The sequence below is a fragment of the Sanguibacter inulinus genome, from assembly GCF_013415325.1.
Classification (GTDB): domain Bacteria; phylum Actinomycetota; class Actinomycetes; order Actinomycetales; family Cellulomonadaceae; genus Sanguibacter; species Sanguibacter inulinus.
Genome location: NZ_JACBYE010000039.1, coordinates 1 through 41,847 on the forward strand (window position 1 = coordinate 1; position 41,847 = coordinate 41,847).

Sequence of the window (41,847 nt, forward strand, 5' to 3'; positions counted from 1 at the left end):
GCGGGGGCGGGGGCCGGGGCCGCCGGTGCGGGTGCGGCGACCTGTGCGGGTGCCGAAGCGGGTGCAGGTGCCTGCGCGGGCGGTGCAGACGGAGACGCGGCGACGACAGCGGCGGTGACGGCAGCAGCCGACATCGCGGCGGCGACGGCGCGGTCGCCCTGGTCTGCGTCGGTCGCGGCGCGCACGGCGTCGGTCGCGTCCTGAGCGGCGGCGGCTGCAGCGGCTGCGGCGAGAGGTGCAGCCTCAGCAGCGGCTGCTGCGGCGAGGTCCTCTGCGGTCGGCTGACCGATCTGCGCGAGCGTGGGCTCGGCCGGGGTGGGCTCGGCGGCGGGCTCCGGTGCTGCCTCTGCGGCGGGCTCGGGTGCGACCTCGGCCGCTGCCTCGTCCTCGCCGTCGAGGGCGCGCTGGATCACGGCGATCACGCCGTCGACCTCGATGCCGGCCTCGCCACCCGTCGACTCGATCCGACCGAGCAGGTCGCGGATGGTGTCGACCATGCGCAGCAGCACGTCTGTCGTGTGCTGGTCCATGAGGCGGCGTCCGTCACGCAGCTCGACGAGGAGGCTCTCCCCGACGTGCGCGACCCTCTCGAGGTCGCCGAAGGCGAGGAACCCGCTGGTGCCCTTGATGGTGTGGATCGTGCGGAAGACGCTCGAGAGCAGCTCACGCGACCCCGGGGCGCTCTCCAGCGCGACCAGGTCCTGGTCCAGCTGGTCCAGGTTCTCGTAGCTCTCGATCAGGAACTCCCGAACGATGTCGTCAATGTCGTCCACTGATCGCACTCCCTCCGACTCACGGACGGGTAGACCTACCCGTCACTCCCTGCAGATCGGTCGCAGCCCACCGGGTATGAGGTTTTGTCACATGAGGCACCGGGTGACTCCGTGCTCGTGCGTCGCTGGCGTGTCCCGCAGGACCGTCGCGCCGCGCCGAAGACGCTGGGGTAGGGTCGTCGCATGCTGGTGCTGAGTCGACGAGTCGGAGAGAAGCTCCTCATCGGCGACGACATCGTCATCACGATCATCGACACCCGCGGAGACGGTGTGCGGATCGGGATCGACGCCCCCCGCTCGATGCGCGTCAACCGCGCCGAGGTCGTCGAGGCCGTCCAGGCCAGCAACCTCGCCGCCGTCTCAGCCGACGACGACGCCCAGGCCGCGCTCATCGCCCTGGTCACCCAGGCCACACAGTCGGGGCAGTCGGCGCAGGCACCCGACGCCAGCACCCCCGAGACGACCCCGGACGAGGGCCCCTCCCCCGCCTGACCGGCGCGCCACCCTCCTCGCTGCACAGCCTCGCGCCAGGAAGAACCGTCCCCCGGCGGACCTTCGCTAGGCTGGACTGACAGCCAGGAGAAGAGGTCTCATGATCGCCGACGACAAGGGCGCGGTGCCCCGCGGGTACAGGTTCGCCGACCACGTCCCCTATGACACCCCGGACGATCTCTCCGAGCTGCAAGGACCGACGTCCGGCATCGTCCGCGTGGGGCCGCACATCGACACCAGCCAGGACCCCACCTATCACCTCGCGGACGCCAGCGACCTGATCGCGTTGTACTCAGCGGTCGTCCGCGCCGGTTCGGCCGACGACCACCGACGCCTCCTGGACCGAGCCACGCTCGAAAGGCTGTGGCCAGACCTCGTGCTGCCACACAGGTGCCGCGAGACCTGGACCGCGCACTTCCCGCGCCTGCGCACCCTGGGCCTGCGGGCCCTGAGCATCTAGCCCGGTGCGTCCCTTCCACGAGCGTCTGGCGCGTATCGGCCTAGCGGCGACCACCTGAGCGACGTCAGGTAGTCCCGTCGCTCAGTCCCAGGCGGGGTCGTCGAGGTGCTCGTCGAGCAGGGCCGCCCAGACGAGGGCCGAGGCCGCGAAGCCGTCGAGCAGACCGACAGGCACACCGAGCTCGAGGATCGCCGCGGGCTGCGAGGTCGACGAGACGTTGCGGGCCGCGAGCGCGTCGAAGGGCCGGTGCTGGCCGACGGCCGTCATCCAGCGGCGGGCGTCGGCGAGGCTGCGGTCGGCCTCGACGACGGCCCACACCTGGTCCGGGTCGAAGGACGCGACGAGCGACGACGCGATGGTCCAGTCGGAGGCGTCGGCCCCGACGCCGAGGGCGACCACGAGCGGCGCCTCGGACTCGACGGTCGCCGCGCGGAGCCTGCGCGCGGACATGCCGGTGATGACCCACGGCCCGTAGCCGGTCTGCGGGTCGAGCCTCCCGGCGAGGGCGATGCCGGAGTCGGGCACGCCGATGCGTCGGGCGATGAGCCGCGCGGCCTCGACCACCTGCTCACCCTGCCCGGCGACCACGACGACCGAGGCGGGCTCGCGGACGACGGCGGGTGCGCGCGGGACCTTCGAGAGGACCTGCGACAGGGGGTACGTCCCCTGCCCTGCCGGCAGCTCGGAGAGCAGCCGGCGCGGGACGCCGACCTGGAGCAGCTCGGGGATGCTCGCACCCGTGGTGCGCACGACGACGAACTCGGCGGGTCGCACCTCTTTGTCGAGCACGACCGGGGTCGGGCCTGACGGGGTGGTCTTGCGGGCCCAGGGGTTGCTGCGCCGGGCCGAGGTCTGGCCGAGCGGTGGGGCGACCGGGGGCGTCGGCGCTGCCGAGACCGGACCGCCCGTCGCTGCAGCCCCGAAGGCAGCAGCCCCGGCAGCTGCGGTGCCACCCGAGGCTGCCGCGGCAGCGCCGAGCCCCGTGGCAGGTCCGGCGGTGGCGGAGGCCGCCGCGGCGGCCGCGGCCTCGTCGGCCTGGCGGGTCTCGGAGGCGAGCTGGCGCACCGAGTCGAGGATCGAGGCGAAGGTGTCCTGCTCGGTCGAGACGGGGGCGATCTCGTCGTCCGCGCTCTCCCCGCGCGGGGCGCCGTGCCTGTCGGCGGCGTCGGCGGCGGCGAGGAGCGCGTCGATCCCCACGGGCTGCACCTCGGCGGTGCCCGCGTCGACCTCCGCGCGGCGGGCCGCGTCGTCACCGCCGCTCCACCGGGCGGCAGACCCGGGCACAGTGCCCACAGACCCGCCACCCGCAGACCCGCCGCCTGCGGAGCCGACAGGCCCGCGGCTGCCCGGCGTGACGAGCGGCCCCGGGACGTAGGCGACCTCGTCGGGGACCTCGACGGTCAGCTCGAAGCGTTCTTTGGCGAAGAACCCGGCGACGCCGCCGGTCCGCACGCGCTCGGCCTTGACCACCTTGGCGGTCGGGCCGATCTCGCCGTGGACCCGGACGATGAGCGCCTCGAGGTCGGTGCCCTCAAGCAGCAATCGCTTCGACATCGCGGACAACCCCCACAGCCTCGATCTTCACACCGGATCCGGTGACCTCGGAGTATGACATCACGGGGGCCTCGCCGTGGTGCGTGGCCACGAGCGAGCGCAGCGCGGGCCGCAGGGCCGGTGCGCAGACGAGCACGACGTCGACGCCCTGGCTCTCGGCTGCGGCGCGACCGGCCGCGAAGGACCGCAGCATGGCCTCGAGCCGGTTCGGGTCGAGCAGGATCTGCGTGCCCTGCTCCCCCGGGCGCAGACCCTCGAGGAGCGCCTGCTCGAGCACGGGCTCGAGGGTCATGACGCGCAGCACGCCCTCGTGGGTGTGCGCGGCGGTGAGGGCGGGGGCGAGCTGGAGGCGGGCGGCCTCGACGAGCCCCTCGGCGTCGGTCGAGATCTTGGCGCGCAGGGTGAGCGCCTCGTAGATGCGCCCGAGGTCGCGGATCGGCACCTGCTCGGAGAGCAGGCGCTGCAGCACGCGCTGCACCTCGCCGAGGGACAGCAGCCCGGGCACGAGCTCTTCGACGACGGCGGGGTTGACCTGCTTGACGCCCTCGGTGAGCACGCGGACGTCCTCGCGGCTGAGCAGCCTGTCGGCGTTGCTCGCGATGACGTTGGACAGGTGCGTGATGAGCACCGACACCCGGTCGACGACGGTTGCTCCCGTCATCTCCGCGGCGAAGCGCATCTCGGCGGGCACCCACTTGCCGGCGAGACCGAAGACGGGCTCGTGCACCTCGCTGCCGGGCAGCGAGCCGAGGTCGTCGCCGAGGGCCAGCACACGGCCGGGCGGCACCTCGCCGCGCGCGGCCTCGACACCCGAGATGCGCAGCACGTAGGTGGACGGTGGCAGCTCGACGGAGTCGCGGGTGCGGACCGGCGGGACGACGATCCCGAGGTCGAGGGCGACCTTGCGGCGCAGTCCGCGGATGCGGGCGAGCAGGTCGTCGTCGGAGCCCGAGCTCACGAGGTCGACGAGGTTCGGGGCGAGCAAGATCTCGAGGGCGGAGACGCGCATCTCCTCGATGAGCTTCTCGGGGGTGTCGGCCACAGGCGCGACGGTCTCCCGGATCGCGGCGTCGAGCTTGGCGTCCTGCTCGGCCTTGGCGTCGCGCGCCTTGATGCGCTGCGCGCCCAGGAGCAGCGCGGCGCCGACGAGGATGAAGGGCAGCTTGGGCATGCCGGGCAGCAGGGCGAGGGCGATCGCGGCGCTCCCCGCGATGAGCAGCGAGTTGCGCGACTGCGACAGCTGCTTGGACGCCGAGCTGCCGAGGTCGGAGTCGGCGGTGGCCCGGGTGACGATGAGGCCGGTCGACACGGAGAGCAGCAGGGCCGGGATCTGGGTGACGAGGCCGTCGCCGATGGTCAGCAGCGAGTACGTCTCGACGGCCTCGCCGATCTCCATGCCGCGCTGCATGAGGCCGATCGCGATGCCACCGACCAGGTTGATGATCGTGATGATGATGCCGGCGATCGCGTCGCCCTTGACGAACTTCGAGCCACCGTCCATCGCACCGTAGAAGTCGGCCTCGGCGGCGACGTCGGCGCGGCGCTGGCGTGCCTGGTCTTCGGTGATGAGCCCGGAGTTGAGGTCGGCGTCGATGGCCATCTGCTTGCCGGGCATCGCGTCGAGGGTGAAGCGGGCGCCGACCTCGGCCACACGGCCGGCACCGTTGGTGATGACCACGAACTGGATGACCACGAGGATGAGGAAGATGACGAGGCCGATGATGAGCGAGCCGCCGACGACGAAGTGGCCGAAGGCACCGATGACCTCGCCCGCGTAGCCGTCGCGGAGCACGAGGCGGGTCGAGGCCACGTTGAGCCCGAGCCTGAACAGCGTCGCGATGAGGATGAGCGAGGGGAACACCGAGAAGTCGAGCGGCCGCTGCACGTACATCGTGGTGAGCAGGATGACCAGCGACATGACGATGTTGACGACGATGAGCACGTCGAGCAGCATCGCGGGCAGCGGGATGACCAGCAGCATGACGATGCCGACGACACCGACAGGGACCGCCAGCTTGGCGAGGTCACGGTTCTTCATGCTCGGGCCTCCGAGAGGGTGGACGTCCCCGGTGCGGGGTCGGTGTCGGGCTGCGGGTCAGGACTGTCTGCGGGGCGCGCTGTGCGCGACGCCCGGGTGCGGCGGGCCGGTGGTGGGCTGCCGGGAGGTGGTGCAGGGATCGTGGGGCCGGGCATGGTGCGGACCCCGTCGGTGCTGCCGCCGCGGCGCTTGAGCGCCATGACGAAGGCGAGCACCTGGGCGACGGCCGCGTAGAGGTCGGCCGGGATCTCCTCGCCGATCTCGCACGCGCCGTGCAGCGCACGGGCGAGCGGGACGTCGGAGATCATCGGGACCTTCTTCTCGGCGGCGACCTCGCGGATGCGGGCCGCGACGTGCCCGGCCCCCTTGGCGACGACCCGCGGTGCGCCGGTCCCCGCCTCGTACTTGAGGGCGACGGCCACGTGGGTCGGGTTGACGAGCACCACGTCGGCGTCGCCGACCGAGGCGATCATGCGGTTGCGGCTCATCGCGATCTGCTTGGAGCGGATGGCGCCCTTGAGCTGCGGGTCACCCTCGGACTGCTTGTTCTCCTGCTTGACCTCGTAGAGGGACATGCGGGTCTTCTTGCGGTTCCGCTTCATCACCACGACGAGGTCGAGCACCGCGAGCCCGAGACCGGCGGCGACGGCGCTCCACAGGAGCGAGGTGATGCCGCCCCCGGCTGCCGAGAGCAGCGCACCGACCGACAGACCGCCTGCGGTGAGCAGGACGGGCATGAGGTTCTGGACCGCGATGTACAGCACGGCGCCGACCACGACGGTCTTGGTGAGCGCCTTGACCCCCTGCCAGAGCGCCTGACCGCCGAAGGTGTTCTTGACACCCTTGAGCAGGTTGAACTGGTCGACCCTCGGCTTGAGCTTCTTGGTCGCGATGTGCAGCCCGCCCTGGGCGACGTTCGCGACGATCGCGGCGATCACCACGACGATGAGCATCGGCGTGACGCTGTCGAGGATCGAGTCGAGCCCGCGTCCGAGCAGGTCGACCACGACGAGGGGGTCAGGGTTCGCGACGACGTCACGGACCGCGCTCAGCTGGTCGACCGCTGCGGAGGCGCCGCGGCCGAGGACGACCGGGAGCATCACGGCGGCGGCACCGATCCCCAGCCACGAGCTGAGGTCCTGGGACTTCTGGAGCGAACCGTCCTTGCGGTTCTGCTTCATCCGTTTTGGTGTCGCCTGCTCGGTCTTCTCCCCCGAGTCCCCACCCCCGCTCACGAGGTCACCCCGAGGACGGCGTCGAGCGACCGTCCGGTGAGGTTCTCGATGATGCGCGGCAGCGCGAGGTACGTGAGCGAGGCGAGGCTGAGCGTGAGCAAGATCTTCAGCGGGAAGCCGAGCGCGAAGGCGTTGAGCGCCGGGGCCACCCGGGTCAGCAGACCGAGCCCGACGTCGGCGAGGAACAGCACGACCACGAGCGGACCGGCGATCTGCAGGGTCGCGAGGAACATCCCGGTGACGCTCGCCGTGAGGGCGTCACCGAGCTTCGACAGGTCGAGGCTCGCACCGAGCGGGAGCGCGTCGAAGGTGCGCACCAGTCCGGAGATGACCATCTGGTAGCCGTCCGAGACGAAGAGGATCACGACGGCCGTGAGCTGGTACAGCCTGGCGAACTGCGCGCCGTTGACCTGGGTCATCGGGTCGAAGCCCTGCGCGAGCGAGAAGCCGCCCATGAGGTCGATGAGCGACCCTGCCGACTGCACGGCCGCGAAGACGACAGCGACGAGGAAGCCGAGTCCGACCCCGATCACGGCCTCGCCCACGAGGAGCACGACGTACTCACCCGTGCTCGCGGGCGCTGTGGTCACGACCCGGGGTGCGATGGCGAGCGCGAGACCCGTCGCGAGCATGACCTTCACGGTCGCGGGGATGCCGCGGTGCGAGAAGGGCGGTGCGACGACGAGGAAGGCGACCATGCGCACACCGACGAGCATGAGCGACTCGAGCGCGCCGAGGGAGAGGCTGAGGGTCACCGGTCAGCCCCCGAGCAGACCGGGGATGCGGGCGAAGAGCTCGTGGGTGAACGACACCATCTCGGAAATCATCCAGTGGCCGCTGATGAGCAGCGCGAGCGAGACCGCGATGGCCTTGGGCACGAAGCTGAGCGTGACCTCCTGGATCTGGGTGATCGACTGCAGGAGGGAGACCGCAAAACCGACGACGAGGGCGGTGATGAGGATCGGTGCGCACAGCTTGGCCGCGATGATGAGGCCCTGCACGCCGATGTCGAGGACTGCTGAGGTGTCCATGGCCGCTACCCGTAGCTTCCGACGAGGGCCGTGATGATCATGCCCCAGCCGTCGATGAGGACGAAGAGCAGGATCTTGAACGGCAGCGAGATCATCACCGGCGGCAGCATCATCATGCCCATGGACATCAGGGCGGACGAGACCACGAGGTCGATGACCAGGAACGGGATGAAGATGACGAAGCCGATGATGAAGGCGGCCCGGAGCTCGGAGAGCATGAAGGACGGGATGAGCGTGAGCATGGGGACCGACGCCGCGTCGGTCGGGTTCGGCTGGTCGGCCGCCCGGGTCATCAGCGCGATGTCCTCCTCACGGGTCTGACCGAGCATGAACTCGCGCAGCGGGGCGGATCCGGCCTCGACGGCGGCGCTGAAGTCGAGCCCGCCGTTGACGTAGGGCTGCACGCCGAGCTCGTTCACCTGGCTGATGATCGGCGCCATGATGAACAGCGAGAGGAAGAGCGCGAGGCCTGCGAGCACCTGGTTCGGCGGGACGCCGGTGAGCCCGAGGGCGTTGCGGGTCAGCGCGAGCACCACGAAGATCTTGGTGAAGCTGGTCATCATGAGCAGCAGCGACGGGGCGACCGACAGCAGGGTGATGCCCAGGAGCACGACGATCGAGCTGCTCGGGGTCGTCGAGGTGCCGTCGAGGTCGACTGTCACGACACCGGGCGCCGGGGCGACGGGGTCGACCGGGGCGATCGGGTCGCCGGGAGCCGCAGGGTCACCGGGGGCCAGCGGGTCGCCCGGCTGGGCGGGGAGCACCGTGGCGACGGCGGAGCGGACGGCGGTGCTCTGCGCACCCTGCACGGGCGTCGCGGCCGAGGCTGAGCCTGCGGTGAGCGTCGCACCGGCGACGGTGAGCACCGTGAGCACGAGGGCGAGGAGCGCGAGGACCAGCAGCCGCAGCGAGCGACGGCCTGCGGCGGCGGTCACCGCCGGGTCCGCGACTGCACGGCGCTGACGGCCTGCCGCCACGTCGCAGGAGACAGGACAGAACCGGCGACGAGGCTGGTCGAGACCGACGCGGCTGTGCCCGTGGGCTGTGCGGCGACGGGCTGAGTCGCGATGAGCTGTGCGGCGACGGGCTCGGTCGCTGTCGCGTCCGAGGCGACAGGTGCGAGACGCGCTGTGGTGCCCTGCGCGCCCTCGGGCTGCTGGGCGACGATCCCGGCGAAGACCTCGTCGAAGGCGACAGGGGCCGCAGGCCCGTCGGACGTGGGCGCGGGCGTGCCGGCCGCGACGACAGGCGTGGTCTCAGACGTGGCGACAGGTGCCGTGCCGGGCGTGGCGCCGCCCTTCACGAGGGACGTCGCGGCGGACGGGACAGCCTCGACGACCTCGACAGGCTCGGCCTCGACGGCCGGGGCCTGCATCGACGTGAGGAGCGTGACGCCGGCCTCGCTCACGCCGAGGACCAGACGCTGGTCGCCGACGTCGACGACAGCGACGCTCGCCTTGGGCCCCAGGCCCTGGCGGCCGACGACAGTGAGCACGGCCGCGGGCCGGCGGCGCTGCTTCGGCGCGGCGGTCCGGCCGGGCAGCAGCGCCCTGAAGGGCGAGAGGAGACGGGACACGATGCCGTCCTGCGTGCGCCCGGCGGCGCGGTCGTCGAGCACCCGGCCCAGGACCACGACGAGGCCGACGACCACGACGAGGGCGAGCACGGTGCGCAGCGCGAGGACGGCGGTGTCCATCAGGCGGAGGCCTCGGCGAGGTCGACGATCTCGGTGATGCGCAGACCGTAGTCCTCGTCGATGACGACGACCTCGCCGCGGGCGATGAGGCGCCCGTTGACCATGAGGTCGGCCGGGCTGCCGGCGACGCGGTCGAGCTCGATGACAGCACCCGGGACGAGCTCGAGGACCTGGCGGACGGGCAGCTTGGCGCGGCCGATCTCGGCGGAGAGCGTCATCTCGACGTCGTAGAGCAGGCGCAGGTTGTCGCCGACCGAGGCACCCTTGCCCGCACCGGCTGCGCCGGCGGGGGCTGCCGGGACCACGTCCTGGTCGGCGCGCAGGCGCAGGCCGAACCAGCCGCGGACCACACCTGCGGCCTCGAGGGCGAAGACGTGCACGTCCTCGGCGCCGAAGGCGGTCCCGGCGTCGCGGATCTGCGCCTCGCCGAGGACTCCCTCGCCGAGGGTCGAGGCCGCGGCCTCGAGGGCGGGGCGCAGCGCGTCGGCGACCGACACGAGCGCACCCGCGCCGGCGCCCGAGAGCGCCTCTTCGATCGCGGTCTTGGCGATCACGGCGAGGTCGGCGCTGCGGGTGCCCACGAGCGACGCCGTCACGGCGACCTCGTCGGCCCCGGGGCCTGTGCCGGGCTCGCAGGGGCTCACGACGAGAGGCACGTCGGAGGGGACGAGGCGCGCGAGCGCCTCGGCGGCGGCCCGGACCAGCTCTGCGGCCTCGGCAGCCTGTGCGTCTGCGGTGTTCATCGGTCTTCTCCTTCAGCGTCCACGATCTTGCAGGCGAGTTGTCGTCCGTTGTTCCCTGCGACCCCTCGGGCGAGGACGATGCCGTCCACCACCACGTCGAGGGGGCGGGACACGGGGTGGTTCAGGTGGATGACCTCGCCGACCGTGAGGTTGACGACGTCGCGCGGGTGGACCGTCACCGGGCGCATCCGCACGGACACGTCGACGGGGACGGTGCTCATGGTGCGGTGCAGGCGGTCGCTCGCGTCAGCGGCCTCGGCGATCTCGTCCTTGCTGCGCTGGACCAGGCCCTCTCCCGCACGCAGCGGGGCGAGCAGCACGTCGGCGGGGATCATGAGCGTCGCGGTCGTGGGGCGCTCCGCGATGGTCAGCGTGAAGGTCGCGACGATCACGGCCTCCGACGCCGGGGCTGCCTGCACGAACTGGGGGTTGTACTGGATCCCCTTGACGCGGACGTCGAGCGGGACGACAGCCACGAAGGCGTAGCGCAGGTCGGCCAGCGCCCCGGACAGCATGTCCGTGATGAGCGTCGTCTCGATCTCGGTGAGCTCGCGCGGGAGCTCTTCACGGATCAGGCCGGGGCCGCCGAGCACGTAGTCGACCCAGAGCATCGAGGTCTCCGAGGTCACCTGGAGCACGGCTGTCGAGCGCGTGGTCTCGATGCTGCAGAGCACCATCGTGGTGTGGGTGGGGAGCCTGCGGACGTACTCGTCGTAGGAGACCATCTCGACACCGTCGAGCCCCACGCCGACCATCACGCGCAGGCGCGAGGTGAGCTGGGTGCCCCACTGGCGGGCGAAGGTCTCGAAGGCCATCTCGAAGGCTCGGCCGTGCTCGCGGGCGAGCGTCATCGGGCGTCTGAAGTCGTACGCCTCGGGCTGGGCTGGGCGCTGTCGGCGCACAGCGGGGCGCGTCTTGTCCTGGACCGTCACGAAGAGCACCATCGGCTCGTCCAGCGCGGGTATGAGGAAAAGCAGGCACCGGGTGAAAAGAACTTCTCAGGTTGCGGCCCGGGGCCCCTCGTGGGCGTCCGTACCGCAGGTGCTGCGTCCCTCCCCTCGTCGTGCACGCGATGCGTCCACGAGAAGCACGAGGGTCGTGTGGCGCCCTCCATGGCGCCCCGACTCACCGGCATCCGTGCCGGTCACTGGTCACCTCACTGGGTGACGTAGTCCGTCAGGTAGACGCCCATCACCTCGCCCTCGTACAGGTGCTCGAGCGACTCGGCGAGCTCGGTCTTGAGCGTGTCGCGGGTCGCGGGGTCGGTGACCTCTGCCACGGACTTGCCGGAGTAGAGGGCGATCGCGGCGTCTCGAGCCTTCGCGGCGTCGAGCTCGTGGGCCTCGAGGGTCAGCTGGAGGCCGAAGCCGAGACGCAGGTAGTGGCCGTCGGCGAGGTTGATGCTCATCGCCTCGACGGTGAAGACCTCGCCAGGCTCGGGGGCGGGCTCTGCGGCCTCGCCGCCCTTCGACATGACGAGGAAGTAGTAGGCAGCCGCAGCGAGGACCACGACGGCGATGCCGACGATGACGAAGAGCTTCTTCTTGCTCTTCTTCGGGGTCTCCTCGGGGGCAGCAGCCTCGGCCTTCGGCTTGATGCCGCCGCCGGACGCGGCGGCGCCTGGACGCTGGGGCGCGTTCATCACGCGCTGTTCGATGGGCATGGCGGGCTCAGCCTTCGGGGAGGGTCGGGACGATGGGGAGGAGCGCACGGATGCGCTCGGGCTCGTCGCTGAGGACGACGAGGTCGACACGACGGTTGGCCGTCAGGCCCTCCGCGGTCTCGTTGGGCTGGAGCGGGCGCGAGTCGCCGTAGCCGACGGCGGAGATCCGGGGGGCCGGCATCCCGTCAGACTCGACCATGCGGCGCAGCACCTGGGTGGCGCGGTCCGAGGACAGCTCCCAGTTCGACGCGTAGCGGGCTGTGGGCACCGAGTCCGCGTGGCCCTCGATCGAGATCTCGTTGGGCAGCGGCACCAGGAACGGCGTCATGGTGTCCACGACAGCCTGCGAGGTCGGTGTGAGGACCGCACTCTCGGAGGCGAAGAACACCTCGTCGGTGATCATGCCGATGACCAGGCCGCGCTCGTCGATCCGGAACTGCACCACGCCTTCCATGCCACCGGCGGCGAGGGCCGTGTCGATGGACTTCGCGAGCTCTTCGAAGCTCTGGTACTCCACGCGCGCCGCGGCGATGTCGGCGTCCGAGGCTGCGTCACCGGCCCCCGTGGACTCTCCGCCGTCGCCCGAGGTCGACTCGTCCACGGTCGACGGGACGATCTTCTCGATGGCCGGCAGGACCGCCTCGGTCGGGTTGTCGGCGAGGACACCGGCACCGTCGGACAGGATCGACACCTGCGGGGCGTTGAAGCCTGCGGCGAGCGACTGGCGCAGCTGGTCGTACTTGACCTCGTCGACCTGGCTGATCGCGTACAGCACGATGAACAGCGCCACGAGGACGGTCATCATGTCGGCGTAGCTCACGAGCCACCGCTCGGCGTCCTCGTGCTCCTCCTCGAGCTCTTTCTTCCCGCGCTTCTTGCCGCCGCCGCTGCTCACGCCGCTTCCTTCTCGACCTGCTGCTGCTCGCTCAGCGGCAGCAGGCTCCGCAGGCGCTCACCCACCAGACGCGGGTTGGCACCGGCCTGGACGGAGAGGAGTCCTTCGAGGACGATCTCCATCTGGCTGCACTCGAGCTCGGAGAGGCGCTTCAGGCGGTTGCCGATCGGCAGCCACAGGACGTTGGCCGAGAGGATGCCCCACAGCGTGGCGACGAAGGCCGCGGCGATCATGTGGCCGAGCTCGTCAGGGTTCGAGAGGTTCTCGAGCACGTGCACGAGCGAGATGACAGTGCCGACGATGCCGATGGTCGGCGCGTAGCCGCCCATGTCGTGGAAGAACTTGTACGACGTCTTGTCCGAGACCCGCTTGGAGTGGATCCGGTCTTCGAGGAGGGCCCGGAGGTCTTCGGGGTCGGTGCCGTCGATCGCGGAGCGCAGACCGCTCTTGAGGAACTCGTCGTCGATGTCGCGGGCCGCCTCCTCGAGGGACAGCAGACCCTCGCGGCGAGCCTTCTCGGCCAGCGTGACGATCGTGTCGATCGAGTCGGCCGAGGTCTTCGCCTTGCCGAGGAAGGCCTTGGGCAGCGACTTGAGGCCACCGATCGTGTCCTTCAGGGTCCCGCCGGCGAGGGCCACCGCGAAGGACCCGCCGAAGACGAGGATCATCGGGGCCGGGAGGAGCACGGCCATCGGGCTCGCGCCCTCGAGGATGATCATCGCGAGGATCGAGCCGAGCGCGATACCGATGCCGAGCATGGTTGCCGGATCCATCAGGAGTCCTCCTCTGAGATCTTCTTCACCAGCGCCAGGTCCGGGCGGGTCGTCGGCGGCTCTGAGAGCTCTGCCTGCTGGATCTGCTGGGCGCGGGCGATCATGTGGGAGCGGTGGTCGTTGACCAGCTCGATGACCTCGGCCATGGACTCCTGGACGATGAACTTGGTGCCGTCGACGAGGGTGAGGATCGTGTCGGGGGCGCTGTCGATGCGCTGCACGAGGTCAGGGTTGACCGCGAAGGGAGGCCCGTTGAGGCGCGTCACGACTATCACTTGTTCATCCGTCCGTGGGGTGCTGCTAGAGGTCCGTCCATGAACCCGTCAGAGATCTCTTCGGCGGGTGACCACGGGGTATGAGGCTTTGCGGGGGGTGCTGCTGCGACCGCAGGCCGCGGTCCGTGCGGGCCCGGAGCAGCGCCCGCCCGTCCGCGTAGGCGGTCGGACGGGCGTGCGTGCGTGCGGGCCGGTCAGGGCAGGGCGCGGACGCCTGCGCCGGTGTCAGCGCTTGAGGTTGACGAGCTCCTGGAGCAGCTCGTCCGAGGTGGTGATGACGCGCGAGTTCGCCTGGAAACCACGCTGGGCGATGATGAGGTTGGTGAACTCCTGCGAGAGGTCGACGTTCGACATCTCGAGCGCACCACCGACGAGGGAACCGCGGCCACCCGCTCCGGCGGTGCCGATCGCGGCCTCGCCCGAGTTGACCGTGGTCGTGTAGAGCGAGCCACCGGCCTTCTCGAGACCGACAGGGTTGGCGAAGGTGCCCAGGGCGATGCGGCCGACGGGCGACTTCAGACCGTTGGAGAACGCACCGATGATCGTGCCGTCGGCGTTGATCGTGAAGGACTGCAGGCTGCCGGCACGCTGGCCGTCCTTGGAGGCCGTCTCGATGCTCGTGAGCTTGGCGAAGCCCGTGACGTCGGCGAGGGAGACCGCGACGCCGTCGACGGTCACGGTGCCGGGCGAGGCGAGCGTGCCGTCGGCGTTGAAGGCGACGGGCTGGGCTGCGCCGCCGTCGGAGGTGGTGAGCATCCAGCGGTTGGGGTCCGCCGGGGCGGCGCCGGCCGACTGCGTGAAGGACAGCGTGATGGTGCGGGCGTTGCCGAGGGCGTCGTAGACCTCGACATCACGGTTGAGCACCGTGCCCAGCGCGGCGTCGGAGGGCAGGTTGCCGTCGAAGCCGACCTGCGTGGTCGCGCTCGCCGGGTTGAGGACTGAGGTGGGCAGGCGCAGCGGCGCGAGCGGCCCGTTCGGGTCGACGGCCCCGTCGACAGCCGCCCAGCCCTGGACGAGCGCACCCTCGGCGGTGACGAGGTTGCCGTTGGCGTCGAAGTCGAAGGCACCAGAACGGGTGTAGAAGTTCTCACCGTTCTTGGACACCACGAAGAACCCGTCACCCGAGATCATCATGTCGGTCGAGCGGTTGGTGACCTGGGCGGCGCCCTGCTGGAAGTTCGTCGTGACACCGGCGAGCTGCACACCGAGACCGACCTGCGCCGGGTTGGTGCCACCGACGCCGCCCTGGGCGCCACCGGCGTTGGTGAGCACCTGGGACAGGGTGTCCTTGAACTGCGTCTGCGAGGCCTTGAAGCCCGTGGTGTTGACGTTGGCGATGTTGTTGCCGGTGACGTCGAGCATGGTCTGGTGGGTGCGGAGCCCGGAGATGCCGGAGAAGAGCGAGCGGAGCATGAGAAGTTCCCTTCGGGATGTACGGACTAGGCGGAGGCTGTGGCGGGGGCGGTCGGCGTCCCCGGTGCGGTGGTGTCGTCGTCGGGGTCGGCCGGCGTCGTGGGTGCGGGCGGCACGACAGGTGCGCCGGCGGCTGTGACCGTCTGCACGGCGTCGAGGGTGACCTCGACCCCGCCGACGACGACCATCGGGACCGAGTACTTGTAGGAGACAGACTCGGCGACGCCCGTCTTCACGGTCCCGTCGGCCTGCGTGTAGCTCACCTGCTTGCCGAGCAGGTTCGCGGCGTTGTCACGCATCTGGAGGGCAAAGCTCTCCGCGATGGTGTCCGTCATGGTGGTGAGCTTCTCCATGCTGGCCAGCTGGGTGGTCTGCGCCATCATCTCGGTGGTGTCCATGGGCGAGCTCGGGTCCTGGTACTTCAGCTGGGCGACGAGCAGCGTCATGAAGGTCTCGTTGTCGAGGGACTTCTTCGACGTGCTCGCGCCGTTGGCCCCGGCGTGCAGACCCTGCGCGTTCTTGACGGACGTGGTGTCGACCGGGGTGGTCATGGTGGTGTCGATGGGCATCGGCGTTCTCCTCAGGTCAGGACGTCGACGCCGAGGGCGCCAGTGGTCGGGGTCGTGGGTCGGGTGGTCTCGGGGAGCGTGGCCGCCGCGAGGGTGGCTGTGCGCTCGGCGCGGCTGCCGGCGCTGCCGTTCCCGCCGCGGGTGCCCTGCTGGCCTGCGCCCCAGTCGCCGGCGAGGCCGCCCTGCGACCTGTCGGAGTCACCGGCGAGGGTGAGCGAGGCGTTCATGCCTGTGCCCGCGAGGTCGCGGCGCAGGTCGGTGAGCAGCGCGCGCAGGCCCTCACGGCCCGCGTCGGTCGCACCGAGGAGCTCGATGCGCACGCCCGCCGCGCCGATGTGCGCCTTCACCTGGACGGGCCCGAGGCTGTCGGGCGTCACCTGCAGGGTGAGGGTGTGCTCGCCGGGGGCCGCGTGGCGCAGCGCGACGAGAGGTCCGCGGACCTGTTCGGCGAGGGACGGTGCCTGGGCGGCCACCGGGACCTGGGGTGCTGCGGCGACCCGCTCCCCCGGAGCGGTCGGCGTGAGCCCGGCGAGAGTCTGGGAGAACGTGCTCGTCGAGGAGGTCGTGCTCGCGGGCGCCGGGGCCGCGGCGGCGGCGCCACCGGCTGCGGTCTCGGCCGAGGCCGAGCCGGAGCCGCCCTGCGACAAGTCAGCGCCCTGGGCGGACGACGCGTCGGTCGCGGGCACCGGCACAGCACCGCGTGCTGCGGCCGTGTCTGCCCCAGCGGCAGCCGGAGTCCCGGGACGAGCCGTCGTCGTGGTGTCTGCGGCGACCCCTCCCGCCGCGGCTCCAGCCTGGGCCGCGACCGGGGCGGACGACGCGACCTGCTGGTCGGCGGCCGGCGCGGTGGGCGCCTGCTGATCGGTGGCGGTGGCGGAGGCAGCGGCAGCAGCAGCCGCACCGGGTGCCGGTGCAGCCTGGACAGCCGGTGCCGGGACCTGGGCCGTCGCGTCGGTCTCGGCCCCGGTCGTCGCCGCCGGCGCAGCGGCCGACGCCTGCGGGTCGGCGACCACGACAGCCCCGGCCGCGGCGATCTGCTGGGCGAGGAGCGTGGCGGCGTCGACGGGCACGGCCGGGACCGTCACCGGGGCGACGGTCTCGCCCGTGGCACCGGTCGTCGGCGCAGCGTCGGTCGGGGCCGTCGCTCCGGTCGAGGTCGCGCCGTCGGTCGGCGCCGTGGTGCCGGTCGTGCCGGCGGACGCGGACGTCCCCTCGGACGGCTCGGTCGACCGGGTCGTCCCAGCCCCAGGCGTCCGGGGCTTCGGCATGCCGAGGTCGTGCCCCGGGCGCTCGCGCTGGAGCGTCGAGGGTCCACGGTCCGTCGAGAGCTCGCTGCGGCGCGGCTGCACGGCCTCGAGCCTGCGGGGCTGCACGGGCTCGGGGCGCTCGACGGCGCGCTGGGCCGGGCGCCGCTGGTCGGCGGCCCTGTCGGTCTGCGAGCGGCTGAGCGCAGCCGCGAAGGCGTCGCCGCTGGACGACGACGCGCCACGCGGCGCTGAGGCCGGCTGGGCTCCGCGGACGCCGAGCGTCGAGAGGGTGGTCGGGGTGGTCATGCGGCATCTCCCAGGAGTGCGGTCATGGACGAGCGGTCGGCGGCGCTGCTGGCGAGCAGCTGCTCGACCTGGGCCGCGGTCGAGAGGGCGGGCGCTGCGGCCGCTGCGGTGGCGGCGGCCTCGGAGGCTGTCGGCAGGACGCGGCGGATGGCCGTCGGCGTCTCGTAGACGTCGCGCTCGCGCACCCTGTCTCCGGGCTTGGGTGCGTCGATCATGCGACCCTCACCGAGGTAGATGCCGATGTGCGAGCCGCCGTCGAAGACGAGCAGGTCGCCCGGCTCCGCCTGGTCGAGGGAGGCCACGGGGGTCCCCTGCGTCATCTGCTCGCGGGCGACGCGCGGCATGTCGACGCCGAGGGCCGAGAGCGAGAGCTTGACGAGGCCTGAGCAGTCGAGCCCCTGCGGGGTCGCGCCGCCCCACACGTAGGGGACGCCCACGTACTTGCGGGCCTCGGCGACGAGGTCGGCGCCCGTCGGTCCGGTCGCCGACGCGGGTGCCGGGGCGACCGCGGCCGCACCCGAGAGCGCGGCGAGCTGGGTCGCGAAGTCCTGCGAGGTCCCGGTCGACGCCGAGGCACCGGTGAGGGCCTGGACGGCGGACGTCGTGCTCGTCGTCGCGAGGGAGGCACCGGCCGCAGACGTCGCGGTCGAGGCCGACCCCGAGCCGAGCACCGCGACGCCCATCGCCTGCTGGGCGGTCGGCTGGGTCAGGCTGCGGATGCTCGACTGGATCTGGCTGATCCGGCCCATCGCCTCGACGGCGCTCATGACTCTCCTCGAGTTCCGTCGGTCGTGGGGGCTGCGGGGGCTGCGGGTGAGGCCGGGCCGGTCGAGCGGGACCCGATCTCGTCGAGCACGATCTGCTCCTGGCGGAGGTCTTCGACAGCCTCGCGCTCGGCGTGCTTCTCGGAGAGCTTCTCGAGCGGCACGAGCTGGCGGCGAGTCTGGGTCCAGGCGTCCTCGCGGCGGGTCACCTCGATGCCGGCGAGCTCGGTCGCGGCACCGGCCTCGGAGGCGAGGCTGCGCAGCGCGGCGCGGGTGGCGACCGAGGACAACCAGGCACCGGCCTCTTCGACGGGGTCGAAGCCGTGGTCGGCGAGGGCCCCGTCGGCCCGGCTCTGACGCTGCGCGGCGGCGCGGCGCGCGGCGTGCGCGACGGCGAGGTCCGCGGCGGCCTGGTCTTCCTGCAGCTTGCGGAAGCGCAGCAGACCGGCGAGGCGGAAGGCGCGGCTCATGCGGCCACCCCCATGCCCTGCACGAGGCCGCGGAGCGCAGCCCAGGACTGCTCGGACGGCGCGGGCTCGTCCACGCCCTGCTGCAGGAATGCGTCGATCTGGCCCTGGTGGGCGAGGGCGGCGTCGACGAGAGGGTTGCTGCCCTGCACGTAGGCGCCGACGTCGACGAGGTCCTGGACCGCACGCCGGGCCGACATCACCTTGCGCAGGGCCGTCGCGTCGGCGCGCTGCTGCGGGCTGGTGACACGGGTCGCCACGCGCGAGATCGAGCCGAGGGCGTCGATGCTCGGGAAGTGCCCGGCGACGGCGAGGCGCCTGTCGAGCACGACGTGGCCGTCGAGGATCGAGCGGGCCGCGTCGGCGATCGGCTCGTTGTGGTCGTCGCCGTCGACCAGGACCGTGTAGATGCCCGTGACAGAGCCGCGCGCGGAGGTGCCGGCACGCTCGAGGAGCTCGGCGAGGACCGAGAATGTGGAGGGCGGGTAGCCGCGGGTCGCGGGGGGCTCGCCGACCGACAGACCGATCTCGCGCTGGGCCATCGCCACACGGGTGAGCGAGTCCATCATGAGCACGACGTCCTGGCCGGCCTCGCGGAAGGACTCGGCGATCCGGGTCGCGACGAAGGCTGCACGCAGGCGGACGAGCGCGGGCTCGTCGGAGGTGGCGACCACGACGACAGACCGGGCCAGGCCCTCGGGCCCGAGGTCGTCCTCGAGGAACTCGCGGACCTCACGGCCACGCTCGCCGACGAGGGCGATCACGCTGATCGCCGCGTCGGTGCCGCGGGCCACCATCGAGAGGAGCGTCGACTTGCCGACACCCGAGCCTGCGAACAGGCCCATGCGCTGGCCGCGGCCCACGGTGGTGAGGGTGTCCAGGGTGCGCACGCCGAGGGTGAGCGGCTGCGCGACGCGCTGACGCTCGAGGGGGTGCGGCGCCTTGCCGTCGAGCGGCACGGAGGACGTCCCGACGAGCGGGCCCTTGCCGTCGAGCGGACGACCGAGACCGTCCACGACGCGGCCCAGCAGACCGGCGCCGACGGGGACCTGGAGCGCGCCGCCTGTCGTGCGGGCCTGGAGCCCGGGGCGGATGCCGCGCATCGCGCCGAGGGGCATGCAGCGGGCCGTGGACCCGGTGACGGCCACGACCTCGGCGAGCATCGACGCAGACTCGGGCGAGGAGCCGCGGCCCTTCTCGCCGAGGGTGAGGACGTCACCGAGGGCGCAGTCGAGACCGACCACGTCCAGGGACAGACCGACGGCCGCGCTGACCTGGCCGACCCGCTCGGGCCGCGCCGCGCCCAGCACGCCGGACCAGGCGGCCGCGGCCGACGGGGTCGGGTGCGGGGCCGTCGTCGCGGACCGCTCGGCGGTCGCCAGGTCGGCGGTCATCGGGGCTCGTCCGAGGGGACGAGCTCGACGCTCGTGCGCAGCGCCTCGACGGCGCGGGTGAAGGCCACCTCGATGCGGGCGTCGAAGAACCCGCCCTCGAAGGTGCTCACGGCGTCGCCGCGGGACAGCGAGGGGTCGGCCACGAGGACCACACCGTCGAGGGACGGCAGGTCCTGCGTGCCGCGGGCGCTCTCGGCGGCGCGGACCGCAGCGAGGTCGGCGGGGTGCAGACGGACCGTCTGCACCTGGACGTCGTGCGGGACGTCGAGGGCGCGGGCGAGCGCCGCACGGGCCGACCGCTCGGTGTCGGCGAGCTCGGTCGCCAGGACAGCGCGGGCCAGCTCGACGGCACCCGTGTAGAGGAGACCGCGGGCGTCGTCGAGGACCGGGATCACCCGCGCCGCAGCACCGTGCGCGGCACGGTTGAGCACGGCGACGGCTGCGGCGTGCTCGGCGGTGCGGGCGGCCTCGGCCGCGCGCGCCTCGGCGACCAGGCGCTGGTGCAGCGTCTCGGTCGCCGCGGCTGCGGCCCGGCTGCCGGCCGCGAAGCCGGCAGCGTAGCCGGCCACGCGGGCCCGCTCCTGGGTGTCGCGGACACGGTGGTCCTCGACGACTGTGAGCCTGGCGGAGCCGAAGGTGGGGGCGTCAGGACACATACTCGTCCTCGCCCTCGCGGCGGATGACGATCTGGCCGCTCTCCTCGAGGCGTCGGATGACCTGGACGATCTCCGCCCGTGCCTCCTCGACCTGCGACATGCGGACGGCACCGAGCAGCTCGATCTCCTCGAGCAGGTTCTCGCTCGCACGCTCGGACAGGTTGCGGAGCACGGCGTCGCGCTCCCCCGGGCCAGCACCCTTGAGGGCGAGGGCCAGGTTCGCAGACTCCACGCCGCGCAGCACGAGCTGGAGCGCGCGGTCTTCGAGCAGCACGATGTCGGCGAAGACGAACATGCGCGAGCGCACCTCTTCGGCGAGCTCGACGTCGCGGGTCTCGAGTCCTTCGAGGATGAGCTTCTCGGTGCCCGGGTCGGCGCGGTTGATGATCTCCACGAGAGGACCGACACCACCCACGGCCGAGGTCTCCCGCGGGGTGAGGACGGCCGAGGCCTTCTTGTGCAGGGAGTCGGCGACGACCATGACGACGTCGGGCGCGGCACGCTCCATGAGCGCGATGCGGTGCGCGACCTCGCCCTGGGTCTCGTTGGGCAGCCCGGCGAGGATCGCCGATGCGTGCTCGGGACGCAGGTGCGCGAGCACGAGGGCCATCGTCTGCGGGTGCTCGCCGTTGAGGAGCGCGAGGACCTGGCGGGCGTCGGCCTGCTGGAGGAACTCGAAGGGCTGGCCGGCCATGCTCGTGGCGAGACGGTCGAGGAGCTCTTGCGCCTTGACGCCGCCCATCGAGGCCTCGAGGAGCTGCTGGGCGAATCCGAGGCCGCCGTTGCTGATGCTCGAGCCGCCACCGAGGGTCACCGCGTGGAACTCGGCGATGACCTCGTCGGCCATGTCGCGGTCGACCCGCTCCATGCGCAGGATCTCGGCGGTGAGCTCTTCGATCGACTGCTCGTCGAGCTGGGCCATCACCTTGGCCGCACGGTCGCGGCCGATCTGCATGAGGACGAGGGCGGCCTTCTGGGTCCCGGTCAGGGTCGCGGTGCTCATACGGAGGACCTCTGGTCCATCCAGCCGCGGAGCAGCTCGGCAACCTGCTCAGGCTGCTCGTCGACGAGGAGGGCCACGTCGTTGCGCTTGCGCTCGATGCTGATCTGCTCGGCCGAGGGGAGCTCGGGGACCTCGGGCAGCTCGAGGAGCTGGGTGTCGAGGTCGGCGGGCTCGAGCGCCAGCGGCTCGTCCATGATCGGCAGGTCACCGAGGTCGAGGGACTCGCGCGGGTCGGCACGGTTGCGGTTGCGGCGGGCCAGGAAGATCGCGAGCAGGATCACCGCGAGCAGCGCGGCGCCGGCGATGATGAGGGTGCGCATCATCTGGCTTCGTGCGGCGGCCTCGTCGGCGGCCGCGGCGGCGTCGAGGGCGGCCTGGGCCGACTCGGCGCTCGAGGTGTCGAAGGGCATCTGCGAGACGGTCACGACGTCGCCGCGTGCCTCGTCGAAGCCGGAGGCGGAAGAGACCATCGCCTGCAGCTGGGCCATGTCGACCGCAGCGGCAGCGGCCGCGTCGACGGCCACGGAGACCGACTGACGACGGACCGTGCCGGGCGCCGTGACGGTGTGCTCGGTGAGCTTGTCGACGGCGTTGTTGGCCTCGTTGGTCTCGTTGGTGTAGCTGCCGTCACCGGCGCCCTCGCCGACGGGGACCTGGATGTTGTCAGGTCCGAGCACGCCCGTCGCGGGGTTGCCGGTGCCTGTGTAGTTCTCCGTCGTGCTGCGCTCGGTGAGCGGGAGGACGCCCTCGGCGCTCGAGAAGGACTCCTGGGTCCGCTCGGTCGCGTCGTAGTCGAGGTCGGCCGTGACGGTGACGACGGCCTTGCCCTGCCCGACGATCGGCTCGAGCATCGACTGGATCGAGTCAGCGACCCGCTGCTCGTACTCGACGGTCTGCTTGTTGGCGCCGCCGGCGGCGAGGCCGGTCCCGACGGCGGAGAGCACGGTGCCCGAGGCGTCGATGACGGCGACGTCGGTCGCCTTCATGCCCTCGACGCTCGCCGAGACGAGGTTGACGATCGACTGCACCTGGTCGTCGGTCAGCGTGACGCCGGAGCGGGTCTTGACGAAGACCGACGCCGTCGGGTCGGTCGCCTCGTCGACGAAGACCGACTCGGCCGGCATCGCGAGCTTGACCGTCGCGAGCTCGACGCCCTCCATGGAGGAGACCGTCTTGCCCATCTCGCCCTCGAGGGCGCGCTTGTACGTGACGTCCTGCTGGAACTCCGAGGAGGTCATGCCCATGTCGTCGAGCAGCGAGTAGCCGCCGTCGGCCGAGGGGGACATCCCGCTCGCCGCGACCTTGAGGCGCATGTCGTAGACCGACTCGGTCGGGACCAGGACGGTCGAGCCGCCGTTGGTCAGCTGGTACTTGACGCCCTGGGTGGTGAGCTGGTCGACGATCGCGCTGGCGTCGGCCGGTGCGAGGTCGGTGTAGAGCGGGGAGAACTGGGGACGGTTGAACCACATGCTCAGGGCGACGACGCCGACGACGGCGACCGCGAGGCCGATGAGCGCGAGGGTGCGCTGGGCGACCGTGAACTCACGGATGGACGAGGTGACCCGGCCCAGCGCGGAGGTGATCTGCTGCGGCATCAGGCCTGCATCCTCATGATCTCGGAGAAGGCCTCGACGGCCTTGTTGCGGACGGCGGCGGTGAGCTCGAGGGTCACCTTCGCCTCGGTCGAGGCGATCGTGTAGTCGTGGATGTCGTCGAGGTCACCGGTGACGGCCTTGACCGCGAGGGCGTTCGAGGTGTCCTGGAGCGACTGCAGGTTCGAGACCGCGCCCGTGAGGACGTTCCCGAAGGCGTTCGAGGTCTCGGCGGTGCCCGAGGTGCTGGGCACCCCGATGACGTCGGGGCCCGACAGGTAGCCGGTCGGCGAGACGCCGCCGGCGCCGGAGAGGGAGATTCCCTCGATCGCAGGGATGCTCATCAGCCTCGTCCGATCTGCAGTGCTGCTTCGTAGGTGGCCTTCGCGCGGTCGACGACCGACGCGTTCGCCTGGTAGCCGCGCTGGGCCATGATCATCTGGGACATCTGCCCGGCCATGTCGACCTCGGGGTACTTGACGTAGCCCTCGCCGTCGGCGAGCGGGTGGTCGGGCTCGTAGACCATCCGGCCCTCGGCGCTGCCGAGCTCGATGCCGGCGACCTGGACGCCCTGGCCGTTCTCGGGGTAGCCGACCGCGCTCGCCACGACGTAGCGGGCCTGGAAGGCCGCCTCGTCGGAGGGGCGGACGGTGTTGATGTTGGCGAGGTTGTCGCTCACCGCGTCGAGCCACTTGCGGTTGACGGTCATGCCTGTGCTGGCGATGCCGATCGCTCCGAAGGTTGTCATCAGCTGGTCCTCATGGCTGTTCGGAGGGACGAGAAGGTGCCGTCCACCGCTTGGGTGGCCAGCTGGTAGCGCAGGTTGGTGTCGACGTTGAGCAACGTCTCCGCGTCGAGGTTGACGTTGTTGCCGTCGAGACGCGTGGGCTCGAGGGAGCGGGCCTCGGTGGGCTTGGCCGCACCGGTGCCGCGGCGTACCGCGGAGGCGAGCTCGCTCTCGAAGGAGACACGGCCCGCGAGGTAGTTCGGGGTGTTGATGTTCGCGACGTTGTTCGCGATCACCCGCTGGCGCAGGGCAAGGCCGTCCAGAGCGCTGTTGAGCGCGACGAAGGTCACTGAATCGAACACGACTATCCCCACGTGATGGTGACTGATCGGCCGATCCATGGCCTCCTGCGCGAGCCTTCCTGGCTCGTAAAGCACTATCGTCAGGTCCTCGCAACCCATGAGGGTTTTCTCACCCCCGGGTGAGAGGACCTGTTCTTTCACCCGACGGCGTCGAGGTACACCGCCGTCGTCGTGTCGTTCGTGCGCATGGAGCTGACCGCGCGCAGGTGCGCCCGAGCGGTGCTGGCGGCCTCTTCGAGCCGCTGCGTGAGCTCCAGCTGACGGTCGAGGATCGTCACGGCGCGGTCCGCGAGACCGGCCGGGATCGGTCCGAGCCCGGCTGGCGGCGTCCAGGAGAGGTCGGGCAGCACGTCCGAGTCGTCGATCAAGAACCCCGGGGCGACAAGAGCCTCTGCCTGGTCCATCGACCTGTCGAGCTCGTCGAGCGCGGCCTCCCACGCGGACCGCACGGGGGCCGGAGCCTCCGGCGGCGTGGAGACAGTCTCTGGTGCGGACACCAGCACAGGCACGAGAGCCTGCTCGGTCCGGTCGGCCGTGAGAGCCTCAGCCGACACCGAGCACTCCCCCGGTCTGCTGCGGTGCACCGACCGTGGCCAGCTCGCCGGTCCGGCGCGTCGCGCCGCCGAGCTCGGCGGCGGCCTCGTGCCAGGCGGCCCGGAGCGGCTCGACGACGGCCCGGCACTGCTGCGTGCGGTCGGCGTCGTGGGTGATGTTGGCCTGCACGAGCTCACCCATGAGGTGGGTGTACAGGGACTGCAGCGCCGGGCCGCCGGACCACGCCTCGACGTCGAGGGTGACCATCAGCTCGGCCAGGATGTCCTGCGCGTGCAGGAGCTGGACGTTCGCCTCGGCGGCGTCGCCCGCTCGCTGCGCCTTCTCGGCCCTGTCGAGGTCGAGGACCATGCGGTCGTACAGCATGGTCAGGAGGCGAGCAGGGGTGGCGCTGAGGACGGCATCGCTGAGGAACCGTGCGCGCTGTGCTTCGGAGCTCATCATGTTGCTCATGTGGTCCTCATCGGCAGCAGACCGGGCGGTGTGAGAGAAGCGGGAGACCGAAGATCGACTCCTCGTCGGGAGACCAGCCCGGGGCCGGACCGACAGAGCCGGCTGGGGGGGTCAGTTCCAGGTGGGCAGCGACGAGACCTGGCCGGCGAGCCAGCTCGACTGCGACTGGAGACCGCTGAGCGTCACCTCGAGCGAGGCGTAGGTCCGCTCGAGCCCGGACCTGCGGGTGGCCAGACGACGGTCCCAGTCGCTCACCTGCTCGGTGAGGTTCTTGGTGAACGACTCCTGGCTCTTGATCTTCTGCGTGAGGCTGCCGTCGATAGGGCTCGAGATCTTGGTCGCCGTCTCGGCCACCCGCTCGGCGAGCCCGGAGACGACCTTCTGGACCTTGGCCGGGTCGCTGGCGAGCGCTGCCGCGAACTTCTCGGGCTCGAAGGTGAAGGCACCGTCCTTGCCGAGGACGATCCCGACCTCCGAGGGCGAGATGCCGTCCACGGGGTAGGCGAGGGCCGAGGTGAGGGACTGCTGGATCCCGCGGGTCGCGCTGTCGCCCGAGAGCACACCTCCGGCGATGACCGTCCGGCCGTCGGCCGAGGTCGTCGTCGTGGTCGCGGTCCGCGAGGTGATCTCGGAGAGCACGACGCCCATCGAGCCGACGAGGTCGGAGGCGAGCTTGGTGAGGGCCGCGTCGTTGCGCGTGGTGGTCACGGTGACGGGTGCGGTCTCGAGGGCAGAGACCGTGAAGCTCACGCCGGTCAGCACGTCGCTGAAGGTGTTGCTCGCCGAGGTGACGGTCTGCCCGTCCCAGAGGCTGATGGCCGCGTCGGCCGAGGCCACCAGGGCTGCCGACCTCGAGACGACGAGGTCCGAGGCACCGGCTGCGAGGTCGTCCTTGGTGACGGTCCCGCGGTGGATGTCGAAGGCTGCGTCGTCTCCGGTCGCCTTGCCGGTGATCTGCAGGCGCGACTCGGTCGGGGAGACCTTGACGACGCTCGCCGTGATGCCGGTCCCTGCGGTGTTGAGCTTGGTGGCCAGCCCGGCCAGGTCTGTCACGCCGGCGAGGTCGACGGCGACCAGGGTCGGCTTGTCGGCGGGACCGGAGACGATCGTCAAGGAGTCGGGGACGCCGCCGGGGAAGTAGGAGTCGAGGTCGGTGACGTTGCCGCTCACCGAGGTCTGGGCCTTGGCCAGGCGGTCGACCGTGAAGCTCAGGGTCGAGGGCTGCGAGCCGGCGCTCGTGGTGACCTTGACGCTCGGCGCTGTCGAGACGGCCGACGTGGCCTGCCAGGACGCGGGCTTCGCGGCGGTCTTGGCGACGTCGGTCAGCGACGCGACGCGGGTGTTGAGGCCCTGCAGCGCGGTGATGAAGGTCTGCGTGGTCGAGACCTTCTGCTTGAGCATGGTCTGAGGCATCGCCTCGACCTGCATCAGCTGGTTGATGAGGTCGCTCGTCTTGAGACCGCTGATCATTCCGTCGATACCCAGGCTGACCATTCGACGCTCCTCGTTCGGTGTGGCGGTGCGGTGCCCGCCAGGCGGCGCGCGGGTTCGTCACAGACCGACGGCGGTGAGGGACGGTGTCCCTCACCGCCGTCGGATCTGCGGTACTGCGGTGGTGCTGTGCTGCTGTCGTGCGGTGGTGCTCGGTCAGTCAGACCGGATCAACGCAGGAGCGAGAGGACGCCCTGGGGGATCTGGTTGGCCTGCGCGAGCATCGACGTGCCAGCCTGCGAGAGGATCTGGGCACGGGTGAAGCTGACCATCTCGGACGCCATGTCGGTGTCGCGGATGCGGCTCTCCGAGGCGGAGAGGTTCTCGACGGAGACGTTGATGTTCTTGACCGTGTGCTCGAAGCGGTTCTGCAGTGCACCGAGGTTGGCGCGAGCCGTCGAGACGGACGAGATCTTCTCGTCGATCTTCGTGATGGACGCCTGAGCAGCGGCGGCGGACGAGAAGTCCAGACCCTGCTGCGTGTTGGCGACCTGGTTGCCGGCGGCGAGGCCAGCACCCGGGGCGGTCACGTCGACGTCGCCGCCGTTGAGCGCCTTGACCGAGATGCCGGTCGCAGCACCGTTCGCGTCCTTGATCACGTCGACGCTGAAGTTCGCGTTGAAGTTCGCGTCAGCGGAGAGCGCGTCGGCGAGACCCTGGACCGAGGTCGGAGCAGTCGCGAGGGTGACCGCGATGTCCGAGGTGACGCCCGAGCCGTTGTCCACCGAGAAGGTGTACGCGGAGGCGGTGAGCGCAGCGGTCGAGACCGTGAACTCGGTGCCGCCGACGGCGAGCGATCCGGTGCTGAGGTCCGAGGCGATCGCCTTGATGTTGGCGCCCGACAGGTCCACCGTGATCTGGCTGTTGGCGTCGCCGTCAGCACCGACCTGGAACTGGAGCTTGCCCGAGCCGCCACCGGCGGTGCCGTCGAGGAGGTTCGTGCCGTTGAAGTTGGTGGACTTCGAGATGCGGTCGAGCTCCGACACGAGCTGGGTGGCCTCGGTGTCGATGTTCTTGCGAGCCTCGGCGTTGTTGGAGTCGTTACCAGCCTGGACGGCGAGGTCACGGACACGCTGGAGGATGGCGTGCGTCTCGGTGAGTGCACCTTCAGCGGTCTGCACGACGGAGATGCCGTCCTGAGCGTTACGAGCAGCGACCTTGAGGCCACCGACCTGCGAGCGCAGGCCCTCGGAGATCGCCAGACCGGCAGCGTCGTCAGCAGCGCGGTTGATGCGGAAGCCGGAGGAGAGCTTCTCCAGCGACTTGCTCAGGTCGTTCTGCGTGTTCGAGAGGTTGCGGTAGGAGTTGACTGCCGCGATGTTCTGGTTGATCGAGAGACCCATGATGTTCTTCTTCCGTGAGTGGGGCCGAGATGCGGCGCCCATCCGTGGGCTGCCACCCGTCCTATCGGTACCCCCCAGGGGGGCATGAGGATTTTCTCGAGAAGTTTTTCTCGGGTCTCTCAGGCGAGCGAGACGAGGCCCGGGGCGACGATCTCGAGGTGCGAGGCGAGCTCCGCCTCGTGCTCCGGGGAGACGTCGGCGAGGGCCGCCTCGAGACCGGGTACGGCGCGCTCGTCGGAGTACACGTCGACGGCGATCGCCGCGGCGACAGCCCGCTGGCGGGGGTCCTGCGCCTCGTCCCGGCTCAGGGCGACGAGCGGGCAGCGCTCGGCGAGCCCGTGCGTGCGCAGCCGGACCGACCAGGCGACGGCCTCTTCGATGCTCAGCGCCGGCGCGAGCGCCGCACCGCACAGCAGGACGGAGACGTCCCCGGGTCGCGCAGCGTCCATCGCCTCGAGGAAGAGGCGCGCCGGGCGGCTCCCGTCGGAGACGGTCTGGAGCGCCAGGTCACCCCAGAGCGGGCCGTCGACCACGGCGAGCAGGTCGGCGAGCGGACGGTCGGCGTCCCGGAACACCCCGACCAGCCGGGCAGGTGCGACCGACGGGAGTCCAGCAGCCGCAGCCCGGACGGCGACCTCGGCCGCGTCGGCGGCGCGGCCGGCGGACAGCAGCGCCCACACCTCGACGGGGGCGAGCTCGGTCTTGCGGAACGGGACCTGCTGGTCGTCGACGGCGTGGGCGGGGATGAGGTCGAGCGTCTCGAGGGTGCGCGCGGCGTCCTGGCGGAGTGCCAGCACGTAGGCCTTGCGGGCGAGCGGACGGGCGGGGAGCGTGTCGAGGGCGAGCCACGCGTCGAGCAGCTCGTCGACCACCTCGTCTTGGCCGAGGGCGAGGGCCAGCTCGACGAGTGCGGGGACGAGGGCGACCGCCGCGTCGCGGGCCAGCAGCCCGCTGCCGAGCACGCGCCGTCCGAGCTCGAGACCTTCGGCGGTGTCACCGTGCAGGCCGAGAGACCTGGAGAGGTTGGCCTCGAGGACCGCGACCTGCGGTGCCGGGAGACCGTCCCGGCGCGCCGCGGCGACGTCGAGCCGGGCGAGGTCGAGGTTCCGGCGGGCCTTGCTGCGGTCGGCCATCCGCTCGGTGAGGTAGCCGCTGTGCGCGAGCCGCGCCGTCGGGACGGGGGTCGCCGCGCGCAGGTCGGCGCCGGGGCGCGCGGCGACCATCTGCTCGTGCAGCCTGCCCGACCACGTGAAGGCACCGCGGAGGTAGAGCCGCACCGACGCCATGCTCTTGGTGACTGTCGCCTCTCCGACGCCGCCGCCCGCGACGTTGTCGACGAGCACGAGGTGGCAGCCGACGGTGGGGTCGAGGGCCGCGCGCACTGTCGCGGGGTCGCCCGAGAACACCTCGTCGGCGTCGACGGTGAGGACCCAGTCGCCTGTGGCGTGCTCGACCGCCCTGTTCCGGGCCGCCCCGAAGTCGTCGTCCCAGTACCCCTCGACGACGGTGCTCGCCCATGCCGAGGCGATCTCACGCGTGCGGTCTGTCGAGCCCGTGTCGTAGACGACGATCTCGTCGACCCAGCCGAGGGCGGCGAGGGAGGCCTCGAGCACGTCTTCTTCGTCCTTGACGATGAAGACTGCGGAGATCCGGCTCCCCGGGTGGCCCGTCGTGCTGTCGTGGCGAGCGGGCGAGGGGGACGCCGGCGCGGCTGGGGTGCGCGCCGCCCCGGAGGTGGACCGGAGCGGCGGCTGCGCTGGAGCGGTCTGGGTGTCGTCGTGCGGCATGGGTGCTCCCGAGATGGTCGTGTGCCATCCCATCGGCACCGACCCCGCAGGCATGAGCACGACCCGGGGTCCTGTGCCTGCCGAGACTCTGTCCCTGACGGAGCCCTGCGCCTGCTGCTCGGGCGAGCCGGTCAGCCGACGGCGACGAGCGGGAGGTGCGGGGCCGGGAACCCGGCCGCTCCCTGGGGCACGCGGGGCGTCTCGCCCGTGGCGGTGCCGACAGCGCTGACGCCGGCCGCGACGGCGGTCGAGGCGTGCAGGCTGGCGCGCTCGGCGATCGCCGCGAAATAGCTCTCGCGGCGACGCTGTGCGACACCGTCGGGGGCAGCGGCGGCGGGGACCTGCGCGGGGTCGAGGTGCGTGTTGAGCCCGTCGCGCAGCAGCACCATGGCCTCGGCGCGGAGCTGGCTGACACGGGACTGGGTGACGCCCATGTCCTTGGCGATGTCCGTGACCGTGCGGTCGTGGAAGAACACCTGCTCGACGACAGTGCGCAGACGCTCGGGGAGCGTGGCGACAGCGGCGTGGAGGTAGGTGAGGCGCTCGTCGAGGATGACCGACTCCTCGGGTCCGACCTCACGGGCGGGGAGGACCTCGGCGAGTGCGCCGTCGTAGCCCTCGAGGCTGAGGACGCGGGTGGCGGCCGCCTCGCGGGCGGTGTCCACCTCGGAGACGTCGACACCGAGGGCGAGGGCGATCTCGTCGCGGGTCGGCGCGCGGCCGAGGTCTGCGGTGAGCTCGTCGGCGACGGTGGTGAGCTTGCGGGCGCGCTGGCGGGCGCCGCGGCTGACCCAGTCCATCGAGCGGAGCTCGTCGACCATCGCGCCCTTGATGCGGATCGCGGCGTACCTGTTGAAGGGCACCCCGGTCGTCGCGTCGTAGGCTCGGGCGGCCTGGACCAGAGCGAGCGCTCCGGCGGACGCCAGGTCGTCTCGCGACACATGGCTGGGGACACGCATGAGCATCTCGCTCACGTGGTACCCGACCAGCGGGAGATTCTCGGTGACCAGACGTGCCTGGTCGGCGTCCATGGGGTGCGGCATGGCACAACCATGCGGTGCGCACTCAGGTTTCTTCAAGGCTTTGACAAACGTTTTCACCCAGTAACAACCACGTGACCTCCACAACAGCAATGGGGAGAACTACCCATGGGGGTCCCCACCGCCCCACCTTGCGGGCTCGGCCGGGTCGTGGATCGGCCTCTGACCTGCACAGACACAGTCTCATCCTCGCCAGGAGCCCATGGGTACCCCTAGGCTGAGAGGATGCCGGAGGGTGAAATGACTCACCCTGCTGCTCACGACGAAAACCTCATGGTGCGGTGCGAGCGTCCGATGTGACCTCCAGAGCCGGACCACACCCACGGTCTCGGCCGCCGATCGGGCGCCCGCCACCGGCCGGAGACACCCACCGTTCATCGGATCGACGAAGGAGTACGAGCGCGATGAGTCTGCAAGCGCTGAGCAGCGTCCTGTGGCGCGAGCGCCAGCTCCTCGAGCTGCTCCTGTTCAAGCTCGAGGAAGAGCAGCTGCTGCTCACCAGCGGCAAGACCCGCTGGCTCGGCCACGCCACCCGCGAGGTCGAGAACGTCCTCGAGCAGATCCGCGAGGTCGAGCTCGGCCGGTCGGTCGAGTCCGACGCCGTCGCACGTCTGCACGGGCTCGAGCCCGGCCGCAGCCTGCACGAGCTGGCCGAGGCCGTCCCCCCGCCGTGGGACGACCTGCTGCGCACGCACCGTCAGGCCTTCCTCGACATCACGCACCAGATCGAGTCCCTCGCCGCCGGGAACCGAGAGCTGCTCTCAGCCTCCCACAGGGCGACGCAGGAGGCTCTCGCGAACCTCACGCAGGACTCGCACACCTACGACGCGACCGGATCGACCGCGCACGGTGAGTCCACAGCCCGCATGCTCGACCAGGAATTCTGAGGAACCATGAGCACCTTCTCCGGACTGTCCACAGCCCTGTCCTCGCTCATCGCGCAGCGTCAGGCCATCGAGGTCAGCGGCCAGAACCTCGCCAACATCAACACCCCCGGCTACACGCGCCAGCGGCTCGAGATGCAGTCGGTCAGCGCCGGCCAGGGCGCGACGATGTTCTCCCAGGGCAACGGGATCGGCAACGGCGTCCAGGGCGTCACCGTCGCCCGCCTCGGCGACATCTTCATGGACGCCCGTGTGCGCACCACGTCGTCGTCTGCCGAGTACCTCGCGGCCCGGACCGACGCCTACAAGCGGCTCGAGTCGACGATCGCCGAGCCTGGCGCCAACGGCATCTCGGCCGACCTCGACAAGCTGTGGGCCAGCTGGAGCGACGTCGTCAACTCCCCCACGAGCGACGCCGTCGGTGCTGTGCTCCTCGAGAACTCCTCGGCCGTCCAGCGGTCGATCGCGACGGGGTACTCGGCCGTCGTCACGCAGTGGGACCAGACCCGCACCAAGGCGCAGTCGCTCGTCTCCGACGTGAACTCCGCAGCCTCGTCGGTCGCCCTCCTCAACGACCAGATCCAGCAGATCACCGTCTCGGGCGGCAACGCCAACGAGCTGATCGACCAGCGCAACGTGCTCACCACGGCGCTCGCCTCGCTCGCCGGTGCGACGGTCCGCCTCCAGCCCAACGGCACCGCAGACGTCAACATCGGCGGGAACCCGCTCGTCACCGGCAGCACGGCCAACAAGATCAAGCTCGTGGGCAGCCAGGAGATGGTCGGCGCCGCCGGCAACCAGGTCCGCGTCGAGTGGGACCGCGTCCCGGCCGGCACCCCCGCCCCGCTCGAGGGCGGCGAGCTCGCCGGCGTGCTGAGCGTGCTCGCCCCGGCCGACGGCGGTGCCGGTGGCCTCCTCGCCGAGTCCGCAGAGTCGTACAACGCCCTCGCCACGAAGCTCGCGACCTCGGTCAACGCGCTCCACTCCGCGGGCGCCGACCGCGCCGGCACCACAGGCGTCGACTTCTACTCGCTGCCGACCGACGGCTCCCCCGCCGCCCTCGGCCTGCGCGTCGCGATCACGTCACCGGACAAGATCGCCGTGCGCAACCCCGCCAACGGCGCCAACGACACCTCCGTCGCCGATGCGATCGGCCAGCTCGGCGCCTCGAAGGACGGCCCGGACAGCGTCTGGTCGACCTTCGTCGTCTCGACAGGGGTCAAGGCCAAGTCCGCGCTGCAGAGCGCGACTGTCGCCGAGGCCGCCCGGGTCACCGCAGAAGGCCTCCAGCTCGCGCAGACGAGCGTGGACCAGGACGAGGAGAGCGTCAACATGCTGTCCTTCCAGCGCGCCTACCAGGGCGCAGCCCGTGTCATGACAGCTGTCGACGAGATGCTCGACCAGCTCATCAACCGGACAGGAGTCGTCGGACGATGATCACCCGAGTCACCCACCAGTCCACGCAGCGTGCTGCGCTCACCAACCTCCAGGCCACCCAGAGCCAGCTCGCCCAGCTCCAGCAGCGCGCCTCGAGCGGCAAGATGGTCACCAAGGCCTCCGACGACCCCGCCAAGGCTGCCGACGCGATGGCGCTCCGCAAGGAGCAGCAGGCGGCTGCGCAGTACTCGCGCAACGTCCAGGACGGCGTCAGCTGGCTGACCTCGATCGACACGGCGATCAACACCTCGCTCTCCTACCTCAACCGCGCCCGCGACCTCGTCGTCCGAGGCGCGAACTCGGGTGCGACCAACGCGGAGGCCCGCGAGGCGCTCGCTGTCGAGATCGAAGGGCTCCGCGGGTCTCTCGCCGCCCAGGCCAACACCACGTACCTCGGACGCTCGGTGTTCGCCGGGACCTCCGACGGACCGGCCTACACTCAGGACACAGTCACCGGCGACTACACCTACAACGGGTCCCCCGGGATCGTCGAGCGCCGGACCGGTGCTGGCACGACGGTCCGCGTGGACGCGGACGGAGCAGCAGTGTTCGGCACCAGCAACGACCCCGACGCCCCTGACGCGTCGGTGTACGCACTCCTCACCGACATCGCTGCCAAGCTGCGCGCCGGCGAGGACGTCCAGTCCGACATCACGAAGATCGACGCACGCAGGGACAAGATGCTCAGCGAGATCACCGGGGTGGGCGCCAGGACGAACCAGCTCGAGAGCGCCAAGGAGCTGCTGGGCCACAAGGCCATGTCGCTCAAGGGCGACCTCTCGGCCGTCGAGGACATCGACCTCCCCGCCACCCTCATCGAGCTGCAGATGCAGGAGGTCGCCTACCAGGCGGCCCTCGGCGCCACAGCCCGCGTGCTCCAGCCGAGCCTCCTGGACTACCTCAAGTGATCTCCAGCATCCACTTCCTCGAGTCCCTCCCGGGCCTGTCGCCGGCCACGGACTTCGACCTCACGTCCCTCGACGACGCCGGGCTGCTGTTCAGCCTGCGCGGCGCCCAGGACTCGACGCGGCTCTTCGCGATCCAGCCCGGCCCGTACTTCTCGGAGTACGAGCCGACCTTCGGCTCCGAGGTGCTGTCTGCGCTCTCCCTCGACGGCGCCGACGACGACCGCCGCGCCGTGCTCGTCATCGTCACCCCGAGCCAGCCGGACACCCCCGCGACGGCCAACCTGCTCGCCCCGCTCGTCGTCAACACCGAGACGGGCGACGCCCTGCAGGTGATCCTCGAGGGTGCGTCCTGGCCCGTCCGGGCTCCCCTAGTCGCCGCCTGACCGCGACACCCGTCTTTCCCCGAGCGTCCCCTCGCAGCACAGACAGAGGAGTCCGATGGACCACCCCAGCCCGTCACCGGCGGCTGAGGCCGCACCCGTGAAGTTCGCCGTCCCGGCGTTCCCCGGGGAAGGCCTCTCCGACGTGACGCCGACCTTCGGCCGTCTGGCGATCGTCGACCGCCAGCGCCAGGTCCTCGCCTACGCGCTCCCCGTGCTCAGCGCCCTCGACGGTGACGTCGCCGACGCTGCGGCCGCCGCGACGCTGCACCACGTGTACAGGACCGTCGACCTCGAGAAGTACGTGGCCGACAGGCCCGCGTTCATCTGGTCGACCCCCGCGATGCTCGCCGGCCAGGAGTCCGTCCCACCGAGCCACGGCGGGGTCGGGCTGCTCGTGCACCCCTCGGCGACCCGACGCGCTGACGGCGCGGAGCAGATCATCGCGCTCTCCGAGCGGGGCACCCCGACGATCCTCGTCAAGTTCGCGGACGAGCCGGGCCAGCGCGCCCTGCTGCCCTTCGTCACGCACGTGATGGTCGACGTCTCCGACACCACGCTCCCCCACGCCGAGCTCGTGACCGTCGCGCACAACGCCGGCGTCACGGTGATCGCCGAGAACGTCCAGGGCACCCTCGGCCCGGCGAAGGCCTGGGGCCTCGGCGTCGACTACCTCATGGGCTCGATCTACCACCACGAGAAGCCCACCGTCGTGCGCAGCCTCGACCCCGGTGAGATCCAGTGCCTCGAGGTCGTCAGGCTGCTCTCGGCACCCGACGTCGACACCACGCGCATCGCCGAGGTCCTCTCGAGCGACCCCGAGATGACAGTCCGGGTGCTGCACCTGGTCAACTCCGTCGCGATGGGCCTGCCCCAGCGCGTGGACTCGCTGCACAGGGCGATCATCATGCTCGGCCCGTCGCGGCTGACGACGCTGGTCATGGCCTCGCTCATCAGCTCGCGGATCCAGCAGATGGACGCGCTCTGGTTCCTGCTCGCCCGCGCCGCTGCGTGCCGTGAGCTCTCGGGCGACGACACCGGCTACACCGTCGGTCTGCTGTCGGCCTTCGCCGAGGAGACCGGGATCCCGGTCTCGGTGCTCGTCGAGAAGTCGCTCGTCTCGGACGAGGTCGCCCGCGCCCTCGACTCCTACGAGGGTCACCTCGGCTCGACGCTCGCCGCCGTCGTCGCCCACGAGCACGGCGACACCGCAGCCGTCGAGGCCACCGCCTGGCGGCCCGAGCAGGTCGCGCACGCGTACCTGGTCGCCCTCCCCTGGGCCCTCGAGACCGTCCGCCACCTCAACCTCACCTGAGGCCAGACGCACCACCCGCGATGCGCCCCTTCAGGCGCCGACGGACCAGCACGCCCGACGGCGGCCGACCCACGGGTCGGCCGCCGTCTCGCATACCGGGCCGTGCCCGGCCGGGCTCAGGGCTCCCAGGAGCGGGCGAGGTCGACGTCTCGAGCGCGCGACGGGTCGGCGAGCAGGATCTCCACGAGGTGCCGGTCCGTCCAGCGACCGGCCGACTGGGCCAGTCCCTGCGCGGTCGTGGCGAGCGACGTCCCGGTGCGCACGTGCACGGTCCCGTCGGCAGTCACCCACCAGTCGACGTCCTGGCCCTCGACCACCAGGTCTGCGTGCTCGAGCCACCCACCCGGCAGACCAGGGAGCAGCGCGAGCAGCGGAGCCGGGACCACGCGCTCTGCAGGGTCGTCGGAGGCCTGGACCGACGCTGTCGTCGCGTCAGCCACGGGGACGTCCAGCAGGTCGGCGACGGCCTCGGCGGTCTCGACGTCCCGGGCCGGGACGACCCAGCGCACCTGCGACCACATCGGTCCGACCGCGACGAGGACCTCCTGCGCGTCGACCGTGCGGCACACCCCGCCGCGCACGGCGACGACGACGTCCGGGAGGTCGTCGAGCTCGAGGCCAGCAGCCGCAGCAGCGCCGAGCCCCGCCCACACGGCACGTGCGACCGGCAGGGCGACCGAGACCCCGTCCGCGACCTCCGGCCGGTCGAGCGCGGCGAAGAGTCCGTCCCACGTCACCGGGTCAGGGTGCGAGAGCAGCTGCGCCAGGTCTCCGACGGACACGACGCCACCGAGCGCCGCGAGCAGCGCGGCATCGCTGCCGTCGAGAGCATCGAGACCGCCGGGACCGCCGGGACCGCCAGGACCGCCAGGACCGTCAGGACCGTCGAGACTGCCGCGACCGTCCGCGCTGCGCTGGTGTCCGGGTCCCCTCAGGCCGTCCAGGTCGGCTGGCACGCCAGGGAGCAGCGCCAGGAGGTCGGGGTCGCTCGCACCGTCCTCGTCCGGCACGACGAAGGGTGCATCGAGCACGTCTCGCAGGCACCAGGCCGCGTAGGACAGCGCCGACGGCCCGGACCCTCCGGAGCCACCCAACCGGGTGACGACTGCGCGGCGCACCTCGGGGTCTTGCCGGGCGAGCCTGAGGACCTCTCCCCACGCGTCGTCGTGGACCACGTCGAGGTCGAGGAGCACGGGGACCTCGTCGAGGTGCGTCCCTGCCCCGAGCACTGCGCAGAGGTACGCGTCGTAGTCGGCCCAGCCAGGCACGTCGGGGGCACCCGAGCCGCCGGGCTCGAGACCGTCGTCTGCGTCGCCGGTGTCGAGCTCGACAGTGCGGACCGTGAGCGTGGAGCGCACCCCGCACACGAGGGCTGCCTGTCGGTCGAGCGCCTTCGTGTCGACCACGTCGAGGTCCAGGTGCGACGCCGCCCACGAACCGGGCCAGGCCAGGTCGCGCGCCGCGCTCCACACACCGCCGGCCCCAGGCAGCGGCAGGTCGCCCCACCACGCGGGGACGTCGGCAGGCTCGACGCCGTGCGCAGCCGTGACCCCGGCGAGCAGAGCGAGCAGGCCCGGGAGCGGACCGAGGTCGTCGCCCGAGAGGTCCGAGCGGCTGCGGTCTCGAGCATCGTCCGGCGCGTCGACGTCGAGGTCGAGCAGCAGCTCGGAGGCGTCGCGCACGGCTGCCTCGACCGCAGCGAGGCTCAGGACCGACGGGTCGTCCGCGTCGGCGGCGCCGAGCCTGCGCAGCAGGGGGTGGACCGCATCGGGGTGCACGAGCCTGAGACCTGGGAGGGTCAGCAGACCGTCGACCTCGTCCGCACCCGGCAGCACCAGCCCGCGAGGTCCGCGGGCCGTCGTGCCGTCGGCCAGCGGCACGAAGATCCCGTCGAGGGCCTCGCGCACGGCTCGGTCCGTGTCGGCCGACGACGCGAGCGCGTCGTAGAGCGTGCGCCACTGAGCGGGGGTGAGGCCTGAGGGCAGCGCGTCGACCACGTCGACCACCGAGAGGACCGGCATGTCGAGGGCGCGAGCCGCCGCGCGCCGCCCAGGTACCACGTCGACGGCCCCGAGGCCCGTCGGTGCCAAGGCCTCGAGCAGCGCAGTGCTCGCCCCAGGCCCGAGGGCGACCACGTCGCGTGCCCGGCGGCCCCCGAACAGCGGAGCCTCCCGCAGCGCGGCCGTCACCGACTCACGGACGAGGGCGTCCAGCCGACCTGCCGGCAGGCCCGTCGGCACGAGGGAGAGCGGGTCGTCGACCTGGCCGGCGAGGTCGGCCAGGACGGGCCCTGTCTGCTCGGCGACAAAAGTCGCGAGCGCCCCGTCGGCCACGTGCCGACGTGACGGGTCGAGCGGGAAGGTCGCGACGAGCACCGCGGGGACCGTGAGCGGCTCCTCGGTAGGCGTCGGGGCCCTCACCACGCCGGTGGCGCGAGGCCCGCCGAGGCCTGGTCGACCAGCGAGAGGCTCGGACGCACTGTCCTCGGCAGGCGCAGTCCCGCCAGTCTCGCGCGGGAGGGCCCAGACGATGGTCCACGTGGAACGGTCACGCTCTTCGACAGGACGGTCGACGACGAGGTGCGCGGGGACCGCCCCAGACTCCTCGGCCACCCACCACCGCGTCCTGACGTCCGTGAGCACCCTGTCGGCTACGCCCTCGTCCGTGGCAGCCCCGGCACGGCGCACGTGCTGGATCTCGACGGTCGCCAGCCCGGGCAGCGCGAGCAGCAGGGTGTCGTCGACCTGGGCCAGCTGGCGGCGCACCTCGTCGACGGCCGTCTCGTCGCGCAGGGTGAGCTCGACGACCGTCGCGTAGGCGTCCCGCGCGTCACCAGCACCAGCACCAGCACCAGCACCAGCACCAGCACCAGCACCAGCACCAGCACCAGCACCAGCGGACGGTAGCTGCCCGAGGGGGTCGTCGCCCTCCGCGAGGACAGGCGATCTCGCTCCGGTGGCGAAGGGCAGCCGCAGCGCCGGCAGAGACCCGCCGCGTGCAGCGACGGAATCCGCGAGGTCGCCAGCACCGTCCGGCCCCGTGGCCACAGCCGCGAGCGCGTCACGCGTCTGCGCGACGGAGAAGCGCACGCCTCCGGATGCCGCCCGCACGACGATGTCGTCGGCGACCGCGCGCACAGCGGCGAAGCCGACACCGAAGCGCCCGACTGTCGTCGACCCGCTGCCCGACTTGGACGAGGCGCGCATCGAGGCGAGGGAGACGACACCGGGCCCGTCGAGCGCCTCGCCGGTGTTGGCGGCCACGAGCGTCGCGCCGCCCGCGTGCTCGACGAGACGTAGCAGGAGCGTCCCGGGAGCACCGGCCCGGACCGCTGCGTCGGCAGCGTTCTGCGCGAGCTCGACGACCACCCGGTCTCGGTAGTAGCCCGTCGCGTGGTCTTCTTCGGTGTTCGCGTCTTCACGCAGCCGCGTGGGGTTGCGGGCCCACGCGTCGAGGACCGCCGACCGCAGAGCAGCCGTACCGAAGGGATCGCTGCTCACGGCGTGGTCCTCACGCGGGTTCACGCGTCGGCGACCGACCCCTGGCTCGTGCTGTCCTGGCCCTCGTCGGTGCCGGTCGGACCGGTCACAGTCGAGTCGCCCTCGGACGTGTCGTCCTCTGACGTGCCACGGTCGGTCGACCCGGCCGCAGCCGTCTCGACCGGGGTTGTCTCGACCGGGGTCGTCTCCTGGACCGAGTCGTCGAGCGTCATCTCGGCCTGGCCCGTGCCGCCGTCGTGGTCGTCGGCTGGCTCAGCCTGAGACTTGGTGTCCACAACCGGCTTGGTCTGAGATGCGGCCTCCGCAGCCGGATCAGCCTGAGACTCGGTCTCCGCAACCGGCTCAGTCTGAGACGCGGCCTCCGTGGCGCTCGCGTCGGCTGCAGCCGCAGGCTGCGTGCCGAGGTCGACGATCTCCACGGTCATCTCGTCGATCACGGGAGCGTCGTCCGGCCAGTCGGTCGGGTGCGGCTCGACGTCGGTCTCGGAGTGCGCACCGCAGCCGTGGTCGAGGGAGACCACGCGGCCGTCGTCCTCGGACCACTCGTTGGCGCAGACGCCGAACACCTGGCCGAGAGACCCCTGCAGCAGCACCAAGAAGCCGCAGGACCCGCAGTCCGACGCGGCCTGGACCGAGCCCGGCGTGGTCGGCCCGCGAGAACCTGCGTACCAGCGCTGCGCGGCCTCGTCGCGCCCCTCGGGCGAGAGCACCCGGGCGCGTGCGAGGGCGAGCTCTTCGATCGCGACGCGGTCTTCTTCCTCGTCCCCGGTCGGCGTGTAGCCGGGCACCAGGCGCGGGTCGTCGGCGCGGAAGGGCAGCACGTCGCCGGGGCCGATGTCGCCCGGGCGCAGACGCTCGGACCACGGGAGCCACTCGGGGGCGAGGATCGCCTCGGCGCCGGGCAGGAGCTCGACCTCGCAGACCGTGACGGTCTTCGAGCGGGGGGCACGGGCGACAGTGACGGTCCAGTGCCACCCGCGGTAGCCGCGCATCGTGCACGCGAAGGTGTGGGACGCCAGGCGGTCGGCGTCCATCGTGGCGGCGAGGTGCTCGCCGACGTCGCCAGGGTGCTCGGCGGCCTCGCGCGCGGCTGAGAGCGCGACGTCGACAGCGTCGACGAGCACCGCGTCGACCTTGGGGCGAGCGGCGCGTGGCCGCTTCGCCGGGGTGGGCAGTGTTGCAGCTGGCATGTGTTCCTAAGCCTCGATGTCGTCGGCGACGGCGCGCAGCACCGTGGCGACCTTCGTCGCCGTCGACTTCTCTGGGTATCGTCCCCGACGCAGGGAGCTGCCGACGGTGTCGAGCAACGTGATGAGGTCTTCCACGATGACGGCCATGTCGTGGGCGGGCTTGCGCTGCGCCTTCGCGACAGAGGGGACAGGGTCGAGGAACTTCACCGAGAGCGCCTGCGGGCCCTTGCGGCCGTCGGCCACGCCGAACTCGACCTTGGCACCGGGCTTCAGGGCGGTGACTCCCTCGGGGAGCGCGGAGGCGTGCAGGAAGACCTGCTCGCCGTCGTCGCTGGCGATGAAGCCGAAACCGCGTTCGGTGTCGAAGAACTTGACCTTGCCGGTGGGCACGTGAAACCTCGAGGTGCTCGTCGGGACATGACCTCACAGGATACCGGGCAGGCGCCCGACGGTGAGTCCCGATCATTATCCGCGCACAACCCCTCTCCTGCCTAACCGCCACGAGATCCCCCTGGTCTTCACCCGGTCGCGCACGCGCGTCCGGTCACGTTCTCCGTCCCGGCCCGCCCCTCACACCCCCAGCCGTGGCTGCGCCTTGCCTACACTGACGCGATGTACCTCCAGCACCTGTTCGGCCTCGACGGACGCACGGCCCTCGTCACGGGCGGCAGCTCCGGGATCGGCCGGGCGATCACGCTCGCGCTGGCCGGCGCCGGTGCGCACGTCCTGGTCGCCGCTCGCACAGCGTCCGCGATCGACGAGACCGTCGCGGCCGTGCGGGCCGCGGGCGGCTCGGCAGACGGCATCGTCGCCGACCTCTCGACCCGCGCCGGGGCGCACGCCCTCGCCGACGCTGCCACGGACGCCGCGCGGACGGTCGACGTGCTCGTCAGCTCCGCCGGCATCAACCTGCGACCGCCGATGGTCGACCTCGACGAGACGGTCTGGGACGCGACGATGGCCGTCAACCTGGAGGCCCCGTTCCTCCTCGGTCAGCGCCTCGCCCCGGCGATGGCCGAGCGTGGTCACGGGCGGCTGATCCACATCAGCTCGCAGCAGGCGCACCGTGCCTTCGCGACGAGCGGCGCCTACGGGGTGTCCAAGGCGGCCGTCGAGGCCCTGGCCCGGTCGCAGGCCGAGGCCTGGTCACCCCACGGCGTCACCGCGAACGTCCTGGTCCCCGGATTTGTCCCGACCCCGCTCAACCGCCGGCTGAGCTCCGACCCGGCGACCGTCGCAGCGCTCGCCGCGCGGACCCTCGTGGGCCGCAACGGCCACCCGGACGACTTCGCCGGGGCGGCCGTCTTCCTCGCCAGCCCGGCGTCGGCCTATGTCACCGGCCAGTCGATCGCCGTGGACGGCGGCTTCTCCGTCCACTGAGGACAGCCTCCACCGTCCTGCTCCCTATCTCCCCGCCCCACTCCTGCTCCTCCCCATTC

General features: G+C 71.6%; 43 protein-coding genes. 8 read left to right on the plus strand and 35 right to left on the minus strand.

Annotated features, from left to right (window positions below; translation table 11 throughout):
* Positions 1-773: Hpt domain-containing protein (locus HZZ10_RS13950; RefSeq protein WP_179913970.1), on the minus strand; the 773-nt coding region annotated here is incomplete at its 3' end.
* A gap of 183 nt (positions 774-956) precedes the next feature.
* Here HZZ10_RS13950 and csrA point away from each other — a divergent pair.
* Positions 957-1,265 (plus strand): carbon storage regulator CsrA, encoded by a 309-nt coding sequence (gene csrA, locus HZZ10_RS13955; RefSeq protein ID WP_179913971.1) that lies wholly within the window; start codon positions 957-959, stop codon positions 1,263-1,265.
* 100 nt (positions 1,266-1,365) lie between these two features.
* A complete protein-coding gene (locus tag HZZ10_RS13960) occupies positions 1,366-1,725 on the plus strand; it encodes a hypothetical protein (RefSeq protein ID WP_179913972.1) in 360 nt (119 codons plus the stop codon).
* 81 nt (positions 1,726-1,806) lie between these two features.
* Here the strand turns inward: HZZ10_RS13960 and HZZ10_RS13965 are convergent, their stop codons facing one another.
* The 31 genes from HZZ10_RS13965 to HZZ10_RS14115 all read right to left on the minus strand — a co-directional run bounded on the left by HZZ10_RS13965 (position 1,807) and on the right by HZZ10_RS14115 (position 30,797).
* Positions 1,807-3,279 carry a hypothetical protein gene (locus HZZ10_RS13965; RefSeq protein ID WP_179913973.1) on the minus strand — a complete coding sequence of 491 codons (1,473 nt, stop codon included), beginning with the start codon at positions 3,277-3,279 and terminating at the stop codon, positions 1,807-1,809.
* Positions 3,257-5,317 carry a flagellar biosynthesis protein FlhA gene (locus tag HZZ10_RS13970; protein WP_056128311.1) on the minus strand — a complete coding sequence of 687 codons (2,061 nt, stop codon included), beginning with the start codon at positions 5,315-5,317 and terminating at the stop codon, positions 3,257-3,259. Before HZZ10_RS13970 ends, HZZ10_RS13965 begins: the two co-directional genes overlap by 23 nt.
* Positions 5,314-6,552, minus strand: a complete 1,239-nt coding sequence (locus HZZ10_RS13975; protein ID WP_082543741.1) for an EscU/YscU/HrcU family type III secretion system export apparatus switch protein — start codon at positions 6,550-6,552, stop codon at positions 5,314-5,316. The genes HZZ10_RS13970 and HZZ10_RS13975 overlap by 4 nt, the downstream gene beginning before the upstream one ends.
* Positions 6,549-7,307 (minus strand): flagellar biosynthetic protein FliR, encoded by a 759-nt coding sequence (locus tag HZZ10_RS13980; RefSeq protein WP_056128305.1) that lies wholly within the window; start codon positions 7,305-7,307, stop codon positions 6,549-6,551. The genes HZZ10_RS13975 and HZZ10_RS13980 overlap by 4 nt, the downstream gene beginning before the upstream one ends.
* Positions 7,308-7,310: 3 nt before the next feature.
* Positions 7,311-7,583, minus strand: coding sequence for a flagellar biosynthesis protein FliQ (gene fliQ, locus HZZ10_RS13985; protein WP_056128301.1), 273 nt, complete (start codon positions 7,581-7,583; stop codon positions 7,311-7,313).
* Positions 7,584-7,588: 5 nt separating this feature from the next.
* Positions 7,589-8,518 carry a flagellar type III secretion system pore protein FliP gene (fliP, locus tag HZZ10_RS13990; protein WP_179913974.1) on the minus strand — a complete coding sequence of 310 codons (930 nt, stop codon included), beginning with the start codon at positions 8,516-8,518 and terminating at the stop codon, positions 7,589-7,591.
* The gene (locus HZZ10_RS13995) at positions 8,515-9,279 is read right to left on the minus strand and encodes a flagellar biosynthetic protein FliO (RefSeq protein WP_179913975.1); all 765 of its coding nucleotides are present in this window, start codon (positions 9,277-9,279) and stop codon (positions 8,515-8,517) included. The genes fliP and HZZ10_RS13995 overlap by 4 nt, the downstream gene beginning before the upstream one ends.
* A complete protein-coding gene (gene fliN, locus HZZ10_RS14000; RefSeq protein WP_179913976.1) occupies positions 9,279-10,022 on the minus strand; it encodes a flagellar motor switch protein FliN in 744 nt (247 codons plus the stop codon). Before fliN ends, HZZ10_RS13995 begins: the two co-directional genes overlap by 1 nt.
* Positions 10,019-10,966, minus strand: a complete 948-nt coding sequence (locus HZZ10_RS14005; protein WP_056128293.1) for a flagellar motor switch protein FliM — start codon at positions 10,964-10,966, stop codon at positions 10,019-10,021. The genes fliN and HZZ10_RS14005 overlap by 4 nt, the downstream gene beginning before the upstream one ends.
* Before the next feature lie 212 nt (positions 10,967-11,178).
* A complete protein-coding gene (locus HZZ10_RS14010) occupies positions 11,179-11,685 on the minus strand; it encodes a flagellar basal body-associated FliL family protein (RefSeq protein WP_056128290.1) in 507 nt (168 codons plus the stop codon).
* 7 nt (positions 11,686-11,692) lie between these two features.
* On the minus strand, positions 11,693-12,580 hold the full coding sequence (locus tag HZZ10_RS20080) for a flagellar motor protein MotB (RefSeq protein WP_056128289.1): 888 nt from the start codon (positions 12,578-12,580) through the stop codon (positions 11,693-11,695).
* Positions 12,577-13,353: a motility protein A gene (locus HZZ10_RS14020; protein WP_056128287.1), complete on the minus strand. Its 777-nt coding sequence runs from the start codon at positions 13,351-13,353 to the stop codon at positions 12,577-12,579. The genes HZZ10_RS20080 and HZZ10_RS14020 overlap by 4 nt, the downstream gene beginning before the upstream one ends.
* Positions 13,353-13,628, minus strand: a complete 276-nt coding sequence (locus HZZ10_RS14025; protein ID WP_056128283.1) for a flagellar FlbD family protein — start codon at positions 13,626-13,628, stop codon at positions 13,353-13,355. The genes HZZ10_RS14020 and HZZ10_RS14025 overlap by 1 nt, the downstream gene beginning before the upstream one ends.
* 225 nt (positions 13,629-13,853) lie before the next feature.
* Positions 13,854-15,041: a flagellar hook protein FlgE gene (locus HZZ10_RS14030; RefSeq protein WP_056128280.1), complete on the minus strand. Its 1,188-nt coding sequence runs from the start codon at positions 15,039-15,041 to the stop codon at positions 13,854-13,856.
* 26 nt (positions 15,042-15,067) lie between these two features.
* Complete coding sequence (locus tag HZZ10_RS14035; RefSeq protein ID WP_082543739.1) at positions 15,068-15,610, minus strand: flagellar hook assembly protein FlgD; 543 nt, start codon at positions 15,608-15,610, stop codon at positions 15,068-15,070.
* Between the two features lie 11 nt (positions 15,611-15,621).
* Positions 15,622-17,163, minus strand: coding sequence for a flagellar hook-length control protein FliK (locus HZZ10_RS14040; RefSeq protein ID WP_179913977.1), 1,542 nt, complete (start codon positions 17,161-17,163; stop codon positions 15,622-15,624).
* Positions 17,160-17,930, minus strand: coding sequence for a C40 family peptidase (locus tag HZZ10_RS14045; protein ID WP_056128274.1), 771 nt, complete (start codon positions 17,928-17,930; stop codon positions 17,160-17,162). The genes HZZ10_RS14040 and HZZ10_RS14045 overlap by 4 nt, the downstream gene beginning before the upstream one ends.
* Complete coding sequence (locus HZZ10_RS14050; protein ID WP_179913978.1) at positions 17,927-18,397, minus strand: flagellar export protein FliJ; 471 nt, start codon at positions 18,395-18,397, stop codon at positions 17,927-17,929. Before HZZ10_RS14050 ends, HZZ10_RS14045 begins: the two co-directional genes overlap by 4 nt.
* Positions 18,394-19,788 carry a FliI/YscN family ATPase gene (locus HZZ10_RS14055; protein ID WP_082543738.1) on the minus strand — a complete coding sequence of 465 codons (1,395 nt, stop codon included), beginning with the start codon at positions 19,786-19,788 and terminating at the stop codon, positions 18,394-18,396. The genes HZZ10_RS14050 and HZZ10_RS14055 overlap by 4 nt, the downstream gene beginning before the upstream one ends.
* Positions 19,785-20,444: a FliH/SctL family protein gene (locus HZZ10_RS14060; protein ID WP_179913979.1), complete on the minus strand. Its 660-nt coding sequence runs from the start codon at positions 20,442-20,444 to the stop codon at positions 19,785-19,787. The genes HZZ10_RS14055 and HZZ10_RS14060 overlap by 4 nt, the downstream gene beginning before the upstream one ends.
* On the minus strand, positions 20,434-21,447 hold the full coding sequence (gene fliG, locus HZZ10_RS14065) for a flagellar motor switch protein FliG (protein WP_056128266.1): 1,014 nt from the start codon (positions 21,445-21,447) through the stop codon (positions 20,434-20,436). The genes HZZ10_RS14060 and fliG overlap by 11 nt, the downstream gene beginning before the upstream one ends.
* Entirely contained in the window at positions 21,444-23,042 is a 1,599-nt protein-coding gene (fliF, locus tag HZZ10_RS14070) for a flagellar basal-body MS-ring/collar protein FliF (protein ID WP_179913980.1), read from the minus strand. Before fliF ends, fliG begins: the two co-directional genes overlap by 4 nt.
* Positions 23,042-23,383 carry a flagellar hook-basal body complex protein FliE gene (gene fliE, locus HZZ10_RS14075; RefSeq protein ID WP_056128260.1) on the minus strand — a complete coding sequence of 114 codons (342 nt, stop codon included), beginning with the start codon at positions 23,381-23,383 and terminating at the stop codon, positions 23,042-23,044. The genes fliF and fliE overlap by 1 nt, the downstream gene beginning before the upstream one ends.
* Positions 23,383-23,787: a flagellar basal body rod protein FlgC gene (flgC, locus tag HZZ10_RS14080; RefSeq protein ID WP_056128256.1), complete on the minus strand. Its 405-nt coding sequence runs from the start codon at positions 23,785-23,787 to the stop codon at positions 23,383-23,385. Before flgC ends, fliE begins: the two co-directional genes overlap by 1 nt.
* A complete protein-coding gene (flgB, locus tag HZZ10_RS14085; RefSeq protein ID WP_056128252.1) occupies positions 23,787-24,128 on the minus strand; it encodes a flagellar basal body rod protein FlgB in 342 nt (113 codons plus the stop codon). The genes flgC and flgB overlap by 1 nt, the downstream gene beginning before the upstream one ends.
* A 137-nt stretch (positions 24,129-24,265) precedes the next feature.
* Positions 24,266-24,682, minus strand: coding sequence for a hypothetical protein (locus HZZ10_RS14090; protein ID WP_056128249.1), 417 nt, complete (start codon positions 24,680-24,682; stop codon positions 24,266-24,268).
* On the minus strand, positions 24,672-25,133 hold the full coding sequence (fliS, locus tag HZZ10_RS14095) for a flagellar export chaperone FliS (protein WP_056128247.1): 462 nt from the start codon (positions 25,131-25,133) through the stop codon (positions 24,672-24,674). Before fliS ends, HZZ10_RS14090 begins: the two co-directional genes overlap by 11 nt.
* Before the next feature lie 111 nt (positions 25,134-25,244).
* Positions 25,245-26,627 carry a flagellar filament capping protein FliD gene (gene fliD / locus HZZ10_RS14100; RefSeq protein WP_179913981.1) on the minus strand — a complete coding sequence of 461 codons (1,383 nt, stop codon included), beginning with the start codon at positions 26,625-26,627 and terminating at the stop codon, positions 25,245-25,247.
* 167 nt (positions 26,628-26,794) lie between these two features.
* Entirely contained in the window at positions 26,795-27,967 is a 1,173-nt protein-coding gene (locus HZZ10_RS14105) for a flagellin N-terminal helical domain-containing protein (RefSeq protein WP_179913982.1), read from the minus strand.
* 119 nt (positions 27,968-28,086) lie between these two features.
* Positions 28,087-29,754, minus strand: a complete 1,668-nt coding sequence (locus HZZ10_RS14110; RefSeq protein ID WP_179913983.1) for a glycosyltransferase family 2 protein — start codon at positions 29,752-29,754, stop codon at positions 28,087-28,089.
* Between the two features lie 131 nt (positions 29,755-29,885).
* On the minus strand, positions 29,886-30,797 hold the full coding sequence (locus HZZ10_RS14115; RefSeq protein WP_228087612.1) for a sigma-70 family RNA polymerase sigma factor: 912 nt from the start codon (positions 30,795-30,797) through the stop codon (positions 29,886-29,888).
* A gap of 401 nt (positions 30,798-31,198) precedes the next feature.
* Here HZZ10_RS14115 and flgN point away from each other — a divergent pair, with 401 nt between their 5' ends.
* Genes flgN through HZZ10_RS14140 form a run of 5 tightly spaced genes read left to right on the plus strand, consistent with a single transcriptional unit; the run spans position 31,199 to position 35,718 of the window.
* Complete coding sequence (gene flgN, locus HZZ10_RS14120; protein WP_056128232.1) at positions 31,199-31,681, plus strand: flagellar export chaperone FlgN; 483 nt, start codon at positions 31,199-31,201, stop codon at positions 31,679-31,681.
* Between the two features lie 6 nt (positions 31,682-31,687).
* A complete protein-coding gene (gene flgK / locus HZZ10_RS14125; RefSeq protein ID WP_179913984.1) occupies positions 31,688-33,115 on the plus strand; it encodes a flagellar hook-associated protein FlgK in 1,428 nt (475 codons plus the stop codon).
* On the plus strand, positions 33,112-34,023 hold the full coding sequence (gene flgL / locus HZZ10_RS14130; protein ID WP_056128226.1) for a flagellar hook-associated protein FlgL: 912 nt from the start codon (positions 33,112-33,114) through the stop codon (positions 34,021-34,023). Before flgK ends, flgL begins: the two co-directional genes overlap by 4 nt.
* Positions 34,020-34,406, plus strand: a complete 387-nt coding sequence (locus HZZ10_RS14135) for a flagellar assembly protein FliW (RefSeq protein WP_056128225.1) — start codon at positions 34,020-34,022, stop codon at positions 34,404-34,406. Before flgL ends, HZZ10_RS14135 begins: the two co-directional genes overlap by 4 nt.
* 55 nt (positions 34,407-34,461) lie before the next feature.
* The gene (locus HZZ10_RS14140) at positions 34,462-35,718 is read left to right on the plus strand and encodes an EAL and HDOD domain-containing protein (protein ID WP_179913985.1); all 1,257 of its coding nucleotides are present in this window, start codon (positions 34,462-34,464) and stop codon (positions 35,716-35,718) included.
* Positions 35,719-35,834: 116 nt separating this feature from the next.
* Here the strand turns inward: HZZ10_RS14140 and HZZ10_RS14145 are convergent, their stop codons facing one another.
* Genes HZZ10_RS14145 through HZZ10_RS14155 form a run of 3 tightly spaced genes read right to left on the minus strand, consistent with a single transcriptional unit; the run spans position 35,835 to position 40,798 of the window.
* Positions 35,835-39,218, minus strand: a complete 3,384-nt coding sequence (locus tag HZZ10_RS14145) for a sacsin N-terminal ATP-binding-like domain-containing protein (protein WP_179913986.1) — start codon at positions 39,216-39,218, stop codon at positions 35,835-35,837.
* Positions 39,219-39,238: 20 nt separating this feature from the next.
* Entirely contained in the window at positions 39,239-40,408 is a 1,170-nt protein-coding gene (locus HZZ10_RS14150; protein WP_306526186.1) for a DUF3027 domain-containing protein, read from the minus strand.
* A gap of 6 nt (positions 40,409-40,414) precedes the next feature.
* Positions 40,415-40,798 carry a cold-shock protein gene (locus tag HZZ10_RS14155; RefSeq protein ID WP_179913987.1) on the minus strand — a complete coding sequence of 128 codons (384 nt, stop codon included), beginning with the start codon at positions 40,796-40,798 and terminating at the stop codon, positions 40,415-40,417.
* Positions 40,799-41,020: 222 nt separating this feature from the next.
* Here HZZ10_RS14155 and HZZ10_RS14160 point away from each other — a divergent pair, with 222 nt between their 5' ends.
* The gene (locus tag HZZ10_RS14160; RefSeq protein WP_179913988.1) at positions 41,021-41,788 is read left to right on the plus strand and encodes an SDR family NAD(P)-dependent oxidoreductase; all 768 of its coding nucleotides are present in this window, start codon (positions 41,021-41,023) and stop codon (positions 41,786-41,788) included.
* Positions 41,789-41,847 lie beyond the last annotated feature (59 nt).

Excerpts from the sequence above, each read along its gene's own strand:
- csrA (WP_179913971.1), top strand. The coding sequence starts at position 957 with ATGCTGGTGCTGAGTCGACGAGTCGGAGAGAAGCTCCTCATCGGCGAC.
- HZZ10_RS13960 (WP_179913972.1), top strand. The coding sequence starts at position 1,366 with ATGATCGCCGACGACAAGGGCGCGGTGCCCCGCGGGTACAGGTTCGCC.
- HZZ10_RS13965 (WP_179913973.1), bottom strand. The coding sequence starts at position 3,279 with ATGTCGAAGCGATTGCTGCTTGAGGGCACCGACCTCGAGGCGCTCATC.
- HZZ10_RS13970 (WP_056128311.1), bottom strand. The coding sequence starts at position 5,317 with ATGAAGAACCGTGACCTCGCCAAGCTGGCGGTCCCTGTCGGTGTCGTC.
- fliQ (WP_056128301.1), bottom strand. The coding sequence starts at position 7,583 with ATGGACACCTCAGCAGTCCTCGACATCGGCGTGCAGGGCCTCATCATC.
- HZZ10_RS13995 (WP_179913975.1), bottom strand. The coding sequence starts at position 9,279 with ATGGACACCGCCGTCCTCGCGCTGCGCACCGTGCTCGCCCTCGTCGTG.
- fliN (WP_179913976.1), bottom strand. The coding sequence starts at position 10,022 with ATGAACACCGCAGACGCACAGGCTGCCGAGGCCGCAGAGCTGGTCCGG.
- HZZ10_RS14005 (WP_056128293.1), bottom strand. The coding sequence starts at position 10,966 with ATGGTGCTCTTCGTGACGGTCCAGGACAAGACGCGCCCCGCTGTGCGC.
- HZZ10_RS14010 (WP_056128290.1), bottom strand. The coding sequence starts at position 11,685 with ATGCCCATCGAACAGCGCGTGATGAACGCGCCCCAGCGTCCAGGCGCC.
- HZZ10_RS14020 (WP_056128287.1), bottom strand. The coding sequence starts at position 13,353 with ATGGATCCGGCAACCATGCTCGGCATCGGTATCGCGCTCGGCTCGATC.
- HZZ10_RS14030 (WP_056128280.1), bottom strand. The coding sequence starts at position 15,041 with ATGCTCCGCTCGCTCTTCTCCGGCATCTCCGGGCTCCGCACCCACCAG.
- HZZ10_RS14035 (WP_082543739.1), bottom strand. The coding sequence starts at position 15,610 with ATGCCCATCGACACCACCATGACCACCCCGGTCGACACCACGTCCGTC.
- HZZ10_RS14040 (WP_179913977.1), bottom strand. The coding sequence starts at position 17,163 with ATGACCACCCCGACCACCCTCTCGACGCTCGGCGTCCGCGGAGCCCAG.
- HZZ10_RS14045 (WP_056128274.1), bottom strand. The coding sequence starts at position 17,930 with ATGAGCGCCGTCGAGGCGATGGGCCGGATCAGCCAGATCCAGTCGAGC.
- HZZ10_RS14050 (WP_179913978.1), bottom strand. The coding sequence starts at position 18,397 with ATGAGCCGCGCCTTCCGCCTCGCCGGTCTGCTGCGCTTCCGCAAGCTG.
- HZZ10_RS14055 (WP_082543738.1), bottom strand. The coding sequence starts at position 19,788 with ATGACCGCCGACCTGGCGACCGCCGAGCGGTCCGCGACGACGGCCCCG.
- HZZ10_RS14060 (WP_179913979.1), bottom strand. The coding sequence starts at position 20,444 with ATGTGTCCTGACGCCCCCACCTTCGGCTCCGCCAGGCTCACAGTCGTC.
- fliG (WP_056128266.1), bottom strand. The coding sequence starts at position 21,447 with ATGAGCACCGCGACCCTGACCGGGACCCAGAAGGCCGCCCTCGTCCTC.
- fliF (WP_179913980.1), bottom strand. The coding sequence starts at position 23,042 with ATGCCGCAGCAGATCACCTCCGCGCTGGGCCGGGTCACCTCGTCCATC.
- fliE (WP_056128260.1), bottom strand. The coding sequence starts at position 23,383 with ATGAGCATCCCTGCGATCGAGGGAATCTCCCTCTCCGGCGCCGGCGGC.
- flgC (WP_056128256.1), bottom strand. The coding sequence starts at position 23,787 with ATGACAACCTTCGGAGCGATCGGCATCGCCAGCACAGGCATGACCGTC.
- fliS (WP_056128247.1), bottom strand. The coding sequence starts at position 25,133 with ATGAGCAACATGATGAGCTCCGAAGCACAGCGCGCACGGTTCCTCAGC.
- fliD (WP_179913981.1), bottom strand. The coding sequence starts at position 26,627 with ATGGTCAGCCTGGGTATCGACGGAATGATCAGCGGTCTCAAGACGAGC.
- HZZ10_RS14105 (WP_179913982.1), bottom strand. The coding sequence starts at position 27,967 with ATGGGTCTCTCGATCAACCAGAACATCGCGGCAGTCAACTCCTACCGC.
- HZZ10_RS14110 (WP_179913983.1), bottom strand. The coding sequence starts at position 29,754 with ATGCCGCACGACGACACCCAGACCGCTCCAGCGCAGCCGCCGCTCCGG.
- HZZ10_RS14115 (WP_228087612.1), bottom strand. The coding sequence starts at position 30,797 with ATGCCGCACCCCATGGACGCCGACCAGGCACGTCTGGTCACCGAGAAT.
- flgN (WP_056128232.1), top strand. The coding sequence starts at position 31,199 with ATGAGTCTGCAAGCGCTGAGCAGCGTCCTGTGGCGCGAGCGCCAGCTC.
- flgK (WP_179913984.1), top strand. The coding sequence starts at position 31,688 with ATGAGCACCTTCTCCGGACTGTCCACAGCCCTGTCCTCGCTCATCGCG.
- flgL (WP_056128226.1), top strand. The coding sequence starts at position 33,112 with ATGATCACCCGAGTCACCCACCAGTCCACGCAGCGTGCTGCGCTCACC.
- HZZ10_RS14140 (WP_179913985.1), top strand. The coding sequence starts at position 34,462 with ATGGACCACCCCAGCCCGTCACCGGCGGCTGAGGCCGCACCCGTGAAG.
- HZZ10_RS14150 (WP_306526186.1), bottom strand. The coding sequence starts at position 40,408 with ATGCCAGCTGCAACACTGCCCACCCCGGCGAAGCGGCCACGCGCCGCT.
- HZZ10_RS14160 (WP_179913988.1), top strand. The coding sequence starts at position 41,021 with ATGTACCTCCAGCACCTGTTCGGCCTCGACGGACGCACGGCCCTCGTC.